Annotated in this window: 64 protein-coding genes; 9 read left to right on the forward strand and 55 right to left on the reverse strand. The window is 71.1% G+C overall.

The window, feature by feature from the left end; all coding sequences use genetic code 11:
• Positions 1-262: 262 nt before the first annotated feature.
• The 4 genes from JW613_RS24240 to JW613_RS24255 all read right to left on the reverse strand — a co-directional run bounded on the left by JW613_RS24240 (position 263) and on the right by JW613_RS24255 (position 4,669).
• Positions 263-1,378 (reverse strand): GuaB3 family IMP dehydrogenase-related protein, encoded by a 1,116-nt coding sequence (locus JW613_RS24240; protein ID WP_209213081.1) that lies wholly within the window; start codon positions 1,376-1,378, stop codon positions 263-265.
• A gap of 104 nt (positions 1,379-1,482) precedes the next feature.
• Positions 1,483-2,988, reverse strand: a complete 1,506-nt coding sequence (gene guaB / locus JW613_RS24245) for an IMP dehydrogenase (RefSeq protein WP_099883518.1) — start codon at positions 2,986-2,988, stop codon at positions 1,483-1,485.
• A gap of 107 nt (positions 2,989-3,095) precedes the next feature.
• Positions 3,096-3,707, reverse strand: a complete 612-nt coding sequence (locus JW613_RS24250; protein WP_245226229.1) for a sigma-70 family RNA polymerase sigma factor — start codon at positions 3,705-3,707, stop codon at positions 3,096-3,098.
• A gap of 350 nt (positions 3,708-4,057) precedes the next feature.
• The gene (locus JW613_RS24255) at positions 4,058-4,669 is read right to left on the reverse strand and encodes a response regulator transcription factor (protein ID WP_003948568.1); all 612 of its coding nucleotides are present in this window, start codon (positions 4,667-4,669) and stop codon (positions 4,058-4,060) included.
• A gap of 365 nt (positions 4,670-5,034) precedes the next feature.
• On the opposite strand from JW613_RS24255, the gene JW613_RS24260 reads away from it, so the two are divergent.
• The gene (locus JW613_RS24260; RefSeq protein WP_209213082.1) at positions 5,035-5,361 is read left to right on the forward strand and encodes a WhiB family transcriptional regulator; all 327 of its coding nucleotides are present in this window, start codon (positions 5,035-5,037) and stop codon (positions 5,359-5,361) included.
• A 130-nt stretch (positions 5,362-5,491) separates the two neighbouring features.
• On the opposite strand, the gene JW613_RS24265 is transcribed toward JW613_RS24260, so the two are convergent.
• The gene (locus JW613_RS24265) at positions 5,492-6,403 is read right to left on the reverse strand and encodes a LysR family transcriptional regulator (RefSeq protein ID WP_209213083.1); all 912 of its coding nucleotides are present in this window, start codon (positions 6,401-6,403) and stop codon (positions 5,492-5,494) included.
• Between the two features lie 92 nt (positions 6,404-6,495).
• Between JW613_RS24265 and JW613_RS24270 the strand changes: the two genes are divergently transcribed.
• Positions 6,496-7,164 (forward strand): MOSC domain-containing protein, encoded by a 669-nt coding sequence (locus tag JW613_RS24270; RefSeq protein ID WP_209213084.1) that lies wholly within the window; start codon positions 6,496-6,498, stop codon positions 7,162-7,164.
• 75 nt (positions 7,165-7,239) lie between these two features.
• On the forward strand, positions 7,240-8,013 hold the full coding sequence (locus tag JW613_RS24275; protein ID WP_209213085.1) for an SDR family NAD(P)-dependent oxidoreductase: 774 nt from the start codon (positions 7,240-7,242) through the stop codon (positions 8,011-8,013).
• A gap of 144 nt (positions 8,014-8,157) precedes the next feature.
• Here the strand turns inward: JW613_RS24275 and groL are convergent, their stop codons facing one another.
• The 3 genes from groL to JW613_RS24290 form a co-directional block, all read right to left on the reverse strand.
• On the reverse strand, positions 8,158-9,789 hold the full coding sequence (groL, locus tag JW613_RS24280) for a chaperonin GroEL (protein WP_209213086.1): 1,632 nt from the start codon (positions 9,787-9,789) through the stop codon (positions 8,158-8,160).
• 199 nt (positions 9,790-9,988) lie between these two features.
• A complete protein-coding gene (gene groES, locus JW613_RS24285; protein ID WP_099883511.1) occupies positions 9,989-10,297 on the reverse strand; it encodes a co-chaperone GroES in 309 nt (102 codons plus the stop codon).
• Between the two features lie 463 nt (positions 10,298-10,760).
• Positions 10,761-11,540 (reverse strand): nucleotidyltransferase domain-containing protein, encoded by a 780-nt coding sequence (locus JW613_RS24290; RefSeq protein ID WP_209213087.1) that lies wholly within the window; start codon positions 11,538-11,540, stop codon positions 10,761-10,763.
• A gap of 232 nt (positions 11,541-11,772) precedes the next feature.
• On the opposite strand from JW613_RS24290, the gene JW613_RS24295 reads away from it, so the two are divergent.
• Complete coding sequence (locus JW613_RS24295) at positions 11,773-12,960, forward strand: class I SAM-dependent methyltransferase (protein ID WP_307866021.1); 1,188 nt, start codon at positions 11,773-11,775, stop codon at positions 12,958-12,960.
• Between the two features lie 6 nt (positions 12,961-12,966).
• Here the strand turns inward: JW613_RS24295 and JW613_RS24300 are convergent, their stop codons facing one another.
• The 7 genes from JW613_RS24300 to JW613_RS24330 all read right to left on the reverse strand — a co-directional run bounded on the left by JW613_RS24300 (position 12,967) and on the right by JW613_RS24330 (position 20,628).
• Complete coding sequence (locus tag JW613_RS24300; RefSeq protein ID WP_307866022.1) at positions 12,967-14,346, reverse strand: hypothetical protein; 1,380 nt, start codon at positions 14,344-14,346, stop codon at positions 12,967-12,969.
• The gene (locus JW613_RS24305; RefSeq protein WP_209213089.1) at positions 14,336-16,447 is read right to left on the reverse strand and encodes a hypothetical protein; all 2,112 of its coding nucleotides are present in this window, start codon (positions 16,445-16,447) and stop codon (positions 14,336-14,338) included. The genes JW613_RS24300 and JW613_RS24305 overlap by 11 nt, the downstream gene beginning before the upstream one ends.
• Before the next feature lie 96 nt (positions 16,448-16,543).
• Entirely contained in the window at positions 16,544-16,804 is a 261-nt protein-coding gene (locus JW613_RS24310; RefSeq protein ID WP_209213090.1) for a hypothetical protein, read from the reverse strand.
• On the reverse strand, positions 16,804-17,949 hold the full coding sequence (gene tsaD, locus JW613_RS24315) for a tRNA (adenosine(37)-N6)-threonylcarbamoyltransferase complex transferase subunit TsaD (RefSeq protein WP_209213091.1): 1,146 nt from the start codon (positions 17,947-17,949) through the stop codon (positions 16,804-16,806). The genes JW613_RS24310 and tsaD overlap by 1 nt, the downstream gene beginning before the upstream one ends.
• On the reverse strand, positions 17,942-18,475 hold the full coding sequence (gene rimI / locus JW613_RS24320) for a ribosomal protein S18-alanine N-acetyltransferase (protein WP_245226240.1): 534 nt from the start codon (positions 18,473-18,475) through the stop codon (positions 17,942-17,944). The genes tsaD and rimI overlap by 8 nt, the downstream gene beginning before the upstream one ends.
• 74 nt (positions 18,476-18,549) lie before the next feature.
• Positions 18,550-19,224, reverse strand: a complete 675-nt coding sequence (gene tsaB, locus JW613_RS24325) for a tRNA (adenosine(37)-N6)-threonylcarbamoyltransferase complex dimerization subunit type 1 TsaB (protein ID WP_307866023.1) — start codon at positions 19,222-19,224, stop codon at positions 18,550-18,552.
• A 78-nt stretch (positions 19,225-19,302) separates the two neighbouring features.
• A complete protein-coding gene (locus JW613_RS24330) occupies positions 19,303-20,628 on the reverse strand; it encodes an LmeA family phospholipid-binding protein (RefSeq protein WP_209213092.1) in 1,326 nt (441 codons plus the stop codon).
• Positions 20,629-20,855: 227 nt separating this feature from the next.
• On the opposite strand from JW613_RS24330, the gene JW613_RS24335 reads away from it, so the two are divergent.
• Positions 20,856-21,431: a L,D-transpeptidase gene (locus JW613_RS24335; protein ID WP_209213093.1), complete on the forward strand. Its 576-nt coding sequence runs from the start codon at positions 20,856-20,858 to the stop codon at positions 21,429-21,431.
• Positions 21,432-21,488: 57 nt separating this feature from the next.
• On the opposite strand, the gene JW613_RS24340 is transcribed toward JW613_RS24335, so the two are convergent.
• From JW613_RS24340 to JW613_RS24375, 8 genes are all read right to left on the reverse strand, one after another.
• Positions 21,489-21,731, reverse strand: a complete 243-nt coding sequence (locus JW613_RS24340) for a hypothetical protein (RefSeq protein WP_099883505.1) — start codon at positions 21,729-21,731, stop codon at positions 21,489-21,491.
• A gap of 161 nt (positions 21,732-21,892) precedes the next feature.
• Complete coding sequence (tsaE, locus tag JW613_RS24345) at positions 21,893-22,534, reverse strand: tRNA (adenosine(37)-N6)-threonylcarbamoyltransferase complex ATPase subunit type 1 TsaE (RefSeq protein WP_209213094.1); 642 nt, start codon at positions 22,532-22,534, stop codon at positions 21,893-21,895.
• Positions 22,464-23,912, reverse strand: coding sequence for an alpha/beta hydrolase (locus tag JW613_RS24350; RefSeq protein ID WP_245226231.1), 1,449 nt, complete (start codon positions 23,910-23,912; stop codon positions 22,464-22,466). The genes tsaE and JW613_RS24350 overlap by 71 nt, the downstream gene beginning before the upstream one ends.
• Positions 23,913-23,997: 85 nt before the next feature.
• Positions 23,998-25,182: an alanine racemase gene (alr, locus tag JW613_RS24355; RefSeq protein ID WP_209213095.1), complete on the reverse strand. Its 1,185-nt coding sequence runs from the start codon at positions 25,180-25,182 to the stop codon at positions 23,998-24,000.
• Between the two features lie 38 nt (positions 25,183-25,220).
• A complete protein-coding gene (locus tag JW613_RS24360) occupies positions 25,221-25,778 on the reverse strand; it encodes a DinB family protein (RefSeq protein WP_209213096.1) in 558 nt (185 codons plus the stop codon).
• Positions 25,779-26,210: 432 nt separating this feature from the next.
• Complete coding sequence (locus JW613_RS24365) at positions 26,211-27,698, reverse strand: NAD(P)H-hydrate dehydratase (protein WP_209213097.1); 1,488 nt, start codon at positions 27,696-27,698, stop codon at positions 26,211-26,213.
• A 110-nt stretch (positions 27,699-27,808) separates the two neighbouring features.
• Complete coding sequence (locus tag JW613_RS24370; RefSeq protein ID WP_209213098.1) at positions 27,809-28,177, reverse strand: holo-ACP synthase; 369 nt, start codon at positions 28,175-28,177, stop codon at positions 27,809-27,811.
• 97 nt (positions 28,178-28,274) lie between these two features.
• Complete coding sequence (locus JW613_RS24375) at positions 28,275-28,520, reverse strand: hypothetical protein (RefSeq protein WP_099883498.1); 246 nt, start codon at positions 28,518-28,520, stop codon at positions 28,275-28,277.
• 159 nt (positions 28,521-28,679) lie between these two features.
• On the opposite strand from JW613_RS24375, the gene coaA reads away from it, so the two are divergent.
• On the forward strand, positions 28,680-29,639 hold the full coding sequence (gene coaA / locus JW613_RS24380) for a type I pantothenate kinase (protein WP_209213099.1): 960 nt from the start codon (positions 28,680-28,682) through the stop codon (positions 29,637-29,639).
• A 17-nt stretch (positions 29,640-29,656) separates the two neighbouring features.
• Here coaA and glmM read toward each other — a convergent pair whose 3' ends face one another.
• The 3 genes from glmM to rplM form a co-directional block, all read right to left on the reverse strand.
• Complete coding sequence (gene glmM / locus JW613_RS24385) at positions 29,657-31,033, reverse strand: phosphoglucosamine mutase (protein WP_209213100.1); 1,377 nt, start codon at positions 31,031-31,033, stop codon at positions 29,657-29,659.
• 240 nt (positions 31,034-31,273) lie between these two features.
• Positions 31,274-31,777: a 30S ribosomal protein S9 gene (gene rpsI, locus JW613_RS24390; protein WP_099883495.1), complete on the reverse strand. Its 504-nt coding sequence runs from the start codon at positions 31,775-31,777 to the stop codon at positions 31,274-31,276.
• A 42-nt stretch (positions 31,778-31,819) separates the two neighbouring features.
• Positions 31,820-32,263, reverse strand: coding sequence for a 50S ribosomal protein L13 (rplM, locus tag JW613_RS24395; protein WP_099883494.1), 444 nt, complete (start codon positions 32,261-32,263; stop codon positions 31,820-31,822).
• 463 nt (positions 32,264-32,726) lie between these two features.
• Here rplM and JW613_RS24400 point away from each other — a divergent pair, with 463 nt between their 5' ends.
• Positions 32,727-33,761, forward strand: a complete 1,035-nt coding sequence (locus JW613_RS24400; protein WP_209213101.1) for a zinc-binding dehydrogenase — start codon at positions 32,727-32,729, stop codon at positions 33,759-33,761.
• A complete protein-coding gene (locus tag JW613_RS24405; RefSeq protein ID WP_209213102.1) occupies positions 33,758-34,522 on the forward strand; it encodes an HAD-IA family hydrolase in 765 nt (254 codons plus the stop codon). Before JW613_RS24400 ends, JW613_RS24405 begins: the two co-directional genes overlap by 4 nt.
• A 49-nt stretch (positions 34,523-34,571) precedes the next feature.
• Here the strand turns inward: JW613_RS24405 and JW613_RS24410 are convergent, their stop codons facing one another.
• The gene (locus tag JW613_RS24410) at positions 34,572-36,191 is read right to left on the reverse strand and encodes an ABC-F family ATP-binding cassette domain-containing protein (RefSeq protein ID WP_209213103.1); all 1,620 of its coding nucleotides are present in this window, start codon (positions 36,189-36,191) and stop codon (positions 34,572-34,574) included.
• Between the two features lie 66 nt (positions 36,192-36,257).
• Between JW613_RS24410 and JW613_RS24415 the strand changes: the two genes are divergently transcribed.
• Positions 36,258-37,181 (forward strand): hypothetical protein, encoded by a 924-nt coding sequence (locus JW613_RS24415; RefSeq protein WP_209213104.1) that lies wholly within the window; start codon positions 36,258-36,260, stop codon positions 37,179-37,181.
• Between the two features lie 15 nt (positions 37,182-37,196).
• Here the strand turns inward: JW613_RS24415 and truA are convergent, their stop codons facing one another.
• The 28 genes from truA to rplB form a co-directional block, all read right to left on the reverse strand.
• Positions 37,197-38,078, reverse strand: coding sequence for a tRNA pseudouridine(38-40) synthase TruA (gene truA, locus JW613_RS24420; protein WP_209213105.1), 882 nt, complete (start codon positions 38,076-38,078; stop codon positions 37,197-37,199).
• A gap of 96 nt (positions 38,079-38,174) precedes the next feature.
• Positions 38,175-38,672, reverse strand: coding sequence for a 50S ribosomal protein L17 (gene rplQ / locus JW613_RS24425; protein WP_099883491.1), 498 nt, complete (start codon positions 38,670-38,672; stop codon positions 38,175-38,177).
• A 217-nt stretch (positions 38,673-38,889) separates the two neighbouring features.
• Positions 38,890-39,912, reverse strand: coding sequence for a DNA-directed RNA polymerase subunit alpha (locus JW613_RS24430; protein ID WP_019354927.1), 1,023 nt, complete (start codon positions 39,910-39,912; stop codon positions 38,890-38,892).
• Between the two features lie 189 nt (positions 39,913-40,101).
• Positions 40,102-40,728, reverse strand: a complete 627-nt coding sequence (gene rpsD, locus JW613_RS24435) for a 30S ribosomal protein S4 (protein WP_209213106.1) — start codon at positions 40,726-40,728, stop codon at positions 40,102-40,104.
• 25 nt (positions 40,729-40,753) lie between these two features.
• Positions 40,754-41,158: a 30S ribosomal protein S11 gene (gene rpsK / locus JW613_RS24440; RefSeq protein WP_016473404.1), complete on the reverse strand. Its 405-nt coding sequence runs from the start codon at positions 41,156-41,158 to the stop codon at positions 40,754-40,756.
• 67 nt (positions 41,159-41,225) lie between these two features.
• Positions 41,226-41,606, reverse strand: coding sequence for a 30S ribosomal protein S13 (gene rpsM, locus JW613_RS24445; RefSeq protein WP_099883489.1), 381 nt, complete (start codon positions 41,604-41,606; stop codon positions 41,226-41,228).
• A 207-nt stretch (positions 41,607-41,813) separates the two neighbouring features.
• Complete coding sequence (gene rpmJ, locus JW613_RS24450) at positions 41,814-41,927, reverse strand: 50S ribosomal protein L36 (protein WP_009740505.1); 114 nt, start codon at positions 41,925-41,927, stop codon at positions 41,814-41,816.
• 64 nt (positions 41,928-41,991) lie between these two features.
• The gene (gene infA / locus JW613_RS24455; protein WP_003948620.1) at positions 41,992-42,213 is read right to left on the reverse strand and encodes a translation initiation factor IF-1; all 222 of its coding nucleotides are present in this window, start codon (positions 42,211-42,213) and stop codon (positions 41,992-41,994) included.
• 167 nt (positions 42,214-42,380) lie between these two features.
• The gene (gene map / locus JW613_RS24460; RefSeq protein ID WP_209213107.1) at positions 42,381-43,217 is read right to left on the reverse strand and encodes a type I methionyl aminopeptidase; all 837 of its coding nucleotides are present in this window, start codon (positions 43,215-43,217) and stop codon (positions 42,381-42,383) included.
• A 374-nt stretch (positions 43,218-43,591) separates the two neighbouring features.
• Positions 43,592-44,242 (reverse strand): adenylate kinase, encoded by a 651-nt coding sequence (locus JW613_RS24465; RefSeq protein ID WP_209213108.1) that lies wholly within the window; start codon positions 44,240-44,242, stop codon positions 43,592-43,594.
• Positions 44,242-45,555, reverse strand: coding sequence for a preprotein translocase subunit SecY (gene secY / locus JW613_RS24470; protein ID WP_209213109.1), 1,314 nt, complete (start codon positions 45,553-45,555; stop codon positions 44,242-44,244). Before secY ends, JW613_RS24465 begins: the two co-directional genes overlap by 1 nt.
• A 183-nt stretch (positions 45,556-45,738) precedes the next feature.
• Positions 45,739-46,194, reverse strand: coding sequence for a 50S ribosomal protein L15 (gene rplO / locus JW613_RS24475; protein WP_099883485.1), 456 nt, complete (start codon positions 46,192-46,194; stop codon positions 45,739-45,741).
• 1 nt (position 46,195) lies between these two features.
• Positions 46,196-46,378, reverse strand: coding sequence for a 50S ribosomal protein L30 (gene rpmD, locus JW613_RS24480; protein ID WP_099883484.1), 183 nt, complete (start codon positions 46,376-46,378; stop codon positions 46,196-46,198).
• The gene (gene rpsE / locus JW613_RS24485) at positions 46,378-46,980 is read right to left on the reverse strand and encodes a 30S ribosomal protein S5 (protein WP_055485893.1); all 603 of its coding nucleotides are present in this window, start codon (positions 46,978-46,980) and stop codon (positions 46,378-46,380) included. The genes rpmD and rpsE overlap by 1 nt, the downstream gene beginning before the upstream one ends.
• Before the next feature lie 44 nt (positions 46,981-47,024).
• A complete protein-coding gene (gene rplR, locus JW613_RS24490) occupies positions 47,025-47,408 on the reverse strand; it encodes a 50S ribosomal protein L18 (RefSeq protein WP_209213110.1) in 384 nt (127 codons plus the stop codon).
• A 3-nt stretch (positions 47,409-47,411) separates the two neighbouring features.
• The gene (gene rplF / locus JW613_RS24495; protein ID WP_099883482.1) at positions 47,412-47,951 is read right to left on the reverse strand and encodes a 50S ribosomal protein L6; all 540 of its coding nucleotides are present in this window, start codon (positions 47,949-47,951) and stop codon (positions 47,412-47,414) included.
• Positions 47,952-47,974: 23 nt separating this feature from the next.
• Positions 47,975-48,373: a 30S ribosomal protein S8 gene (rpsH, locus tag JW613_RS24500; protein WP_099883481.1), complete on the reverse strand. Its 399-nt coding sequence runs from the start codon at positions 48,371-48,373 to the stop codon at positions 47,975-47,977.
• A 237-nt stretch (positions 48,374-48,610) separates the two neighbouring features.
• Complete coding sequence (locus JW613_RS24505) at positions 48,611-48,796, reverse strand: type Z 30S ribosomal protein S14 (RefSeq protein ID WP_027738922.1); 186 nt, start codon at positions 48,794-48,796, stop codon at positions 48,611-48,613.
• 2 nt (positions 48,797-48,798) lie between these two features.
• Positions 48,799-49,362 (reverse strand): 50S ribosomal protein L5, encoded by a 564-nt coding sequence (rplE, locus tag JW613_RS24510; protein ID WP_099883480.1) that lies wholly within the window; start codon positions 49,360-49,362, stop codon positions 48,799-48,801.
• Positions 49,362-49,685: a 50S ribosomal protein L24 gene (rplX, locus tag JW613_RS24515; RefSeq protein WP_099883479.1), complete on the reverse strand. Its 324-nt coding sequence runs from the start codon at positions 49,683-49,685 to the stop codon at positions 49,362-49,364. The genes rplE and rplX overlap by 1 nt, the downstream gene beginning before the upstream one ends.
• 2 nt (positions 49,686-49,687) lie before the next feature.
• Entirely contained in the window at positions 49,688-50,056 is a 369-nt protein-coding gene (gene rplN / locus JW613_RS24520; protein ID WP_019354942.1) for a 50S ribosomal protein L14, read from the reverse strand.
• 99 nt (positions 50,057-50,155) lie between these two features.
• On the reverse strand, positions 50,156-50,440 hold the full coding sequence (gene rpsQ / locus JW613_RS24525) for a 30S ribosomal protein S17 (RefSeq protein WP_099883478.1): 285 nt from the start codon (positions 50,438-50,440) through the stop codon (positions 50,156-50,158).
• Positions 50,440-50,664 (reverse strand): 50S ribosomal protein L29, encoded by a 225-nt coding sequence (gene rpmC / locus JW613_RS24530; RefSeq protein WP_016473420.1) that lies wholly within the window; start codon positions 50,662-50,664, stop codon positions 50,440-50,442. The genes rpsQ and rpmC overlap by 1 nt, the downstream gene beginning before the upstream one ends.
• Complete coding sequence (rplP, locus tag JW613_RS24535) at positions 50,664-51,083, reverse strand: 50S ribosomal protein L16 (protein ID WP_099883477.1); 420 nt, start codon at positions 51,081-51,083, stop codon at positions 50,664-50,666. The genes rpmC and rplP overlap by 1 nt, the downstream gene beginning before the upstream one ends.
• A gap of 3 nt (positions 51,084-51,086) precedes the next feature.
• Complete coding sequence (gene rpsC / locus JW613_RS24540; protein WP_099883476.1) at positions 51,087-51,920, reverse strand: 30S ribosomal protein S3; 834 nt, start codon at positions 51,918-51,920, stop codon at positions 51,087-51,089.
• On the reverse strand, positions 51,920-52,267 hold the full coding sequence (gene rplV, locus JW613_RS24545; RefSeq protein ID WP_099883475.1) for a 50S ribosomal protein L22: 348 nt from the start codon (positions 52,265-52,267) through the stop codon (positions 51,920-51,922). The genes rpsC and rplV overlap by 1 nt, the downstream gene beginning before the upstream one ends.
• Positions 52,268-52,310: 43 nt before the next feature.
• Positions 52,311-52,592 carry a 30S ribosomal protein S19 gene (gene rpsS, locus JW613_RS24550; RefSeq protein ID WP_099883474.1) on the reverse strand — a complete coding sequence of 94 codons (282 nt, stop codon included), beginning with the start codon at positions 52,590-52,592 and terminating at the stop codon, positions 52,311-52,313.
• Positions 52,593-52,605: 13 nt separating this feature from the next.
• Complete coding sequence (gene rplB / locus JW613_RS24555; protein WP_099883473.1) at positions 52,606-53,442, reverse strand: 50S ribosomal protein L2; 837 nt, start codon at positions 53,440-53,442, stop codon at positions 52,606-52,608.
• Between the last annotated feature and the right edge of the window lie 19 nt (positions 53,443-53,461).

Genomic DNA, 53,461 nt, shown 5'->3' on the forward strand with positions numbered 1-53,461 from the left:
CACACGACCCGCAGGGTCGTCACCGGCCGAATCGGGGGCAGCAACAAGCAAGCGGATTCCATGTACGTCACTGGCTTGCCTGGTTGCGGAAGGGGGGTTCTAGGGGGGCGAAGCCCACCTAGCGGGGGGCCGTTGGGGGGCGGAGCCCCCCGACACGACCCCTCGGCGGCAGCCGAAGAACCCAGGGGGCGTGCCCCCACAACAGGGGGGAGGCCGCCCTCACGGGGTGAGCCCGAGAGGCGGCTCAACCCGCGCGGAGCGGTTAGCGGGAGGGGGCGATGGTTACTTCGACGCGCTGGAACTCCTTGAGTTCGGAATACCCCGTGGTGGCCATGGCCCTCCGCAACGCTCCGAAGAAGTTCATCGAGCCGTCCGGGGTGTGGGAGGGGCCCAGCAGGACCTCCTCCATGGTGCCGACCGCTCCGAGGTCGACGACGCGGCCACGCGGCACGTCGAGGTGCACGGCTTCCATGCCCCAGTGGTGGCCCCTGCCGGGGGCGTCGCTGGCCCGGGCCAGCGGCGAGCCCATCATCACGGCGTCGGCGCCGCAGGCGATGGCCTTGGGCAGGTCGCCGGACCAGCCGACGCCGCCGTCGGCGATGACGTGCACGTATCGGCCGCCGGATTCGTCCATGTAGTCGCGGCGGGCGGCGGCGACGTCGGCGACGGCGGTCGCCATCGGCACCTGGATGCCCAGCACGTTGCGCGTCGTGTGCGCGGCGCCGCCGCCGAAGCCGACCAGCACACCGGCGGCGCCCGTGCGCATGAGGTGGAGCGCCGCGGTGTAGGTGGCGCAGCCACCGACGATGACCGGGACGTCGAGCTCGTAGATGAACTGCTTGAGGTTGAGCGGTTCGGCGGCGCTGGAGACGTGCTCGGCGGAGACCGTGGTCCCGCGGATCACGAACAGGTCGACGCCCGCGTCGACCACGGCCTTGGAGAACTGTGCCGTGCGCTGCGGTGACAGCGCGGCGGCCGTCACCACGCCGGAGTCGCGGACCTCCTTGATGCGCCGGCCGATCAGCTCTTCCTTGATCGGCTCGGCGTAGATCTCCTGCATACGGCGGTTGGCGGTGGCCTCGTCGAGCTCGGCGATCTCCTGGAGCAGCGGCTCGGGGTCCTCGTAGCGGGTCCACAGGCCTTCGAGGTTGAGGACACCGAGGCCGCCGAGTTCGCCGATGCGGATGGCGGTGCGCGGCGAGACGACCGAGTCCATGGGGGCGGCGAGGAAGGGCAGCTCGAAGCGGTAGGCGTCGATCTGCCAGGCGATCGAGACCTCCTTCGGGTCGCGGGTGCGCCTGCTGGGCACCACGGCGATGTCGTCGAAGGCGTACGCCTGCCGGCCGCGCTTGCCGCGCCCGATCTCGATCTCAGTCACGTCTACTGCCTCTCACTCTGGTGTGCCGCGCCCCAGTATCGCCGACGGGCCGCGCCCGGCGACGGGCGAGGGCGGCCGCCCTCGTCGCCGTCCCCTTCGGAGGGTCAGCGGCGCGAGTAGTTCGGCGCCTCGGTCGTCATCTGCACATCGTGCGGGTGGCTCTCCTTGAGCCCGGCCGAGGTGATGCGGACGAACCGGCCGCGGGCCTTCATCTCGGGGACGGTACGGCCGCCGACGTAGAACATCGACTGCTTCAGCCCGCCGACGAGCTGGTGCACGACGGCGGAGAGCGGTCCGCGGTAGGCGACCTGGCCCTCGACGCCCTCGGGGATCAGCTTGTCGTCGCCGCTGACGCCCTCTTGGAAGTAGCGGTCCTTGGAGTAGGACTTGGCGTCGCCGCGGGTCTGCATCGCGCCGAGCGAGCCCATGCCGCGGTAGGACTTGAACTGCTTGCCGTTGATGAACAGCAGCTCGCCCGGCGACTCCTCGCAGCCCGCCAGCAGGCTGCCCAGCATGACCGTGTCGGCGCCGGCGACCAGGGCCTTGGCGATGTCGCCGCTGTATTGCAGGCCGCCGTCGCCGATGACCGGGACGCCCGCTTCCTGCGCGGCCAGCGACGCCTCGTAGATGGCGGTGACCTGCGGGACGCCGATTCCGGCGACGACGCGGGTGGTGCAGATGGAGCCGGGGCCCACCCCGACCTTCACGCCGTCGACCCCGGCGTCGATCAGTGCCTTGGCGCCGTCGCGGGTGGCGATGTTGCCTCCGACGACGTCGACACCCGGGTGGTTCGACTTGATCTTGGCGACCATGTCGCCGACGAGTCGCGAGTGGCCGTGCGCGGTGTCGACGACGATGAAGTCGACACCTGCCTCGATCAGCGCCTGCGCCCGGTCGTACGCGTCACCCGCGACGCCGACGGCGGCGCCGACGACCAGCCGTCCCTCGGCGTCCTTGGCCGCGTTCGGGTACTGCTCGGCCTTGACGAAGTCCTTGACGGTGATGAGGCCCTTGAGCGTGCCGGCTCCGTCCACCAGCGGCAGCTTCTCGATCTTGTGGCGGCGCAGCAGCTCCATGGCCGCGTCGCGCGAGATGCCGACCTCGCCGGTGACCAGCGGCATCGGGGTCATCACGTCCCGCACCTGGCGGCTGCGGTCCAGCTCGAAGGCCATGTCGCGGTTGGTGACGATGCCCAGCAGCTTGCCGGCCGCGTCGGTGACCGGGACGCCGCTGATGCGGAACCGGCCGCACAGCGCGTCGGCCTCCTGCAAGGTGGCGTCGGGGCGGATGGTGATGGGGTCGGTGACCATGCCGGACTCCGACCGCTTGACCTGGTCGACCTGGTTGGCCTGGTCCTCGATCGACAGGTTGCGGTGCAGCACGCCCACGCCGCCCTGGCGGGCCATCGCGATGGCCATCCGGCCCTCGGTGACCTTGTCCATGGCGGCGGACAGCAGCGGCACGTTGACCCGTACGTTGCGCGAGACGTACGACGCGGTGTCGATGTCCTGCGGGGCCATGTCCGACTCGCCCGGCAGCAGCAGGACGTCGTCGTATGTCAGACCCATGGTGGCGAATTTGGCGGGCACCCCGTCGACGTTCTCAGTCATGACACCTTTCCCAGTCCTTGCCCCTGCCGGATGTCCATGCTATCGGCCCGGGGAGGGTGAGCGGACCGCCTGTGGACAACCCTCCGTGGCCCGCTCGACCCGGAGAACTACTGCTCGGCCAGCGCCCGCAGCCTGCTGAGCGCCCGGTGCTGGGCAACGCGGACGGCCCCGGGTGACATTCCCAGCATCTGTCCCGTCTCCTCGGCCGTCAGCCCCACGGCGACCCGCAGCAGCACCAGCTCCCGCTGGTGTTCGGGCAGGTTGGCCAGCAGCTTCTTCGCCCATTCCGCATCGCTGGACAGCAGCGCCCGCTCCTCCGGGCCGAGGGAGTCGTCGGGCCGCTCGGGCATCTCGTCCGAGGGCACGGCGGTGGATCCGGGCCCGCGCATCGCGGCCCGCTGCAGATCGGCGACCTTGTGCTGGGCGATGGCGACGACGAACGCCTCGAAGGGCTTTCCGGTGTCCCGGTAGCGCGGCAGTGCGCAGAGCACCGCGATGCAGACCTCTTGGGCGAGGTCGTCGACGAAGTGACGCGCGTCACCGGGCAGTCGCGTCAGCCGGGTACGGCAGTAGCGCAGCGCGAGTGGGTGGACATGGGCGAGCAGATCGTGCGTGGCTTGGCGGTCGCCCTCGACCGCCCGTTGGACGAGCTTGCTGACCTTCGCGACCTCGGCCGCGTCCGCGGCCCCGGGCTGCGGCCCGTTCTCCTCGTCGCGCATCGGTCCATGGTGCACCGATGCCGCGCGGTTCGCCGCACCGCGCTCGTAGATGTGAGCCGAAGCGTTATGAGCAGGCGCACTGGCCCTCATGTCCACGCCCTCCCCTCACGCCTGACCGATCGGTCCCCGAGGAACTCCATACAACAAGCATGCGGCACACGCGAGATTTCCCGGCTGCCGCGGGGGAATCCGCGGGGACCCGGACCCGGCCGGGGCCGCCGTCCCACCCGTCTGCGGCCGGTGCGGGGCGCGGACGAGCGGGCGGGCGGGAGGGAGTCGTTCGAGGCGGTGGACCGCCCTCCCCCGGCCCTGGGCCGGGGGCTGCCCCCAGGCGGGCGCCCGGCACCGGATCAGCGCACGAGGCCCCAGCGGAAGCCGAGCGCCACCGCGTGCGCGCGGTCGGAGGCGCCGAGTTTTTTGAAGAGCCGCCTGGCGTGGGTCTTGACCGTGTCCTCGGAGAGAAACAACTCACGTCCGATCTCCGCGTTGGAGCGGCCGTGGCTCATGCCCTCCAGGACCTGGATCTCGCGCGCGGTGAGCGTCGGCGCCGCGCCCATCTCGGCCGAGCGCAGTCGCCGGGGGGCGAGCCGCCAGGTGGGGTCGGCCAGCGCCTGGGTGACGGTCGCCCGCAGTTCGGCGCGGGACGCGTCCTTGTGCAGATAGCCGCGTGCGCCCGCGGCGACGGCCAGCGCGACGCCGTCGAGGTCCTCGGCCACCGTCAGCATGATGATGCGGGCGCCGGGGTCGGCGGAGAGCAGCCGGCGTACGGTCTCCACTCCACCCAGTCCGGGCATCCTCACGTCCATCAGGATCAGGTCGGACCGGTCGGCGCCCCAGCGGCGGAGGACTTCCTCGCCGTTGGCCGCCGTCGTCACACGCTCGACGCCGGGCACGGTCGCGACCGCGCGGCGCAGGGCCTCTCGGGCGAGCGGGGAGTCGTCGCATACGAGGACGGATGTCATGGCCGCCCTCCGCTGCTGATGCGCATCACCTTGAGCCTCCAGGCTGCTTTGAGAATCGTCACCTGCGCGATTGACGGCCTCGGGCGTGAGCACCCCGGCCGGTTCCGAGCCAATCGCTTTCGCACTCTCAACGACGGTCACCCGAAAGAGTTACGGCTTCCAGCCACCGTCATCAGCACTCTACGTGAGCACCCGTACACAGAGCAGCAACATCCCGGCTTTTCCATGGCCGCCACACCATCTATCCCGAAGTGCCCTATTCAGATGCATTCCTTCCGTTTTGCGAGATCGCTCGCTAGATTCGCGAAAGAGTCATATTTACGCACGAGTGTCAGATCACCCCAGCAGCACTCAGGAGAGACGCGATGGCAGACTTCTCCCGCCTTCCTGGCCCCAACGCGGATCTGTGGGACTGGCAGCTTCTGGCCGCCTGCCGGGGGGTGGACAGTTCGCTGTTCTTCCACCCCGAGGGGGAGCGCGGCGCCGCCCGCAGCGCGCGGGAGGCTTCCGCGAAGGAGGTGTGCATGCGCTGCCCCGTGCGCTCCGAGTGCGCGGCGCACGCTCTTCAGGTGCGCGAGCCCTACGGCGTGTGGGGCGGGCTCACCGAGGACGAGCGCGAGGAACTGCTGGGCCGCGCCCGCAGTCGGCTGGTGACCGCCCACCCCACTGCGGACCCGCCTCCCGAGGGCTAGGTCCTGTGCCCTCCCGCGCACCCGGCGTGGGGCTGCGCTTGCCGGCCCTGCTCCCCCAGCCTCCGGCCGGGAGGTGTCCTCACAGCCACAACCCAGCCGCAGCCCGCGAACGACAGGACGGGGCGACCCTTCATCGGCGGGCGGCCGCCGCCAGGTGGTCCAGCATCTGCGCGACGGCGGGCACCCGGGCGAGGTCGGGCAGCGTGAGCGCGACCACCTCGCGCCGCACGGCCGGGGTGACCCGCACAGCACGCGTCCCCCGGGGGCGTACGGACTCCACGGCCAGCTCCGGCAGGACGGCGACCCCCAGTCCCGCGCCCACCAGCCCCACCACCGCCGGATAGTCGTCGGTCGCGAAGTCGATACGCGGGGTGAACCCCGCGGTCTCGCACACCTGGACGAGATGCCCGCGGCAGCGCGGACAGCCCGCGATCCACGGCTCCTCGGCGAGAGTGCCGATGCCCACCTCCTCGGCGTCCGCGAACGGGTGCCCCTCGGGCACCAGCCCCACCAGCCGGTCGGTCAGCAGGGGCCGGACCACCAGGTCGTCCCTCCCGCCGCCGGCCGGGAGGTCGCCCCAGGGAGCGTCGTCGTAGCGGAACGCCAGTGCGATCTCGCAGTCCCCCGCCCTCAGCATCTCCACCGAGCGCGGCGGTTCGGCCTCCACCAGCGACACCCGGGTGCCCGGGTGGTCGGCCCGCATCGCTGCGACGGCGGTGGGCACCAGGGTCGAACTCCCGCTCGGGAAGGAGACCAGCCGCACCCGCCCCGCACGCAGCCCGGCCAGCGCGGCGACCTCCTCCTCGGCCGCCGCCAGCCCCGCCAGAATGCCCGTGGCGTGGCGTACCAGCGCCTCCCCCGCCTCCGTCAGCCGCGTCTCGCGCCCCGCACGCACCAGCAGCGGGGTCCCCGCCGCGGCCTCCAGCGCCTTCATCTGCTGGCTGACGGCGGGCTGGGTGCAGCCCAGCTCGCGCGCTGCCGCGGAGAACGAACCGGTGGTGGCGACCGCGCGCAGGACACGCAGATGACGGGCCTCGATCATGCTTCGAGCATAACCAGTGCATAAGGCAAGCTTGGAGGCTCGCATGGAAACAGGCTCGCGGCTTGGGGAAGAGCGCGGATAGCCTCTTGCCCATGCAGCTGCTTTCCGTGAATCTCGCCAAGCCCCACCGCTCGGAGCACACCGACGCCGAGGGCCAGTGGACCGGTATCGACAAACAGCCCGTCGAGGGCGCCGTCACCGTCGCCGCACCCGGCCCCCGCGGCACCGGCGGCAGCGGACTGGCCGGCGACACCATCGGCGATCTGCGCCACCACGGAGGCGAGGAGCAGGCGGTCTACGCCTTCGCCCGCGAGGAACTCGATTTCTGGGAGGGCGAGCTGGGCCGGAAGCTGCCCAACGGCGTCTTCGGCGAGAACCTCACCACCCGCGGTGTCGACGTCGACGACGCCCGCATCGGCGAGCGCTGGCAGCTCGGCGCCCTGGGCACCGGGCCGCTGCTGGAGGTCTCCTCCATGCGGATCCCCTGCCGCACGTTCGCGGGCTGGCTCGGCGAGCAGGGCTGGATCAAGCGGTTCATGAACCGGCGGATGCCCGGCGCCTATCTGCGGGTCGTCGAGCCCGGCGAGGTCCGTGCGGGCGACCCCGTCACCGTCGTCCACCGTCCCGACCACGAGGTCTCGGTCAGCTTTCTGTTCCGCGCACTGACCCAGGAGCCCGGACTGCTGCCGCGCATCCTGGCGGCCGGCGAGGCGCTGGACCCGCTGGCACGGGAGAAGGCGCTGCGCCGCACGAAGGGCTGACCCACCGCCACCTGCGCCGCGGGGACCGGCGGTTGCGCGGCGGCCGGCCACGCGCGGGGCCGATAGCGTGGCCGTATGACGACTGCACTCATCACGGGAGCCACCGCCGGCATCGGCGCCGCCTTCGCCCGGCGGCTCGCGAGCCGCGGCTACCACCTCGTGCTCGCGGCACGGAACACCGACCGGCTGTGGCGTGAGGCGACCGAACTGCACGACCGGCACGGCGTGGAGGCCGACGTCGTCACCGCCGATCTGGCGACGGAGGACGGCATCCGCGCCGTCGAGGAGCGGCTGCGGGACCCCGAACACCCCGTCGATCTACTGGTCAACAACGCGGGGTTCGGCAACAAGGGCCGTTATCTGGAAGTCCCCGTCGCCGATGAGCTGAAGATGCTCAAGGTGCACTGCGAAGCGGTGCTGCGGCTGACGTCCGCCGCGGCCGAGTCCATGTGCCTTCGGGGGCGCGGTGGCGTCATCAACGTCGCGTCCGTCGCCGCCTTCTTCCCCCGGGGGACCTATGGGGCCTCCAAGGCCTGGGTCACCCAGTTCACCCAGGGTGCGGCCAAGGATCTGGCCGGTCAGGGCGTACGGCTGCTGGCGCTGTGCCCCGGGTTCGTTCGTACGGAGTTCCACGAGCGCGCCGGGATGGATTCGGGGGACATCCCCAAGTGGATGTGGCTCGACGCCGACCAGGTGGTCGAGACGGCGCTGCGGGATCTTGCGCGAGGGCGCACGTTGTCCGTGCCGGACCCGCGGTACAAGGCTCTGCTGGGGGCTTCGAAGTTTCTTCCCCGCGGGGTGCTGGCGCGGGCTTCGTCGACGACGGGGCGGAAGTACGGGCCCAAGTAGGTACGGGTCGCCGCCGCTTGTCCGGCTGTGCGTTGCCGAGTGCGCGTCGTTCGTAGCTGTGGGGGCACCTCCCGGCCGGAGGCTGGGGGAGGCAGTTCCCCGCGCCCCTTCGGGCGCGGGGAACTGCGCGTTGTCGGACGCCCGTCAGTGCGCGTGGCCGTGGCCGTGGCCGTGGCCCCCGGCGGACTCTTCCTCCTCCGCCGGCTTCTCGACGACCAGCGTCTCGGTCGTCAGCAGCAGCGAGGCGATCGAGGCGGCGTTCTCCAGCGCGGAGCGCGTCACCTTCACCGGGTCGATGACGCCGGCCTTGATCAGGTCGCCGTACTCACCGGTGGCGGCGTTGAAGCCCTGGCCGGCCTCCAGCTCCGCGACCTTGGCGGTGATGACGTAGCCCTCCAGGCCCGCGTTCTCGGCGATCCAGCGCAGCGGCTCGACCGCGGCGCGGCGGACGGTGGCGACACCGGTCGCCTCGTCGCCCTCCTTGCCGAGGTTGCCCTCCAGCACCTTGACCGCGTGCACGAGCGAGGAGCCGCCGCCGGAGACGATGCCCTCCTCGACGGCCGCGCGGGTCGCGGAGATCGCGTCCTCCAGGCGGTGCTTCTTCTCCTTGAGCTCCACCTCGGTGGCGGCACCGACGCGGATGACGCACACGCCGCCGGCCAGCTTGGCGAGGCGCTCCTGGAGCTTCTCGCGGTCCCAGTCGGAGTCGGTGGACTCGATCTCGGCCTTGATCTGGGCGACGCGGCCCTGCACGTCCTCGGACTTGCCGGCGCCGTCGACGATCGTGGTGTCGTCCTTGGTGACGGTGACGCGGCGGGCGCTGCCCAGCACGTCGAGACCGGCCTGGTCGAGCTTGAGGCCGACCTCCTCGGCGATGACGGTGGCGCCGGTCAGCGTCGCCATGTCACCCAGCATGGCCTTGCGGCGGTCACCGAAGCCGGGCGCCTTGACGGCGACGGCGTTGAAGGTGCCGCGGATCTTGTTGACGACGAGGGTGGAGAGCGCCTCGCCCTCGACGTCCTCGGCGATGATCAGCAGCGGCTTGGAGCCGCCCGCCTGCATGATCTTCTCCAGCAGCGGCAGCAGGTCCTGGATGGAGCTGATCTTGCCCTGGTGGATCAGGATGTACGGGTCGTCGAGGACGGCCTCCATACGCTCCTGGTCGGTGACGAAGTACGGCGAGAGGTAGCCCTTGTCGAAGGCCATGCCCTCGGTGAAGTCCAGCTCCAGGCCGAAGGTCTGGGACTCCTCGACGGTGATGACGCCGTCCTTGCCGACCTTGTCCATCGCCTCGGCGATCAGCTCGCCGACCTGCTTGTCCTGCGCGGACAGGGCGGCGACGGAGGCGATGTCCTCCTTGGAGTCGATCGGGCGGGCCGTCTTGACCAGCTCGTCCGAGACCGCGCCGACGGCGGCGTCGATGCCCTTCTTCAGGGCGGCCGGGGAGGCACCGGCGGCGACGTTGCGCAGGCCCTCGCGGACCAGGGCCTGGGCCAGCACCGTGGCGGTGGTGGTGCCGTCACCCGCGATGTCGTTGGTCTTGGTCGCCACCTCCTTGAGGAGCTGGGCGCCCAGGTTCTCGTACGGGTCCTCGACCTCGACCTCGCGGGCGATCGTGACGCCGTCGTTGGTGATGGTGGGGGCGCCGAACTTCTTGTCGATGACGACGTTGCGGCCCTTGGGGCCGATGGTCACCTTCACGGTGTCGGCGAGGTTGTTCACACCGCGCTCAAGGGCGCGACGGGCGTCCTCGTCGAACTTAAGGATCTTCGCCATGGAAGCTGTTGTGTCCTCTCACACGTCTCGCACGTCTCGTACGCGCACGTATCGGCCCGCACGAGCCGCGCCCTGGCCCCTGCTACCTCGCACGAGGAGCGGGCACCAGGGCGCGATTCGACTGCACGCTGCTGTTTCCGGCGGTGCGTTGCGCACCGGGAAGCGACTGCGTCCGTAGTCCGTACTACTTCTCGCCGTATTACTTCTCGACGATCGCGAGAACGTCGCGGGCCGAGAGGACGAGGTATTCCTCGCCGCTGTACTTCACCTCGGTGCCGCCGTACTTGCTGTACAGCACAATGTCGCCGACGGACACGTCGAGCGGCAGACGGTTGCCGTCCTCGAAGCGGCCCGGGCCCACGGCCAGGACGGTGCCCTCCTGGGGCTTCTCCTTGGCGGTGTCCGGGATGACCAGGCCAGAGGCCGTGGTCTCCTCGGCGTCGAGCGGCTGGACCACGATGCGGTCCTCGAGCGGCTTGATGGCAACCTTGGAGCTGGCGGTCGTCACGATCCGACCTCCCCCTTCGGAGATCTCATTACGTCAAACTGAGGGCTTATGTCTGGGGTGGCGACCTGGTAGATCCGTCGTCGCGGGTGCCGGATCTGCCCGTCGCGATCTGCTGGCACTCCCACGGGGAGAGTGCCAAGGTTGAGATTATGCCCGGCTTAGCACTCGGTCAAGCGGAGTGCTAGCCGCACCGGCTCGTGCCGGTATGAGGGGGCGCCCCCTCACCCGCTCTGGCGGAGATTCGCCGTGGGGCTGCGGCTGTCCGCCGGGGGCGTCGGCGTCGTGGTTGTTCGCGCAGTTCCCCGCGCCCCTGCGGGGCGTCCAGCCGAGTGCTAGCCGCACCGGCTCGTGCCGATGTGAGAGGGCGCCCCGTCGCTCGCTTTCCGCGGAGATTCGCCGTGGGGCTGCGGCTGTCCGCCGGGCGCGGCGCCGTCCTGGTCACTCGCGCAGTTCCCCGCGCCCCTCATGGGGCACCGTCCAGAAATTCCTCGGCCTGCTCCAGGGCCTGGAGCAGGGCTTCCGGGGTGGGGCGGAGGCCGGTGAGCAGGGCGTCCAGCGGGCGCAGGCCCGCCCGGGTGAGGAGACGCTTTTCATTGGTGATCCACTCGCCGCGTGCCGCGAGCACCGCGTGCGCCGACTGCGCCGCGGCGGTGGCCAGCGCGCCCGCGACCTCGGTGGCCTGCCCGCGCGGCGCATGGGCGCCCTTGGCGTACCGCAGGGTCAGCGCGGCGCGCTCCCGCCACACCGGCGGCGCCGCGGCCCGCAGCGCCTCCGGGTACTCCGGGCGGGGCAGCGTGCCGCGCAGCACCCGGTTGAGGGCGAGTTCGGCGACGACGAGGTAGCTGGGGATGCCCGCGAGGTGGAACATCAGCGGCTCCCAGTGGAAGCGCCCTTGCCGGGCTTCGGCGAGTTCGTGCTCGACCACGTCCAGGTCGCGGTAGTGGACATCGACGTGCCGACCGTCGATGGTCAGCCAGGCGCCGCCGTTGAAAACGCCGCCGCCCCATCCGCCGAGCTGCGACACCTCACCCGGCCAGCCGAGGCCGCGCAGCGCGGCCGGGTCGAAGGGACCCCGGTAGTAGACGGCGAGGTCCCAGTCGGCTCCTGGTTCGTGGGTGCCCTGGGCGCGGGAGCCGCCGAGGGTGACGGCGTGCACGGTGGGCAGCGGGGCCAGCCGCTCGGCGACATGGTCGAGGAAGTCCGCGTCCGTCATGGCGGGCGCGGGAACGGGCGTCTCGGGCATGAGGCAGGCGTCCTCGTGGTGAGAAGTGACGACGGGCAGCGCCCTCTCAGGGGCGCGGGGAACCGCAACGGGTGCGCGGGCACCGCGGGCTCCGGGCAGGGGCGACCCGCACCGGAACAGGACCGGCCGGCAGACCGCCTCGGCGCGTGGCGTACGTCGTCACTTCATGGGCCCGACCCTACCGTCCCGGCCCGGCCGCCCGCAGGGCCCGGCGGCACGGGACAATGGCCGGGTGGATCGTGAGGTGTTCGCCCAGCTGCTCTCCGACGAGGGACAGGAGCTGCTGGGTCAGGTACGGGGGATCGAGCCCGCGCGGGAGCTGGCCGTGGCGACGCGGCTGCGGCAGCGGTACGAGCCCGCGCTGGTCTCGGCGGCCCTGGCGCAGAGCCGGCTGCGCAGCCGTGCCGAGGCGAAGTTCGGCCCGGCCGAGGCGCATGCCCTGTACTTCACCGCCGACGGTCTCGAACAGGCCACCCGCACCCCGGTGGCGGCGCACCGCGCCCGGCGGATGAGCGAGCTCGGTGTGCGCAGCGCCGTGGATCTGTGCTGCGGCATCGGCGCCGACGCGCTCGCCCTGGCCCGGGAGGGCATCCGCGTGCTGGCCGTCGACCGCTCGCCGCTGACGTGCGCGGTGGCCCGCGCCAACGCCGAGGCGCTGGGGCTCGGCGCCCTGGTCGAGGTGCGCTGCGCCGATGTCATCGAGGTGGCCACCGACGGCTTCGACGCGCTGTTCGCCGATCCGGCGCGCCGCACCGGGCGGGGCCGCGTCTTCGATCCCGAGGCGTACTCCCCGCCGCTCAGCTGGGCCGTGGAGGCGGCCCGGGCCGCGCCGCTGGCCGCCTTGAAGGTGGCGCCCGGCATCCCGCACGAGGCGGTGCCCGCCCGGGCGGAGGCCGAGTGGGTCTCCTACGGCGGGGACGTCAAGGAGGCGGTCCTGTGGTTCGGCGCGGGCCGGGCGGCTCCCGGTGGCGTCCGGGCGACGCTGCTGCCCTCCGGTGACGCGCTGGCCGGGCGGGGGCTGCCCGATCCCGAGGTGGGCGAGGTGGGCCGGTACCTCTACGAGCCGGACGGTGCGGTCATCCGCGCCCATCTGGTCGCCGAGCTGGCGGAGCAGCTGGCAGGGCGGCTGATCGACGCGACGATCGCCTATGTGACGGCGGACGCGGCGCACTCGACGCCGTATGCCACCGGGTACGAGATCACGGATGTGCTGCCCTTCAACGTCAAGAAGCTGCGGGCGCTGCTGCGGGAGCGCGGCATCGGTGTCGTCACCGTCAAGAAGCGCGGCTCGGCGGTGGAGCCCGAGGAGCTGCGCCGCAAGTTGAAGCTGGACCCGAAGTCGGCGGGCGGCTCCTGCACCGTCTTCCTCACCCGGGTCGCGGGCGCGCCCAGTATGCTGCTGGGCCGTCCGCTGGGCTGAGCGGGGTCAGCGCCTGCGGGAGGCGCGGGTGAAGTCGCCGCGCAGCACCCGTTCGGTCAGGGTGTCCTCGGTCAGGGAGCCGTAGCCGGTGGCGGCCCACAGACTGTCCTCGGGCGGCACCTCGAAGTACGGGACACGGCGGTCCTGGAGGGTCTGGGTGAGGACTTCGGGTGCGCGGCGGGCGGCCACCGCGGCGGCGCAGTCACCGCAGGCCGCGACGGACAGCGACTCGCGGCGGCCCAGCGGGCGCCAGCGGATCCGGTCGGCGGCACGGCCGTGCAGCGGGTGGAAGAAGCACAGCGGCAGCGCAGCGGCACGGGCGGACGCGGACGGCTCGGACCGGCGCAGCGCGTCACGTCCCTCCTCAAGGAGGGCGAGCACGCCGGCCAGGTCGGGTATGTCACGGGCGTCGTCCAGCACCTTGCCGGCGGCGGCGTAGGCGTCGAGGGAGAGCTGGAGCAGATCGCTGTCGGCGCCGTCCTCGCTCGGCTCGTGGGCCAGCAGTTCCTCGTTGTAGGCGAGGAGTTCGCGCTGTACGCGCTTGCGCAGGTCGCGTACGCCCGCCTTGCGCGCGGTCGCGAACACCGAGCGCGGGGAGGTGAACGGCACCCGGATCGAGCTGCTGGAGCGGCGGGCCCGCACGGTGCGGTGGACGAGTCCGGCGGCGACCAGCACGGCGAGTCCCGCGACGATCAGCGCTCCGAGCACGAGCGGGGACAGACCGCCCCCGCCATCGCCGTCCTCGGCACCGGCTTCTGCCTCGGCACCGTCGCCGTTCCCGGACGGGCGGTCGCTGCCAAGATCCTCGGTGGCCTTCTCGTACACCTTGTCGCCGTTGCCGGACTTCACGATCTCCAGCGCGCGGGAGAACTTGGCGTAGAGGCTCTTGTCCCTCATGCCCTCCTCGTGGCCGACGGCCGCGACGCCCCAGAACGCCTGGTACTTGCCTCTGCGCGGGAACTCGTAGCCGTTGAGGAAGCCGTCGTTCTCGCTGAGGGTCATATAGACGGCTTCCTTGGACTGCCCCTCCGCCAACCGGTAGCGAACGACGTCGACCATCTTCTTCGGGTCGCCGCCCCAGGCGTCCCCGGCGATCAACGGGACGACGACGACCCGGACCGGGAGGCCCGACGCCTTGATCTTCTCGGCCAGCTTGCGCTGCTTGTCCGCCGGGAACGCCTGCGCGTACGACGGGTCGACGTAGACCGGTGACTTGCGGAGCCCTTCGGCGATCCGGTCACCTGGCCTGTCGTCGGCGGCACCGGCCCGCCCCGCCCCGCCGAGCGCCAGCGCAAGCGCGGTGGCGACGCACGCGAGGACGAGCGCCGGGAGCCGGGCCGGACGGGCGAAGTGGGCGCCGGGCGCGGCGCGTAGCTCAGTGGACACCTAGCTGCTCCCGTACTCGACGGACGATCTGGTCGGCGGTCGGGCCCGCGTCCCGGCCGGTGCCCTGCGGGGCGGCGAGGGGGCCGGGGACCCGGTGGTAGGGCTCGTGCGGGGCGGAGCGGGCGGCGCCGGGGTCGCGCAGGCACAGCAGCCGCGCGCCGACGACACCCGCGATGTGGGCGGCCCGCGAGCCGGACGTGGACGTGCCGCGTTCCTCCAGCGCGGCCCGGCAGCCGGCGCAGACCGGGCGCGAGCGCGCGCCGCCGCTCTCGCCGGGCAGTTTCAGCTTCCGTGTGGCGGTTGCGGGCCCGTGCAGCGGGTTGAGCACGCACAGCCGGGTCCCGGCGGAGGTGATGTGGCGCCCGCCCCCGGCGGCCAGTACGGCACGGCCGGTGCGGATCAGGGCGAGCCCGGCCGCGAGGGTGGGTGCGTCGGCGTCGGCGTCCACCCGGTTGTCGCCCTCCTGGTCGAGGAGGAGGGTCGCCGCGTCCAGGTGGTCCCACACCCGGGTGCGCGCGGCGTCCGGCAGGTTCCCGGACAGCTGCTCGTACTCCTCGTTCAGCTCGTCCAGTTCGCGCCGTGCCGTTCTGCGCAGCCAGCCGGTCGACGGGCGCGCGGGGGCCTGCGGGTCGGTACTGCCCGACGCGCCGCCGGTGCCGGTGGCGGACGCGCGGGTGGCGGCCGATCGCACACCGGGGCCGATGTGCCGGGCGATGCCCAGCCCGGCCGCCGTCACCCCGAGAGCTGCCAGCGCGCCCACCACTCCCATCAGCGTCCCCGGCACGAAGTCCTCGGCGTACAGGGAGGGCAACTCGTCCTCGGTGACCGGGTTCTCGGCGGCCATCGGCTCCAGATAGGGGCCCTCGGCCGGGGCGGAGGGCAGCCGGTCGACGATCCGCAGGGCCTCGTCCAGCCGCTGGTACACCCCGGCGTCGCTCTCGCCGCCCTCGCCGAAGCGCAGGTCCTCCGTGGCGTCGTGCAGCGCCGCGCTGTCCAGCTCGGCGCCGTGGTTGACGACTTCCAGTTCGCCGTTCTCGGAGTCGTCCGCGATCACATAGACGCCGTCGCCGTCGTCGCCCAGCCGGTCGTGCAGCCGCTTCGCGAGGAGTTCGCCGTCACCGGCCGACTCGTCCGCCGTGTCGAGCGGGACGACGACGAGGCGTACGGGCACCTCCAGCCGCTTCGCACGCTCCCGCAACCGGCCGAGCTGGGCGGGACTCAACGTCCCTGCCGCGAGCGGGTCGAGGTAGACGGGGTCGGCGCGCAGCCCGCGGGCGACCCGGTCGGTCCTGGCCGCCATGTCGGCGGCCGTCGGCACCGGGTCGCCGGTGGTGCGGGTGTCGTCGAAGACGAGCGGCGCGCCGACGCCGATGACGAGGGCGCCGGCGGCGGCGACGGGCACCAGCAGCCGCAGGCCCGGCCCCTTGCCGCCGCGCCAGCGGCGCACGTACCAGCCGACGGCCACGATCAGCACCGGCACCCCGGTCAGCAGGATGCCGGTGAGGAAGCCCTGGTTCTTCCGGTCGGTGCGGCTGGTGTACAGCTTGTCCGGCTCCTCGCCGGCCCGGCCGGCCGCCGCGGCCTTGTCAGCCCGCTCGGTCGCCTCCCCGGAGCGCAGGACGTCGACGAAGTGCCGGAAGGTGTCCAGCGTGCCCGCGTCGTAGGGCAGTTCGAAGGTGGTGGCCATGGCGGCGTCCCGCGCCGGGACGTCCACGCCGAAGGTCTCCGTGTCCGGGCTACCGCCGTCCCCACCGAAGAGCAGGTACAGCCCGTCCTTCCCGAGCCGGTCGTGCACCGCCGCCAGCAGCCCGTCCCGCCCGGCTCCGTACCCGGGCAGCACCAGCACATAGGTCGGCACTCCGGTCCGCTTCGCCTCCTTGAGGAAGGCGGGGCGGGCGGAGAGGGGATTGGTGCGCGGAAGCTGGTCGGAGAGGTGGACGGGGCTCTTGCGCAGCTGGTCGGCGAGGTAGGCGGCAGTCGACCTCGGCTTCTCGTCCGCCACGGAGGCCCCGGCGCTCCCGCCCAGTCCGACCACGGCGACCAGCATCACCGCCGCGACCCGCGCTCCCCAGCGCGCGGCCTTGGCAACCCCCCTGCGCATTCCGGCCCCCCGCACCCGACAACGTTCCCGACCCGCACCATCCTGCCGCGTAACTCACCGTGAACACACCCACCTCACAGGTGCAGGTGCGCGGGGTCACACCCGCTCGAACCGCCACCTGTGCACCGGGCGGGCCGACAGCTGGGCCGGCGGGTCGGGCAGTTCGGGTACCTCCGCGTCGTAGCCGCCCTCCCACCAGGTGATGACCAGCACCCGCTCGCCCGGCGCCGTGAAGTGCTCGCGGCGTTCGCAGGGGACGGCGGCCGGGGCCAGGTCCTGGCCGCGGGCCCAGGCCAGCAGTTCGGGCGCGCGTCCGGGTGCGGCCTTGGCCTCCCACATCAGAGCGACGGTCGGCATCAGGAGTAGAGGTTCTTCCTGCTCAGTTCGTGCACGTGGTCATGGTCGTGGGTGTGGGCGTGGTCGTGGGTGTGGGAGTGTCCCGACGTTGCCGCCGCCGACGGGTCCGGTACGTGCGGTTCGGTCACCGGCAGCGAGGAGTCGGCGGGCAGGTCCCAGGCGGAAGCGGCCCGGTTGCGGGCCACCATCTCGGCGCCGAGGGCCGCGACCATGGCGCCGTTGTCGGTGCACAGCTTCGGCCGGGGCACCCGCAGCGTGATGCCCGCGGCAGCGCAGCGCTCCTCGGCCATGGCGCGCAACCGCGAGTTGGCCGCGACGCCGCCGCCGATCATCAGATGGTCGACGCCCTCGTCGCGGCAGGCGCGGATGGCCTTGCGGGTCAGTACGTCGGTGACGGCCTCCTGGAAGGAGGCGGCGACATGGGCGACGGGCACCTCCTCGCCCGCGTTCCGCTTCGCCTCGATCCAGCGCGCCACGGCCGTCTTCAGCCCCGAGAAGGAGAAGTCGTACGGGGCGTCGCGCGGACCGGTCAGACCGCGGGGGAAGGCGATGGCGTCCGGGTCGCCCTGCTTGGCGTACCTGTCGATGACGGGACCGCCGGGGAAGCCGAGATTCAGCACGCGGGCGACCTTGTCGAACGCCTCGCCCGCCGCGTCGTCGATGGTCGAACCCAGCGGCCGCACATCGGCGGTGATGTCGGGCGCCAGCAGCAGCGAGGAGTGACCGCCGGAGACCAGGAGCGCCATGGTCGGCTCGGGCAGGGCGCCGTGTTCGAGCTGGTCGACGCAGATGTGCGAGGCGAGGTGGTTGACGCCGTAGAGCGGCTTGCCCAGCGCGTAGGCGTACGCCTTGGCGGCGGAGACACCGACCAGCAGCGCTCCGGCGAGCCCCGGGCCCGCGGTGACGGCGATGCCGTCGAGGTCCGAGGCGGCGACCCCGGCCTCCTTCAGCGCACGCTCGATCGTGGGGACCATCGCCTCCAGATGGGCCCGGCTGGCGATCTCCGGTACGACCCCGCCGAACCGCGCGTGGGTGTCGACGCTGGAGGCGACGGCGTCGGCCAGCAGCGTGTGACCGCGCACGATTCCGACGCCGGTCTCGTCGCAGGAGGTCTCGATGCCGAGAACGAGCGGTTCGTCAGCCATGGCTCTTCGATCCTTGGTGCGTGTTCGGAAGGGGGTTCGTGGGGGCCTCGTCCCCCGGGGTGTCGGCGCAGCCCGCGTACGACGCCGGGTCGGCCAGCCGCATCACCAGCGCGTCCACGCCGGCGGGCTGGTAGTAGCCGCGCCTGACACCGATGGGCACGAAGCCGAAGCGCTCGTACAGGCGCTGCGCCGGTGCGTTGTCCACCCGCACCTCCAGCAGCACCTCGGCGCACTCGAAGTCGGTGGCCGCCCGCAGCAGCGCGCGCAGCAGCCGGGAGCCGAGCCCGGTGCCCCGGTGGCCGGGCAGCACTCCGATGGTCTGGATGTCGCCGGTGCCGCCGACGGCCGCCAGACCGCCGTAGCCGACGAGGGAGCCGTCCGCCTGCTGGGCGACGAGATAGCGGCGGGTGGCGTCCGGCCCGCGCGCGTGCGCCAGCTCCGACCAGAACATCCCCGCCGACCAGGCGTCCTCGGGGAAGAGTTCCTGCTCCAGTCCGAGCACCGGCTCGATGTCCCACCAGCGCATCTCGCGCAGCGTGACGCGGTGGTGCGGGACGCCGTCGCGCGGGGGGCCGCCGTGCGCGAGACCGTCCGTGGCTTTCACCGCGGCGTGACCACCTTGTAGTTGGCGGGCACCTGCGCGTCCGGCCGCCTCAGATACAGCGGTCGGGGCGGCAGCAGTTCCTCGCCGTGCGCCAGCCGCTCGGCAGCGAGCCGGGCGAGGGCGGTGGCCGACTGGTCGGTGGGCAGATCGGGCCGTACGCCGCGGAAGACCGACTCGTACAGCACCGCGCCGGCGCCGACGGCCGGCAGCGCGCCGATCTCCTCCTCGCGGGCCTCGATCGCGGCGGGCCGCTCCACCGCCGGGTCGGTCACCCGGGTACGGGCGTCGGCGTACCGGGCCCAGTACACCTCCTTGCGGCGCGCGTCCGTCGCCACCACGAACGGCTCCGTCAGGCCGGAGGCGTACGCGATGCCGTCCAGCGTGCACACCCCGTGCACCCGCTGGCCGAGTGCCGCCGCGAACGCCTCGGCCGTCGCCAGTCCGACCCGCAGCCCGGTGTAGGGGCCGGGGCCGACGCCGACCACCACGTCGGTGACCTCGGTGAGTTTCCGCCCCGCCTCGCTCAGCACCGCGTCGATGCAGGGCAGCAGCAGTTCACCGTGGCGGCGGGCGTCGACCTTGTGGGCGGCAGCGAGCGTGCGGTCGCCGTCCGCGTCGTGGAGGGCGACGGTGACGGCAGGCGTAGCGGTATCCAGCGCGAGCATCAACACCCGACCAGCCTACGGCGCCCACGCGGCCCGCCCTCACCCGTGCGGCCCGCCGCCCTGCTCGGGGCGCTTCCGGCCCGGCTACTTCCCCTCCTTCGGGGCTGCCTCGCCGAACGGCACGTTGACGCCGGTCAGCTCGGCGCGGATGCCCTCCTTCGCCACGAAGACCCCGCGCAGCCGCACATCACCGGGCAGCTCGGGCAGCTGGAGGTGGAGGGCGAGCTTGTCCGCGAGCTCGGGTTCCTCGATCTTCTTGAGGGCCTCGACCAGCGCCGGGTCGATCCCCATCTTCTTCAGCAGCTGCGGATGCCGGACGACGACGTCCAGCAGATTGACGCGCATCACCTTCTCGGCGAAGCGCGGTGTCCCGGTCACCCGGCGCAGCTCCCGGTCGCTGCGCCGGACCTGCTGGGCGTGCTCGGGCGTCATGCCGAACCGCTCGGCGATCGAGCGCACCCCGAACAGCGCCCGTGCCTTGTCCTTGTCGTGCTGGATGCGCTCGGCCAGCGGGCGGGACAGTCGCAGTCCCGCGTCCTTGCCGGTGCCGGGGGTGAAGCTGAACATCTCGGGGACGACCAGCCGCATGTCGTCCACGGTGGTGCCCACGCCGCGGTCGCCGGTGCGCTGCAGCTGGGCGCGGGCGCGCACCTTGACCTCGCTGCCCGCCACGGGCAGCCGTCCGGCGGCCAGCACGGTGTGGCGGCCACCCGGGGTGAACTTCACCTGGGAGGTGCCCAGCTCGCGGTCCAGGTCGTCGAAGTCGAGCAGTACGTCGCCCTTCATCCTGCCGAGCACCGCCCCTCGGACGGCGGACGGGGCGTCTCCGACGATCCGTACGTCGTCGACGGTGCCGCTGACCTGTGCGACCGACACCCGGCCCGCGGGCACATCCGGAATGGCAACTTCCACATTGTCCAGGCGGCCCCGCGCCACCTGGGTGAGGAAGGGGAAGCCGTTGATGTGCACCTCGGGACGGGCGTGCAGGCCCAGCGAGTCCTGCACCTTCTCGGCCGCCTCGTCCTCGGCGTAGAGCGCGGCCCACCGATCCCCGACCCCGAGGAAGGCCAGCAGCGCGCAGCAGGCGATGGCGAGCTTGACGGTGCGCGAGAAGCGGGAGCGACGGCGCCTGCGTACGGCACGCAGATACGGCATCCGGTCCTCGTAGGCGGGCTCGTCGTGGTCCGAGCGAAGCCCGAGGCCGCGCAGTCCGCCCTCGTAGGGGTCACCGCCCCCGTACGGGTCTCCGCCCTCGTACGGGTCACCGGGCGCGGCAACGTCCGGCGGGGCCAGCGCGGCCAGTTCGTCGTACGGGTTGGCCGGGCGGTGGGGGGTGCCCGAGTGGCCTTGCGGTTCTGGGACTTCCGGTATGGGGGTTGTGGAGTTTGTCGATGAACCGTGGGGGGTCATCGCCACATGCGAACACAAGCGCGGCTGTTACTCCAAGTTCCCCTTCCCGTCGCCCACCGGCCACTCTTCCCGCCTTTCCGCGCTGCCCGACCCGCCGTTGGCCGAGCGATGCCCGGACAGGCCGCCCGGACAGGCGCCCGGGGCGACCGTACGCGAGCCGTCCGCGCCGCGCCTGCTGCTACCGTCAATCAGAGGTCAGGCACAGGCACGAGAGGTGGCAGCGCACGGTGGCACGCAGCAGCGGCAGCAGCGCCGGAGTGATCGTGGCCGGGCTGACGGCGGCGGCCCTCGCCGTGATCGGTTTCTTCGCGTACCAGGCGTCGGCCGCGCAGGACCGCGCCGGCAAACCCTCCACCGGGAAGACGGCCGCGCCCTCCCCCGGCACCTCGGACGGGAAGAACCGCACCCCGGCCGAGAAGGACACCGCGCTGCCCACCTCCTCCGGCCAGGGCCACCGGATCGTCTACGCCCTGAAGCGGCAGCGGGTGTGGCTGGTCGGCAAGGACGGCAAGGTCACCAGGACCTATGAGGTCTTCCCCAGCACCGTCGCCCCCGAGCCGGGCACCTACAAGGTCACCTCGCGCGCCTCCCATGTGACGGGCTCGGACGGCGTCCCGATCGAGAACGTCGTACGGTTCGCCAGCGTCGACGGCGTCACGATCGGCTTCAGCGCGGCGCTGGACGGCTCGACGCCGACTCCGGACGCCTCGCGCAAGACGGGCGGCATCCGCGAGAAGCGCGAGGACGGCGAGGCGCTGTGGCTGCACGCCCCCATCGGCACCCGCGTCGTGGTGATGCGCTAGCGCGTCGTCGCCCCCCCCCGGTCGGCGCCCCCGGGCGTCGGCGGGGCCGCGCGAGCGTCAGCGGCGGCCGGAAGAGGCGTGCCGACGCCGTCGGCGGGCCGCCGCCGACTCCTCCGACTGTTCGGACTGCTCGGTCTGCGACGGCGGCCTGGAGACGACGGCCGCGGCGGCGCAGGACGCGAGCAGTTCACTCATGGGCGGGGTGCCGTGCGGGGCGCTTCCGTCGGCGGCCGCCGCCTCGTCCCGCGCAGGCACGTGCGGCGCTCGCGCCGCACGCTGCTCCGGCTTCGGTGCGGTCATGGCTCCTCCAGGGGCGTCGGCGCGGCGGCACTTAGGTATACCTAACCGCGCTCTCACCTCCCATGGGACCATGGGCCGCACCGACCGCGCAACATCTTGCCGACACCATGTCGGAACAGCGCCCGGCCGCACGCTCCACGGCCCCGGCGCACCGAGCGCGCCTAGCCGAGGGCTGCGAGGTCCTCCCGGGCCCAGCGCTCCCCCACGCCGTGGAACGTGACGGTGCGCACGTCGTCGGCGGCGGCCTGCTCGGCGTCCCCGGCGGCCTGGGCGCTCTCGCCCGTCGAGCGGGCGATGACGATGTGCAGCCGCTCCTCCGTCAGCTCCTCGACCCTGCCCTCGCCCCACTCGACGACGACGACCGACTCGGGCAGCGAGACGTCCAGATCGAGGTCCTCCATCTCCTCCAGGCCGCCGCCGAGCCGATAGGCGTCCACGTGCACCAGCGGCGGGCCGTCCGTCAGCGAGGGGTGGACGCGGGCGATGACGAAGGTGGGCGAGGTCACCGCGCCGCGCACGCCCAGGCCCTCGCCCAGCCCGCGCGTCAAGGTCGTCTTCCCGGCGCCGAGTTCACCCGTCAGCAGGACGAGGTCCCCGGCGCGCAACCGCCCGGCGAGCCGTACGCCGAGTTCGCGCATGGCCTCGGCGGTGGGCACGGTGACGGTTCTCTCGTTCCGGACACCGCCCGGGGAATCGCCCATGGGACGGTCGGGGAGGCCGCCGGGAGCGCCGTCACCCCCGGGAGGGGCGCCGGACGGAGCCGGTGGAGGCGGGACAGGATGCTGGTGGTGCGGTGCTTCCATGCGTCCGGATGGTACGCGTCAGCAGCCGGGCCAGGTGCTCGTTGACCGGCTCGGGACGCTCCAGCATGACCAGGTGACCGGTCGCCTCCAGGATGACGAACGCGGCGTTCGGCAGTGCCGCCGCGATCCGCTCGCTGTGCTCGCTGGGCGTCAGCAGATCGCGGTCCCCGGCCAGCACCAGCGCAGGCCGCCCGTCGAATCCCGACACCGCCGCGGTCTTCTCGTGCTCGGCGAAGGCCGGGTAGAACTCCGCGACCACATCCACCGGCACCGACTCGATCAGGCGCTCGGCGAAGCGCGCCACCCCCGGGTCCACCTCGCGCGGGCTGCCGAAGGAGTAGCGCTTGACCACCCCCGCGAACAGGTCGGCGGTCATCCGGCGCCCGCGCTCGACCAGGTCCGACTGCGCGGCCAGCGCCCGCAGCACCCCGGGCACCACGCGCCGCACGGCTCGCGCTCCGGCAGCCGGCAGCCCGTACGTCACCTCGGCGAGCCCGCCCGCGCTGGTGCCCAGCAGGGCGACGCCCGCGACCCGCTCGGCGACGTACTCCGGGTACTGCTCGGCCAGCGCCATCAGCGTCATACCGCCCATCGAGTGCCCCACCAGCACCACCGGCCCCTCGGGCGCGGCGGCGTCGAGCACGGCTTTCAGATCGCGGCCCAGCAGGTCGATGGAGACCGGCTCCCCGGCGGGGGCCCGACCGGAGCGGCCGTGGCTGCGCTGGTCCCAGTAGACGCAGCGCACGGCCCCGCGCAGCGCGGCCCGCTGGAAGTGCCACACGTCCTGGTTGAGGCAGTAGCCGTGCGAGAACACCACCGTCAGCGGCGGGGCCGACCTGCCGCCCCGGCCCCGCAACAGCTCGACCAGCCGCGACCAGCACCCGGCCGCCTCGCCGTCGGCGGAGTCGAGCGGGAAGTCGGCCGGTTCGTCGACCTCGTAGTACAGCTCCGTACCGTCCTCCGCCGAGGCCCGGCCCGCAGTGCCGCGCAGCGTGCCGTAGGGGCCCGCGGCATCCAGCGCCACCCGGGCCTTACGGCGTACGGCACGGTGCACCGTGAGGCGTTCGAGGGCGACACCGGCCGCGACGACCCCGAGGGCGGCGCCGGCGACACCCGCACGGCGCGTCCAGCCCGCGCCGCCCGCCGGAGCCGGTGGCCGCGCGGACTGCCCGGCCGCGCCCTCGGCGGCAGCCGCTGCCGTACGCCATGCGCTCTGGGCCGTCTGAACGGCGGTGGCGGCCTCCAGCGCCTGCTGCCCGTGCCGGAGGTACGGCGGGGACTGCGCCTGGTGCCGCGGCGGCTGCGGGAGCCGCGCGTCCCGCGCGCCGAGCGCCGCGACCGCGTTCACCGCCGCCTGTGCCCTGCTGATCTGGTCCATGACCGCCCCCGTCCGTCCGTCTGCCCGGCCCCGGTCCCGTCCGTCACCGGCTCCCGCGACCGAACACCGTGCTCGTGCGCTCGGTTCAGTCGTCGGCCTGCTCATTGGCGTATACCCGGGGGACGCGGCTGCTGATCCGGGTGACGATCTCGTAGGAGATGGTGCCCGCGGCGCGGGCCCAGTCCTCCGCGGTGGGCTCACCGTGGTCGCCGGGACCGAAGAGGACGACGCGGTCGCCCGCCGCGGCGCGGTCGCCGCCGAGATCGACGACGAACTGGTCCATGGCCACCCGGCCGGCGACCGTCCGCCACTTGCCCGCCACCAGCACCGGACCGGTACCGGAGGCGTGCCGGGGCAACCCGTCGCCGTAACCGAGCGGCACCAGCCCGAGGGTCGTCTCACCGGGAGTGATGTAGGTGTGCCCGTAGCTGACGCCGTGGTCGCCGGGGACCCGCTTGACCAGGGCGAGCGAGGCACTGAGCGTCATCACCGGCCGCAGACCGAGGCTGTCGGCCGAGCCCACCTCGGGGGACGGGGAGAGGCCGTAGACGGAGACACCGGTACGGACGAGGTCGAAGTGGGATCGGGGCAGGGTCAGCGTCGCCGGTGAGTTCGCGTGGTGCCGCACCTCGGGGTCGAGCCCGGCGCGCTCGGCGACGGCGACGGCCTCCCGGAAGGCGTCGAGCTGGGCGGCGTTGGCGGGATGGCCCGGCTCGTCGGCGCAGGCGAAGTGCGACCAGATGCCGGTGACCCGCACCGCGCCCTCCGCCTCGGCGGCCCGCGCGGCCGCCACCAGCTGGGGCCAGTCGGCGGGCTGGCAGCCGTTGCGGCCGAGCCCGGTGTCGGCCTTCAGCTGCACCCGCGCGGTGCGCCCGGTGGCGTGGGCCGCGGCGACGATCTCGTCCAGCGCCCAGGTGCCGCTCGCCGAGACGTCGATGTCCCGCTCGATCGCCTCCCGCCACGGGCCGCCCGGCGTCCACAGCCAGCACAGGATGCGGCCCCGGTCCCCGGCGTCCCGCAGCGCGATGGCCTCCTGGGGAGTGGCGGTGCCCAGCCAGCCGGCTCCCGCCTGCCGCGCGGCCCGGGCGCACGGCACCGCGCCGTGCCCGTACCCGTCCGACTTGACGACGGCCATGAGCTCGGCACGCGGCGCGTACCCGCGCAGCGCCCGTACGTTGTCCCGCAGCGCGCCGAGGTCGATCTCGGCACGTGCCCTGCCGAGATCTTCGGCCCGGAAGTCGCCATCGGAGTGCTGGTACTCGTCGTTCACCGGTTCAGTGTCGCAGGTGCCGGCCCGCGGGCGGCCCCTCAGTGGCCGGTCGCCCCGTCGATGCGCTCGCGCAGCAGGTCGGCGTGGCCGCAGTGCTGCGCGTACTCCGCGAGCAGGTGGATGAGCACCCGGCGCAGCGAGACGGGGCGGCCCGTGCGGGCGTGGGTCCCGGTGCCGTCCAGCTCCATGGCGGCGGCGATCTCGCGGGAGCGCGCGCACTCGGCGCGCCAGACGGCCAGCGCCTCGGCCGGGTCCCCGTCCAGGGAGTCGAAGTCCTGGTCGGGGTCGTCGTCCGAGTAGTACAGCAACGGCACCGCTTCGCCCGCGAGCTGGATGCGGAACCACCAGCGCTCCACCCCCGCGAGGTGCCGCAACAGCCCGTGCAGGGTCAGCCCGGAGGGCGGGACGGTGCGCTCCGACAGCGACTCGGGCGGCACACCCGTGCACTTGAGCAGCAGCGTCTCGCGGTAGTGGTCGAGGTAGCGGGTCAGCAGCTCCCGCTCGTCCCCCACCAGGGGCAGGGGCTCTCTGGGGTCGTTGGCCCACTCCTCGGCGAAAGCGGAGGGCACGCTGCCGGCGGCGCTCGGTTGGCTCATGTCAGGAGTGTGGCACCGGCCACTGACAGCGCGTCCGCCGTGCGCGGTGCGCGCGGAAAACCGGTTGCCCGCCTGCGGACAATGGCCGGCGTGACATGGACCGTTCGCCCCGAACCCGTCGAGAGCCCGGACGCCGTTGCGACCCGGGATCCGCCGCGTCCGGGTCGCCCCGCACGCCCGCAAGGGCGGCCTCGGCGGGCTGCTGGTCGCCACCGCCGAGTGCTCCGCGCTGGAGATGGGGGCGACGACCGTGCGCCTGGACACCCGCGGCGACCTGGTGGAGGCCAGGCGGATGTCGTCCCCGGGGCGCCTGATGTCCTGCCCCTGCGCCGTGTCCGGCGGCTGCGGGTTGGTTGTGGCTTGTCGCGCAGTTCCCCGCGCCCCTGAAGGGGCAGCCCCCACGCCGGGTACGCAAGCTCCGCGGGGCAAGCCCTACCCACCGCGCATCACGTCCTGCCATGCCGTGGCCAGTGCCGCGGAGACATCCGTCGCGGAGGGCGGGTCGGCCGCGAGCCGGCCGGCGAGGCCGTGCAGATAGGCGGCGGCCGAAGCGGCGTCGCGGGCGGACAGACCGGCCGCCAGCAGACCGCCCGCCAGCCCGGTCAGTACATCGCCGCTGCCCGCCGTGGCCAGCCAGCCGGTCCCGGTGGCGTTCACCCGTACCGGGGAAGGAGCGGCACCGGGCCGGGACGGCTCGGCGACCAGCGTCGTGGAGCCCTTGAGCAGCACGGTGGCCCCCGTCCGCTCCGCCAGCCCCCGTACCGCCGCCAGACGTTCGGCCTCGACCTCCTCGCGGGCCACCCCGAGCAGCGCCGCGGCCTCCCCGGCGTGCGGCGTCAGCAGGGTGGGAGCCGTACGGGCGCGAACTGCGTCCATGTCCATCAGCCGCAGCCCGTCCGCGTCGACGAGCACCGGCACCTCGGAGGCCAGCACCTCGTCGATCGCCTGCTGCGCCGCCGGTTCGTCGCCCAGTCCCGGGCCGACGGCCCAGGCCTGCACCCGCCCGGCATGCCCGGGCGGCCCCTCGCTCACGAGCGTCTCCGGGTAGCGGGAGACGACCGCTTCCGTGCCGGGCCCCACGTACCGCACGGCCCCCGCGCCGCTGCGCAGCGCGCCGGAGACGGCCAGTACGGCGGCCCCGGGATAGCGCCCGGAGCCGGCCACGACACCGACGACGCCGCGCCGGTACTTGTCGCTCTCCGCCACGGGCCTCGGCAGCAGGCGGGCCGCGTCGGCGTGCTGGAGAGCCTCCACGTCGCAGGTTTCGGGCAGGTGAGGTGCCAGACCGATGTCGATCAGCCGGACGGCGCCCGCGTACTCCCGGGCCGGGTCGATCAGCAGCCCCGGCTTGTACGCGCCGAAGGTGATGGTCGCGTCGGCGGCCAGCGCCGGGCCGGGCACCTCGCCGGTGTCGGCGTCCACCCCGCTGGGCAGGTCGACGGCGACGACCGGCACCCCGGCGTCCCGCACCAGGTCGGCCAACTCCACGGCCGCGGGCCGCAGTCCGCCCTTGCCGCCGATGCCGACGATGCCGTCCACCACCAGGTCGGCCCGCGCGATGACGTCACCGACGGGCTCGGCGACGCCCTCCACCACGGCGCCCGGCGCCACCCGCACCCTGCCCCCGGCGGCCCGCAGCGCGGCCAGCCCGCCCTCATGGGCCCGTTCGGGCGCCAGCAGCACCGCCGTCACCCCGGCCCCGCGCCGGGCCAGTCGCGCGCCCGCGTACAGCGCGTCCCCGCCGTTGTCACCGCTGCCGACGAGCAGCACCACCCGCGTCCCGTACGTCCGCCCCAGCAGCCGGCCGCAGGCCGCGGCCAGCCCGGCAGCGGCGCGCCGCATCAACGCGCCCTCGGGCAGCCGTGCCATCAGCGCCCGCTCGGCGGCACGCACGGTCTCCACGCCGTAACCAGTCCTCATGCCCCCAGTGTGGCGCCCCGCCCCGTCAGGGGCGCGGGGAGCTGCGCTCACAGCCACCGACCACCCGCAGCCCGCGACGGCGAGACAGGGGCGCCCTCGACTCAGCCGACTCAGCCCTCCGCGACGACGACGGCCGAGGCGACCCCCGCGTCGTGCGAGAGGGAGACGTGCCAGCCGCGTACCCCCAGTTCGGCGGCGCGCTCCGCCACCGTGCCGCGCACCCGCAGATAGGGCTGCCCCGAGTCGGCCGTGCACACCTCCGCGTCGGTCCACCGCAGCCCGCCCGGCGCGCCCAGCGCCTTGGCCAGTGCCTCTTTCGCGGCGAACCGGGCCGCCAGTGAGGCCACCCCGCGCCGCTCGCCGCTGGGCAGCCACAGTTCGCGGTCGACGAAGAGCCGCTCCGCCATGCTGGGCGTGCGTGCCAGGGAGGTGGCGAAGCGGTCGATCTCCGCGACGTCGATTCCCACCCCGATGATCACCGCTGTCCCACTTCCGCACACCTCACCCGCCGTCCGGTCGCCGGCACGTCGCCGACGGAGTGAGGGTACGCGCAACGTCAGGGCGTTCCCCGCGTGCTCACTCGCCCCGCGCCATCCGCTCTATGGCGTCCTCCATCAGCTCCAGGTACTCCGACTCCTCGCAGCGCGGCTTGCTGCCCATCACGTACAGCTCCAGCGAGTCCGTCAGATCCTCGGTCAGGTCCTCGTCCGGGAGCCCGTCGGTCAGATCGCTGTAGACGTGGCCTGCGTGGCCCGCCATCGGGTCGGTACCGAAGGTGCGCCGGGTACGAGGGCGGCGTATGCGACTCAAGGGGGAGGACATGGACGGAACATAGCCCCCATCGGCACATCTCGTACACCTTCTGTTCGCAGATTGTCCGACGCGACGGCATGGAAACCGCACCCGGGCCGGCGCTCGCGTTACCGGCGGTCAGCCTCCCCCCAAGATGAGCGCTGCGTGGGGCCCGCGCAGAATGGCCCCGTGTCCACGAAGCCTTACGTCGACCTCGGCCGCTCGGAGTGGAGCGCCCTGCGCGAGCGCACCCCCCTTCCCCTGACGGCCGCCGAGGTCGAGGCCCTGCGTGGGCTCGGCGACGTCATCGACCTGGAGGAAGTGCGGGACATCTATCTGCCGCTGTCCCGGCTGCTGAACCTCTATGTGGGCGCCACGCACGGACTGCGCAGGGCGCTCAACACCTTCCTCGACGATCCGCACCGCCCCGGCAGGCCCACCCCGCAGCGCGGCACCCCGTTCGTGATCGGTGTCGCGGGCAGCGTCGCCGTCGGCAAGTCCACCGTCTCCCGGCTGCTGGAGGCGCTTCTCGCCCGGTGGCCGGAGCACCCCCGCGTCGAGCGCGTGACGACGGACGGCTTCCTGCTGCCCAAGGCCGAGCTGGAGCGGCGGGGCCTGATGTCCCGCAAGGGCTTCCCCGAGTCGTACGACCGGCGGGCGCTCACCCGCTTCGTCGCCGACGTGAAGGCGGGCAAGCCGGAGGTGACCGCACCGGTCTACTCGCATCTGATCTACGACATCGTCCCGGGCGAGCGGCTGACCGTGCACCAGCCGGACATCCTCATCGTGGAGGGCCTGAACGTCCTGCAGCCCGCGCTGCCCGGCAAGGACGGCCGCACCCGGCTGGCCGTCTCCGACTACTTCGACTTCTCGGTGTACGTCGATGCCCGTACCGCCGACATCGAGCGCTGGTACCTGGAGCGGTTCCGGAAACTGCGGGAGACCGCGTTCCAGGACCCGCGCTCGTACTTCCACCGGTTCACGGACGTCTCCGAGGAGGAGGCCCTCGCCTACGCGCGCACCACCTGGCAGACCATCAACGAGCCCAACCTGCGGCAGAACATAGCCCCCACCCGTGGCCGGGCCACCCTGCAACTCCACAAGGGCCCCGACCACAAGGTGCAGCGGCTGTCACTCAGAAAGCTGTAGGCCCGAGCGCGCGGGCGTCAGCCGCCCAGCGCGCGCTTGACCACATCGGCCAGCCGCCCCGCGACGGCCCGCGCGTGCTCGATGTCCGCGGCCTCCACCATCACCCGCACCAGCGGCTCGGTCCCGGAGGGCCGCAGCAGCACGCGCCCGGTCTCCCCCAGCTCCCGCTCCGCCTCGGCGACGGCCGAAACCAGCTCGGGGGCGGTTCCCACCCGAGCCTTGTCCACGTCCGGCACGTTCACCAGCACCTGCGGCAGCCGCTCCATCACCCCGGCCAGCTCCGCCAGCGGCTTGCCGGTGGCGGCGACCCGTGCGGCCAGCATCAGCCCGGTCAAGGTCCCGTCGCCCGTCGTGGCGTGGTCGAGCACGATCACATGCCCGGACTGCTCCCCGCCGAGCGAGAACCCGCCGCGCTTCATCTCCTCCAGCACATAGCGGTCCCCGACCGCCGTCTGCACCAGTTCGAGCCCCGCGCCCTCCAGGGCCAGCTTGAAGCCGAGGTTGGACATCACCGTCGCGACGACGGTGTCCTTGCGCAGCTGCCCGGCCTCCTTCATCGCGAACGCGAGGACGGCGAGGATCTGGTCGCCGTCGACCTCGTGCCCGGCCGCGTCGACGGCCAGGCACCGGTCGGCGTCGCCGTCGTGCGCGACGCCGAAGTCCGCGCCGTGCCGTACGACGGCGTCCCGCAGCCCGGCGAGGTGGGTGGAGCCGCAGTCGTCGTTGATGTTGAGGCCGTCGGGGTCGGTCCCGATGGTGATCACGTCGGCACCGGCGCGTGCGAACGCCTCGGGCGAGACGCGGGCCGCGGCGCCGTGCGCCCCGTCGATGACGACCTTCAGCCCGTCGAGCCGGTTGGGCAGCACGCCGACCAGGTGGGCGACGTAGTTGTCGAAGCCCTCGTCGTAGTCCTTGACCCGGCCGACCCCGGCCCCGGTGGGCCGCGCCCACGGCTCACCGGCGGCGTGCTCGCGGTGGAGGGCCTCGATACGGTCCTCCAGCTCGTCGGCGAGCTTGTGGCCGCCGCGGGCGAAGAACTTGATGCCGTTGTCCGGCATGGGGTTGTGGCTGGCCGACAGCATCACGCCCAGGTCGGCACCGAGCGAGCCGGTCAGATAGGCGACGGCGGGTGTCGGGAGCACGCCCACCCGCAGCACATCGACCCCGGCGCTGGCCAGCCCGGCCACGACGGCGGCCTCCAGGAACTCGCCGGAGGCCCGCGGGTCCCGCCCGACGACCGCGACCGGCCGGGAGCCTTCCCGGGCCGCCTCGGCGCCCGTCCGCGCTTCGGTGAGCACATGTGCCGCCGCGACGGACAGCCCGAGCGCCAGCTCGGCCGTCAGCCCCTCATTGGCGACGCCACGTACGCCGTCGGTACCGAAGAGTCGTGCCACAGTCGTTCCTCCGAGTTCTGGGGGCGTTCTCCGGGGATTCACCGGGCGGGCCCGGGTGGGCCCGGCACACCAGGTATACGCCCCGATGTCAGCGTGACGGCGCGTGCGCCACCGTCACAAGACCGGGTGTCGGGCCGCACACCGCACGGTGGGCCCGAACGACCGATGCCCCGCCGGCACCGAGGTGAGGTGCCGACGGGGCATCCGGACTGCAGTCTTTCCGCTCCAGCGAGCGCCGGGTCAGCGCTTGCTGTACTGCGTGCCCTTGCGGGCCTTCTTGAGACCGGCCTTCTTGCGCTCGACCGCACGGGCGTCACGCGTGAGGAAACCGGCCTTCTTGAGCGGGCCGCGGTTGTTGTCCACGTCCGCCTCGTTCAGCGCACGGGCCACACCGAGGCGCAGGGCGCCCGCCTGGCCCGAGATGCCGCCACCGGAGATACGGGCGACCACGTCGTAGCGGTCGTCCAGCTCCAGGACCTTGAACGGCTCGTTGACTTCCTGCTGGTGCACCTTGTTCGGGAAGTAGCCCTCAAGGGTGCGACCGTTGATCTTCCACTGACCGGAGCCCGGGATGATCCGGACGCGGGCGATGGCGTTCTTGCGGCGACCGGTGCCGGCGGCCGGCTGCGGGTCGCCGAAACGGGAGGCGAGGGACTCGGAGGTGTACTCCTCCGGGGCCTCGGGGGTCTCGGTCGTGTACTCCTCGACGCCCTCGACGGGGGTCTCAGCGGTGGTCTCGGCCACGATTCTCCTCAGCTTCTCTTCAGTCGTAGGGGGTGGCCGGACTTACTGCGCGACCTGGCTGATCTCGAACGGCACGGGCTGCTGCGCACCGTGAGGGTGCTGGTCGCCCGCGTAGACCTTCAGCTTCGAGAGCATCTGACGGCCCAGGGAGTTCTTCGGGAGCATGCCCTTGACGGCCTTCTCGACGGCCTTCTCCGGGTTCTTGTCCAGCAGCTCGTCGTAGCGGACGGAACGCAGACCACCCGGGTAACCGGAGTGGCGGTACGCCATCTTCTGGGTCCGCTTGTTGCCCGAGAGGTGCACCTTGTCGGCGTTGATGATGATGACGAAGTCACCGGTGTCGACGTGAGGCGCGTACACGGGCTTGTGCTTACCCCGCAGAAGGGTGGCGGCCTGGGAGGCCAGACGGCCGAGGACGACGTCCTGGGCGTCGATGACGTGCCACTGGCGCTGAATGTCGCCAGGCTTGGGGCTGTACGTACGCACGGTCGTAGCCTTCGCTTCTTCAGTGATTGGGTCCTGACAGGGCCAACCAGGCAGATCACGACAGGCAAGATCGCATGCGGTGACGCATCCGCATGCGATCGCTGGTCATCGACCGGTAGGCCGGTGTATAGCCCCCCACGTGAGAACAGGCAAGCCAATACACACAACGAACCAGCACGATACCGGCGCGCACCACCCACGGTCAAAACGGGAGACGACCCCTCCACCCCTGCTCCCGGGGCGGACCAGCGGCGGGAGCGGAAGCCGGGACGGCCCTGCCCCCGTTCGCCGGACCGGCTGAACACGCCTGCCTTTCACCCGCTGCCTGGCTTCACCCGCCGCCCACCTTTCACCTGCGGGCGGTGGACCGAGGGCGTGAGGCGACTATACGGACCGGTGGGTTGACTCCCGGGCGGTCGACTGGTCTCCTGGGTAGACCGATCGGTCTACCTGAGGAGCGGCGATGAAGGCTGTACTGCTGACGCGCTACGGCGGACCGGAGGCGTTGGAGTTCCGGGCGGACGTCCCGGATCCGGTGCCGGGGCCCGGGGAAGTACGGGTGCGGGTGCGGGCGGCGTCGCTGAACAACACGGACATCTGGACCCGCGAGGGCGCCTACGGATCCTCGGACGACCCGGACGCGCAGACCGGATGGCGTCGGTCGTCGTTCAGCTTCCCGCGCATCCAGGGCGCCGACGTGGCCGGGGAGATCGACCAGGTGGGCCCCGGAGTGCCCGAGGCACGGGTGGGCGAGCGGGTGCTGGTCGATCCGATGATCTACGACGGCGGAGAGATGGCCCTGGTCACCACCGACTATCTCGGCAGCGAGCGGGACGGAGGCTTCGCCGAGCTGGTGACCGTGCCGGCGCACAACGTGCACTCCGTCGGTGACGCCCTGTCGTTCGCGGAGCTGGCGACACTGCCGACTGCCGCCACCACGGCCATGCGCATGCTCGGGCGCGCGGGACTGCGGGCCGGTGAGACGGTGCTGGTGACCGGCGCCTCCGGCGGGGTGGGGACCTCGCTCGTGCAGATCGCCAAGGCCCGCGGGGCCAGGGTGGTGGCGGTCGCCGGGGCCGCCAAGCACGCGGCACTCCGGGAGCTCGGTGCGGACGAGGTCGTCGCCCGGGACGCCGAACTCCCCAGCGCGCTGGCCGCCGTCGGGGTCGGGGAGGTCGATGTCGTCGCCGACGTGGTGGCGGGCCCGTCCTTCGGCGACCTGCTGGGGGTCCTCGCTCCGCTGGGCCGCTACGTCGTCGCGGGCGCCATCGCCGGACCGCTGGTCGAGACCGACCTGCGGACGGTCTACCTGCGCCAGCTCACCCTGCTCGGGTCGTCGTTCGGCACGCACGAGGACTTCGCCTCGGTGGTCGACCTGGTCGGGCGCGGGATGTTCCGTCCGCTGGTGGCAGGCCGCTACCCGTTGGCCCAGCTCGCGACCGCGCAGGAGCACTTCGTGTCCAAGGACTTCGTCGGCAAACTGGTGGTGGAGCCGTGAGCCCGCGCGGGAGCGGGCATGAAGGTCTGCTCGGCTTCCGGGCGCTGACCTTCGATGTCGTCGGGACACTGATCGACTTCGAGGCCGGCATCGTGGAGTGTGTCCGCCGGGTGGCAGGGCCGGACGGCTCGCAGCGGAGCGACGAGGAGATTCTCCGGGCGTTCGGCGCCGCGGAGGACGAGCAGCAGCAGCGCACGCCCGCGATGCCGTTCACACAGATGCTGGACCCGATCTCGGCGCGGCTGGCGGCCCACCTCGGCCTGCCCGCCCTGGACGGCCGGGGAGCGCCGAGCCCGCTGCGCCTGTCCATCGCGGCGTGGCCGGCCTTTCCCGACGCCCGGGAGGCACTGGCCGCACTCCACCGCCGGTTCCGGCTGGTCGCTGTGACCAACGCGGACAACGCCGCCGCGCGGGCGATGAGCAGCACGCTCGGGGGCCCCTTCGACGATGTGGTCACCGCCGAGGACGTCGGGGTCAACAAGCCGGATCCGCAGGTGTTCGCCTACTGCCAGGGCCGGCTGGGGACGCTCGACATCGCGCGCTCCGAGGTGCTGCACGTGGCGCAGAGCCAGTACCACGACATCGGAGTGGCGCGGCAGCTCGGGTATGCGACGTGCTGGATCGAGCGGCGCCGGGGCCGCGCCGGGTCCGGCGCCACTCCACCGCCGCGCTCCGTCACCGCACCCGACCACCACTTCGGCACGCTCGCCGAGCTCGCCGCAGCGGTGGAAGAAGCCCCGGCCCCGGCCCCGGAGCGGTGACCGGCGAGGCGAGACCCCGCCCCCGCAGACAGCCCTCGCCAGGCCCCCCTCACCGCGCCCGCGCCACCCGGCCCTCGTCCCACACCGGCTCTGCCACCTCACGGACCCGCCCGTCGGCGCCGAACACCACGAAGCGATCGAAGGCACGGGCGAACCAGCGGTCGTGCGTCACCGCCATCACCGTCCCCTCGAACCGCTCCAGCCCCTCCTGCAAGGCCTCGGCCGACTCGAGGTCCAGGTTGTCCGTCGGCTCGTCCAGCAGCAGTGCGGTCGCGCCCGCCAGCTCCAGCAGCAGGATCTGGAAGCGGGCCTGCTGGCCGCCGGAGAGGCGGCCGAAGGGGAGCTGGGCCTGCCGGGTCAGCTCGTAGCGCCGCAGTGCCGACATCGCGGCGCCGCGGTCGTGGGCGTGCTCCTTCCAGAGGATGTCCAGGAGGGTGCGGCCCTCCAGCTCGGGGTGGGAGTGGGTCTGCGCGAAATGGCCGGGCACCACACGGGCCCCCAGCTTCCAGTGCCCCGTGTGGGCGACCTCGCCGCCCGCCAGCAGCCGCAGGAAGTGGGACTTGCCGGAGCCGTTGGAGCCCAGCACCGCGACCCGCTCGCCGTAGAAGACCTCCAGGTCGAAGGGGCGCATCAGCCCCGTCAGCTCCAGCCCCTCGCAGGTGACGGCGCGTACCCCCGTACGGCCGCCGCGCAGCCGCATCCGGATGTCCTGCTCGCGCGGCGGCTCCAGCGGCGGGCCGGCCTCCTCGAACTTCTGCAGCCGGGTGCGGGCCGCCTGCAGCCGGGAGGCCATGTCGGAGTTGAACGCGGCCTTCTGCTTGTACATGACGACCAGCCGCTTGAGCTTCGCGTGCTCCTCGTCCCAGCGCCGCCGCAGCTCCTCGAACCGCGCGAACCGCTCCTTGCGCGCCTCGTGGTACGTCGCGAAGCCGCCCCCGTGCACCCATACGTCGCTGCCCGCGGCCCCCGGCTCCACACTGATGATGCGGTCCGCCGCGCGGGCCAGCAGTTCACGGTCGTGGGAGATGAACAGCACCGTCTTGGCCGTCTCGCGCAGCCGCCCCTCCAGCCACCGCTTGCCGGGGACGTCCAGATAGTTGTCGGGTTCGTCCAGCAGCAGCACCTCGTCACTGCCGCGCAGCAGCGACTCCAGTACGAGCCGCTTCTGCTCACCCCCGGACAGGGTGCGCACCTGCCGCCACTGGGCCTTTTCGTAGGGGACGCCCAGCGCGGCGGTCGTGCACATGTCCCACAGCGTCTCCGCCTCGTACCCGCGCGCCTCGGCCCAGTCGGCGAGCGCCTGCGCGTACCGCAGCTGCGCGGCCTCGTCGTCGACGGTCATCACCGCGTACTCGGCCTCGTCCACGGCCTGCGCGGCAGCCCGGATGCGGGGGTGTGCCACCGAGACCAGCAGGTCACGCACCGTGCTCTCGTCCCGTACGCTCCCCACGAACTGCGGCATCACCCCCAGCCCGCCGCTGACCGTGACCGTCCCGCCGTCCGGTTTCAGCTCCCCCGCGATCAGTCGCAACAGCGTCGTCTTACCCGCCCCGTTGGCTCCCACCAGCGCCACCGAGGCGCCCTCGCCCACCCGCAGCGACGCGTCGTCGAAGAGCGCTCGTCCGTCCGGCAGGTAGTAGGCAAGATGCGCCACCTCGACATGTCCCATGGCCGCAATCATCACGTTCTGACCACGCCCGAACCAAGCGAATATCGCGCGCAATAAGATGCGTCCATGAGCTTTGGGCAGGGGGGACCCGGGTGGGGTTCCCAAGGCGGACCCGACTGGAACTCCGGTGGCGACCCCGGGGACTGGAACTCCGGGAGTCCCGGCGGCTCGGCACCCGACTGGGCGGCGCTCGCGGAACAGGCCGAACGCAGCCGCGCCCGGCGCCGCCGTTGGCTGATGGCGGGCGGCGGAGCACTGGCGACCGCCGCCGTCGCGGGCATCGTCGCCGTGGCCGTCGTCAACGAGGACGGCTCGCAGGGCGCCTCCGACAAGCCCTCCGAGTCCCTGCCCGCCGAGGAGGACGTGCCCTCCCCCGATCCGAAGCCGACCTTCAAGGACCAGCCGCCGCCCCCGCCGCCGCCCAGGGACTTCATCTCCGACGTCAAGCGGGACAAGGCGCCGCTCAGCGCCAAGACGCTGTATCCGACCCAGCGTGTCACCATCAACGGCCGGTCCTACAAGCTCACCAAGACGGCCACCAGCAAGAACTGCGCCGAGGCCGCCCATGCGGGCCTGGGCCCGGTGCTGACCCGCAACAACTGCACCGCCCTCTACCGCGCCACCTACACCAACGAGGGCCTCGCCGTTACCGTCGGCATCGCCGCCTTCAAGGACGCCAAGACCGCCGAGAAGGTCAAGAAGGAGTACCAGCCCAACCTGGTCGCGCTCCCCGGCGGCGGCGTCCCCGACTTCTGCCGCACGGTCACCTGCCGCACCACGGCCAACTCACTCGGCCGCTACGCCTACTTCACCATCGCCGGCCGCACCAACGGCCAACCCTCCGACGCGAGCGACAAGAAGGCGCAGCAGGCCGCCCTCGACGGCTCCAACTACGCCTATGCCCGGGTCCTCCAGCGCGGCAAGGACCAGTCGGAGGCGGCCGCGAAGTCCCCGGAGGGCGGTTCCCCGAAGGCCCGTCAGGACGGCTGACCGGGGACCGCTCGCTCAGCAGCAGCCGGCGCCCGCGCCGCCGCCCGACGGCAGGGTCGCCACGCCCGGCAGCGTCCGCTTGTTGCGGGAGGCCAGATTGCGGGCCTCCAGTTCGGAGTCCGCGGGGTAGGCGACCTCCTCCAGGGTGAGACCGTGCGGGCGTACGACGTGCACGGCCGAGTCCCGTACGCCCACCGCGAGCACCTTGGCGGGCCACTCGGCGGGCCGGTGGCCGTCGCCGACGAAGAGCATGGCTCCCACCAGGGAGCGGACCATGTTGTGGCAGAACGCGTCCGCCTGCACCGTCGCCTCCAGTACGCCGTCCGGGCGGCGCACCCACTCCAGCCGCTGCAGCGTACGGATGGTCGTGGCGCCCTCGCGCTTCTTGCAGTACGCGGCGAAGTCGTGCTCCCCCAGCAGCCCCCGGGCCGCCTCGTTCATGGCGTCGAGGTCCAGCGGCCAGTTGTGCCACAGCACATGGCCGCGCAGCAGCGGATCGACGCCGCCCGGGTGGTCGGTCACGCGGTACGCGTAGCGGCGCCAGACCGCCGAGAAGCGCGCGTCGAAGTGCGGGGGCGCCTCGCTCAGCCGCCACACCCGCACGTCCATCGGCAACCGGCCCGCGAGGCGGCGCAGCAGATGCTCACCGTGCTCGGCCCACACCCCGGCCGGCAGATCGACGTGCGCCACCTGCCCGCGCGCGTGCACCCCCGCGTCGGTACGCCCGGCGACGGTCAGCTCCGGCGTCACCTCCTGCCGCAGGACGACGCGCAGCGCCTCCTCGATCTCCCCCTGGACCGTCCGCTGCCCGCGCTGCCGCGCCCACCCGGAGAACTGCCGCCCGTCGTAGGCCAGGTCCAACCGAATCCGCACCAGGTCACTCACGGTGTCACTCACCGTCCGATCCTCTCATTCCGCTCCCGCCCGCGAACGACGAGTGGGCCCGCCCCCACCAGGGGAACGGGCCCACCCGTACGTCAGCCGTCCGGGGTGTCAGGCGTCCTTGGACTCGCCCTCGGCCTCGGCGTCCGCCGACTCCTTCTTCAGGTCCGCGACGGCCTCGTCACCGGCGGCGTCCTTCGCGGAACGCTTGGTGGCGGCCTCGGCCTCGCCGACCGCCTCCTGCTGCACCGTCAGCGGCTCCACCAGCTCGATGACCGCCATCGGGGCGTTGTCCCCACGACGCGGGCCGATCTTGGTGATGCGGGTGTAGCCACCGGGACGGTTCTCGTAGCGGGGGCCGATCTCGGTGAAGAGCGTGTGGACGACGCTCTTGTCCAGGATCGTGCGCATGACCTGGCGGCGGTTGTGAAGGTCGCCCTTCTTCGCCTTGGTGATCAGGCGCTCGGCGACCGGACGCAGGCGGCGGGCCTTCGCCTCGGTCGTCGTGATGCGGCCGTGCTCGAACAGCGCGGTCGCCAGGTTGCCCAGCATCGCCTTCTGGTGCGCGGCGCTGCCGCCCAGACGGGGACCCTTGGTGGGCTTCGGCATGGTGTCTCTCCTTCGTTGTCACTGCACCGGCCGTGTCAGGAACCGGCGGCAGTCCCGGCCGTATCAGGTACCGGGGATACGGACCCGCGCCCCGTCAGGGGCGCAGGGGGGTGCCCCGAAGGGGCGCGGGGAACTGCTCCCCCAGCCTTCGGCCGGGAGGTGCCCCCACCAGCCACAGCCGACCCGCAGCTCCCCGACAGCAGTACGGGGCAGACGCTCAGTACTGCTCGGTCTCCACAAAACCCGCGTCCGCGTCGTCGTCGGCGCCGAAGGCGTCCGCGGCGGCGGTCGGGTCGAATCCGGGCGGGCTGTCCTTGAGGGCCAGGCCCATACCGGCCAGCTTGGCCTTGACCTCGTCGATGGACTTCGCACCGAAGTTGCGGATGTCCAGCAGGTCCGCCTCGGAGCGGGCCACGAGCTCGCCCACCGAGTGGATGCCCTCGCGCTTGAGGCAGTTGTAGGAGCGGACGGTCAGCTCCAGCTCCTCGATCGGCAGCGCCAGGTCGGCCGCGAGCGCGGCGTCCGTCGGCGACGGGCCCATGTCGATGCCCTCGGCGTCGACGTTGAGCTCGCGCGCCAGGCCGAACAGCTCGACCAGCGTCTTGCCCGCGGAGGCCATGGCGTCACGGGGGCGCATGGCCTGCTTGGTCTCGACGTCGACGATCAGCTTGTCGAAGTCGGTGCGCTGCTCGACACGGGTCGCCTCGACCTTGTAGGTGACCTTGAGGACCGGCGAGTAGATGGAGTCGACCGGAATCCGGCCGATCTCCTGGCCCACCTGCTTGTTCTGCACGGCGGAGACGTAGCCGCGACCGCGCTCGACGGTCAGCTCCATCTCCAGCTTGCCCTTGCCGTTCAGGGTGGCCAGGACCAGGTCCGGGTTGTGCACCTCGACACCGGCCGGCGGCGCGATGTCCGCGGCGGTGACCAGGCCCGGGCCCTGCTTGCGCAGGTACATCACGACCGGCTCGTCGTGCTCGGAGGAGACGACGAGGGACTTGATGTTGAGGATCAGGTCGGTGACGTCCTCCTTGACGCCCGGCACGGTCGAGAACTCGTGCAGGACACCGTCGATCCGGATGCTGGTCACAGCAGCGCCGGGGATCGAGGAGAGGAGCGTACGACGCAGGGAGTTACCGAGGGTGTAGCCGAACCCCGGCTCCAGCGGTTCGATCACGAACCGGGAGCGGAACTCGTCGACGACCTCTTCGGTCAGGGAAGGACGCTGAGCGATCAGCATGAGATGTTTTCCTCCAGTTTTCGGCAACCGCTATTTGATGCCGGTACTGCAAGGGTACGGGCGGCCCGGCCGAAACACAGCCGAGACCGCCCCGTACCCCTCTTGAGCACGCACTCGATCACTTCGAGTACAGCCCGAAGATCAGCTACCTCGTTACTTCGAGTACAGCTCGACGATCAGCTGCCCCGATTACTTCGAGTACAGCTCGACGATCAGCTGCTCCTGCACCTGGGTGTCGATCACCTGGCGCTCGGGCATCGAGTGGACGAGAATCCGCATCTTCGACGGGATGGCCTCCAGCCAGGCCGGGACCGTCCTGTCGCCGGCCTCCGCAGCTGCCACCTGGAAGGGGGTCAGGTTACGGGAGCCCTCGCGGACCTCGACGATGTCGTTGACGGACACCCGCGCCGAGGGGATGTCGGTCTTGCGACCGTTCAGCGCGATGTGGCCGTGCTTGACCAGCTGACGTGCGTGGTCACGGGACTTGGCGAAGCCGGCCCGGTACACGACGTTGTCCAGACGGGTCTCCAGAATGCGCAGCAGGTTTTCACCCGTCTTGCCCTGCTGGCGGTTGGCCTCGTTGAAGTACCCGCGGAACTGCTTCTCCAGCACGCCGTAGATACGGGCGGCCTTCTGCTTCTCGCGCTTCTGCAGCAGGTACTCGGAGTCCTTGGTGCGCCCGCGCCCGTGCTCACCCGGGGGGTAAGGACGGATCTCGATCGGGCACTTCGCGCTCTCGCACTTAGCTCCCTTGAGGAAGAGCTTCTGCTTCTCCCGACGGCAACGCTTGCAGTCGGCCCCGGTGTAACGCGCCATGTGTGGTGATCTCCTACTTCAGTTCTCAGACCCGGCGACGCTTCGGCGGGCGGCAGCCGTTGTGCGGGGTGGGGGTGACGTCCTGGATGGACCCGACCTCGAGGCCGGTGGCCTGGAGGGAGCGGATCGCGGTCTCACGGCCGGAGCCGGGACCCTTGACGAAGACGTCCACCTTCCGCATGCCGTGCTCCTGCGCGCGGCGCGCCGCGTTCTCGGCGGCCATCTGCGCGGCGAACGGCGTCGACTTCCGCGAGCCCTTGAAGCCGACGTGGCCGGCGGAGGCCCAGGAGATCACATTGCCGGTGGGGTCGGTGATCGAAACGATGGTGTTGTTGAACGTGCTCTTGATGTGAGCGTGCCCGTGGGCGACGTTCTTCTTCTCCTTGCGGCGCACCTTCTTGGCGCCGGCCGTACGGCCCTTCGGAGGCATATAGAGATAACTCCCGTGAGGTGGTCGGTCCTACAACGCGGACCGCTTGCAGCGTGTCCGGTGCGGACTACTTCTTGCCCGGCTTCTTCTTGCCGGCGATGGCGCGACGCGGGCCCTTACGGGTGCGGGCGTTGGTCTTGGTGCGCTGGCCGTGGACCGGGAGACCGCGCCGGTGGCGCAGACCCTCGTAGCAGCCGATCTCCACCTTGCGGCGGATGTCGGCCTGGATCTCACGGCGGAGGTCACCCTCGACCCGAAGGTTGTTGTCCACGTACTCGCGGAGCTTGACCATCTCCTCCTCGCCCAGGTCCCGGACGCGGGTGTCCGGGTTGACCCCGGTCTCGCGCAGGGTCTGCTGGGCAAGGGTGCGGCCGATGCCGAAGACGTAGGTGAGGGCGACCTCGACGCGCTTCTCGCGCGGGAGGTCGACGCCAGCGAGGCGTGCCATGGATGTGGCTCCTGATGATTCCGTCGGAGGTCTGCAGCAGTGCCGATCCCTCCATGCCTTCCGACCGGGGTGTCCCCTGTTCGAAGAGCTTGAGGGAGGGTCCCCGGCCTCCGACCGGGGGTGTCGACACCGTCACCGGTGTCGGGCCCTGCTTATGTGACTGTTGCTCGCGTCGCGCGAAGGAACTGCGAAAGGCAGGTCGTTAAGTCAGCCCTGGCGCTGCTTGTGGCGCAGGTTCTCGCAAATGACCATGACCCGACCGTGGCGGCGGATCACCTTGCACTTGTCGCAGATCTTCTTGACGCTCGGCTTGACCTTCATGGTGTGAGGTTCTCCGGGTCTGGCCATCTCCCCACGGGAGCGGGAAGCGGCACGATCTGTCGATCTACTTGTAGCGGTAGACGATCCGTCCGCGCGTCAGGTCGTAAGGAGACAGCTCCACCACGACCCGGTCGTCGGGAAGGATACGGATGTAGTGCATCCGCATCTTGCCGCTGATGTGCGCGAGGACCTGGTGCCCGTTCTGGAGCTCAACCTTGAACATCGCGTTCGGGAGAGACTCGACGACGGTGCCCTCGATCTCGATGGCCCCTTGTTTTTTGGCCATGCTTGAGCGCTTCACCTTCCGGGATCGGCTACCTGGGAGGCCCGAGGCATAGGGGTACACCTGGGCCGACGAGCCAGTCTACGACACCGCTCCCCGAATAGACGAATCGGGGAGTCTCCCCGTTGCGCGACGGGGTTAATCCGCAGGGCTCGGATCGAAGGACCGATTCAGCCCAGCGGGTCGGGGGCGGCCTCGATGCCGAGCTCGGCCAGCTTGGCGCGACCGCCGTCCCGTGCGGTCAGCACCAGCGGCCCCTGCTCGGTCAGTGCGACGGAGTGCTCCCAGTGGGAGGACCAGGTGCCGTCGTTCGTCTTGACCGTCCACTCGTCCGACAGAACGTGCGTACGAGGCGTCCCCAGGCTCACCATCGGCTCGATGGCCAGGCACATCCCCGGCACCAGCTTCGGGCCCTTGCCCCGCCGGCGCTCGACGTAGTTCAGCAGGTGGGGGTCCATGTGCATCTGGGAGCCGATGCCGTGGCCGCCGTAGTCCTCGATGATCCCGTACTTGCCGCCCGCCGGGCGCGGCTGCCGCCGGATGTAGCTCTCGATGGCCTTGGAGATGTCGACCAGCCGGTTGCCCTTGCGCATGGCGGCGATCCCGGCCCACATGGACTCCTGGGTCACCCGGCTGAGCTCCCGCAGCTCCGCCGAGTGGCCCTCGCCCACGAAGACGGTCAGCGCCGCGTCCCCGTGCCAGCCGTCGATGATGGCGCCGGCGTCGATGGAGAGCAGGTCACCGGCCTTGAGGACGGTGTCCTTGCTGGGGATGCCGTGCACCACGACGTCGTTGACCGACGTGCAGATGTTGCCGGGGAAGCCGCCGTACCCCAGAAAGTTCGGCTTCGCCCCGTGGTCGGCCAGCACCTTCGCCGCGACCTCGTCCAGGTCCTTGGTCGTCGCGCCCGGCACGGCGACCTTGGCGCACGCCTCGTGCATGGCGGCGACGACAAGCCCCGCCTCGCGCATCTTCGCGATCTGCTCCGGGGTCTTGATCTCGACCATGCTTGCCCTCTCGCCGGCCGCTGGGGCCTCGCCGCTGAATGATTACCCCCACCAGTTTGCCAGCCCTTGGGGGCGGCCGGGCCATGAGGCCCAGCCCTCCCCGGGCCGCCTCTGCTCAGGGGGTGCCCCGGCTGCCGTTCGCAGGCTGCGGGCCGGTTGTCGGCTGGTCGCGCAGTTCCCCGCGCCCCTGCGGGCACCCTGCCGCTGAGGCCCGGCCCCCTCGGGGCGCCCGCTGATGACTGGGCCCCTGACGATGCGAGGAGGGGCCGGGCTTCAGCCCGGCCCCTCCTGGAACCTTGTACGGCCGCGACGGCGCTCAGCCACCGGGCCACAGGGTCCGGCCGCATCAACGAGGGCCGCATCACCGCGTTCGGTCAGTCGCGCTCCAGGGCGCGCATCGCTCGCTCGGTGACCTCGCTGACCGCACCCAGCGCGGAGATGGTGGTCACGAGCCCCTGCGCCTTGTAGTGGTCGATGATCGGCTCGGTCTCGCTGTGGTAGACCTCCAGCCGCTTGCGCACGGTCTCCTCGCGGTCGTCCTCGCGCTGGTAGAGCTCGCCGCCGCACACGTCGCAGACGCCCTCGGTCTTGGCGGGGCTGTACTCGACGTGGAAGACGTGGCTGCTGTCGTTGCGGCAGATGCGCCGTCCGGCGATCCGCTTGACGACCTCGTCCTCGGGGACCTCCAGGTCGAGCACCGCGTCCAGCTTCTGGCCGGTCTCGTCCAGATAGCCGTCCAGCGCCTGGGCCTGGGCGATGTTCCGCGGGAAGCCGTCGAGCAGGAAGCCTGCCGCGGCGTCCGGCTCCTCCAGCCGGCTCTTGGCCATCCCGATGGTGACCTCGTCGGGTACCAGCTGGCCGGCCCGCATGTACTCCTGCGCCTTCTGCCCGAGCGGGGTGCCCTGGCTGATGTTGGCGCGGAACAGGTCGCCGGTGGCTACATGGGGGATCGCGAGGTTCTTGGCGAGGAACGCCGCCTGTGTTCCCTTGCCCGCACCAGGGGGCCCGACGAGGACGATACGCATCAGCGGAGGAACCCTTCGTAATGGCGCTGCTGAAGCTGGCTCTCGATCTGCTTCACGGTTTCGAGACCGACGCCCACGATGATCAGGATGCTCGTTCCGCCGAACGGGAAGTTCTGGTTGGCGTTGAACATGATCAGCGCGACGGTCGGCACCAGTGCGATCAGACCCAGGTACAGAGAGCCGGGCCACGTGATGCGGTTCAGCACGTAGCTCAGGTACTCCGCGGTGGGACGACCAGCCCGGATGCCCGGGATGAAGCCACCATACTTCTTCATGTTGTCAGCAACTTCTTCGGGGTTGAAGGAGATGGCGACGTAGAAGAACGCGAAGAAGACGATCAGCAGGAAATAGGTCGCAATGTAGAGAGGGTGATCACCCTTCACGAAGTGCGCCTGAATCCACTGCGCCCAGCCTGCTTGGGAGCCACTGAACTGGACGATCAGGGCGGGAATGTAGAGCAGCGACGAGGCGAAGATGACGGGAATCACACCCGCCTGATTGACCTTGAGCGGAATGTAGGTCGAGGTTCCGCCGTAACTCCGTCGGCCGATCATCCGCTTCGCGTACTGCACCGGAATACGGCGCTGCGCCTGCTCGACGAAGACCACGAGGGCGACCATCGCCAGTCCGCAGAGGATGACGGCGCCGAACTCGATCCAGCCGTCCGCCAGCTTGCCCTGCTTCTTGATCGCCCACAGCGCGCCGGGGAAGCCGGCCGCGATGGAGACGAACATCAGGATCGACATGCCGTTGCCGATACCGCGGTCGGTGATCAGCTCACCCAGCCACATGATCAGACCGGTGCCCGCCGTCATGGTGATGACCATCACGATGGTGGCGAAGATCGACTGGTCCGGGATGATCTGGCTGGCGACGCTGCAGTTCTGGAAAAGGCTGCCGCTGCGCGCGGTGGCCACCAGGCCGGTCGCCTGGAGGATGGCGAGGGCGATGGTCAGATAGCGCGTGTACTGCGTGATCTTCGCCTGTCCTGCCTGCCCCTCCTTCTTCAGGGCTTCGAGGCGCGGAATGACCACGACCAGCAGCTGCAGGATGATGCTCGCCGTGATGTACGGCATGATCCCGAGCGCGAAGATGGTGATCTGCAGCAGCGCCCCGCCGCTGAACATGTTGACCAGGCCGAACAGGCCCTGCGCGCCCTTGGCCTCGTCCATACAGGCTTGGACGTTCTCGTAGCTGACGCCCGGCACGGGAACGTGCGCTCCGATACGGAAGAGCACCATGATGCCGAGCGTGAAGAGCAGCTTCTTGCGCAGGTCGGGCGTCTGGAACGCCCGGGCGAACGCGGTGAGCACGGTGCCTCCTGCGCCCCCCGCGATCTACTGCGCGAGAGGTGACGGTCTTGAGGATCGACAGTTATCAAGTGGTGGCCACCTTACCGGCGACCGCACCACCGAGAAACGACCAGCTGTGCAAACGACCAACCGGGGATGTCCCGTTGGGACATCCCCGGCCTGTCGTTCACCTGATCAACGAACTCAGAGAAGTTCGGTGACGGTGCCGCCGGCAGCGGTGATCTTCTCCTTGGCGGAGCCGGAGACCTTGTCGACGGTCACCGTCAGCGCCACCGAGATGTCGCCGTCACCGAGCACCTTGACCAGCTCGTTCTTGCGCACAGCGCCCTTGGCGACCAGATCGGCCACCGTGACCTCGCCACCCTGCGGGTAGAGCGCGGCCAGCTTCTCCAGGTTGACCACCTGGAACTGCTTGTGGGCGGGGTTGTTGAAGCCCTTGAGCTTGGGCAGCCGCATGTGCAGCGGCATCTGCCCACCCTCGAAGCGCTCCGGAACCTGGTACCGGGCCTTGGTGCCCTTGGTGCCACGACCCGCGGTCTTGCCCTTGGACGCCTCACCACGACCCACGCGGGTCTTGGCGGTCTTGGCGCCCGGGGCAGGACGGAGGTTGTGGACCTTCAGCGGGTTGTCGTCCGCCATCTCAGTCGACCTCCTCGACCGTCACGAGGTGGCGCACGGCGTGCACCTGACCGCGAACGACGTCGCTGGCCTCGCGGACGGCCACATCGTTGACGCGCTTGAGACCGAGGGTCCGCAGCGTGTCACGGTGGTTCTGCTTGGTCCCGATAACGGAACGGGTCTGCGTGATCTTCAGGCGAGCCATTACGCGCTCACCCCTGCACGCGCCCGCAGCAGAGCGGCGGGGGCCACGTCCTCGAGCGGCAGACCACGGCGGGCGGCGATCTCCTCGGGACGCTGAAGCCCCTGCAGAGCCGCACGCGTGGCGTGCACGATGTTGATCGGGTTCGACGAGCCGAGCGACTTGCTGAGCACGTCGTGGATGCCCGCGCACTCCAGCACGGCACGCACCGGGCCACCGGCGATCACACCGGTACCGGGCGAAGCCGGCTTGAGCAGCACGACACCCGCTGCCTCCTCACCCTGGATCGGGTGCGGAATGGTGCCCTGGATACGCGGGACCTTGAAGAAGTGCTTCTTGGCCTCCTCAACACCCTTGGCGATGGCGGCCGGCACCTCCTTGGCCTTGCCGTATCCGACACCCACGGTGCCGTCACCGTCGCCCACCACGACCAGCGCGGTGAAGCTGAAGCGACGACCACCCTTCACAACCTTGGCGACGCGGTTGATGGCGACAACACGCTCGACATACGCGGTCTTCTCGGCGGCAGCGCCGCCGTCCCGGCCCTTACGGTCCCGCCGCTCGCCGCCACCGGCGCCGCCACCGCGGCGCTGGGGTCCAGCCATTGGAATTACCTCTCTCTTTGTCCGCTAGCTCACGGAACCGGGGCTCAGAACTTGAGCCCGGCCTCGCGGGCGGCGTCAGCCAGAGCGGCAATCCGCCCTGCGTACTTGTTGCCACCGCGGTCGAACACGACGGCCTCGACACCCGCGGCCTTGGCGCGCTCGGCGACCAGTGCGCCGACCTGCTTGGCCTGGGTGCTCTTGTCACCCTCACCGCCGCGGACCGAACCGTCCAGGTGCGACGCCGAGGCCAGCGTGTGGCCCGCGATGTCGTCGATCACCTGTGCGGTGATCCCGCGGTTGGTGCGCGTCACCACAAGACGGGGGCGCTCGGGGGTGCCCGAGACCTTCTTGCGGATCCGGATGTGACGGCGCTTGGCGGCGGCACGCTTGTAGGCGTCGCCCTTGGCGATCTTCACGCCGTATGCCATGGCTTACTTACCAGCCTTTCCGACCTTGCGGCGGATGACCTCGCCCGCGTACTTCACGCCCTTGGCCTTGTAGGGGTCGGGCTTGCGCAGCTTGCGGATCTTCGCGGCGACCTCGCCGACCCGCTGCTTGTCGATGCCCTCGACCGTGAACTTGGTCGGGGAGTCGACCTTGAAGGAGATCCCCTCGGGGGCCTCCACCAGGATCGGGTGGCTGTAGCCCAGCGAGAACTCCAGGTCGGAGCCCTTGGCCTGGACCCGGTAGCCGACACCGCTGATCTCAAGGTTCTTGCTGAACCCGGTGGTCACGCCAGTGATCATGTTCGCCACCAGCGTGCGGGACAGACCGTGCAGGGCCCTGTTCCGGCTCTCGTCGTTCGGACGGGTGACGACGAGCGCGCCGTCCTCGCCCTTGGCGATCTCGATGGGCGCGGCAACGGTGTGCGAGAGCGAGCCCTTGGGGCCCTTCACCGCGACCGTCTGGCCATCGATGGTGACGTCCACACCGGCGGGAACCTGGATGGGGAGCTTGCCGATACGCGACATTGCTTTACCTCCGTTCCCTTCCGTTACCAGACGTAGGCGAGGACTTCCCCGCCCACACCCTTCTTGCTGGCCTGCTTGTCGGTGAGGAGACCGTGCGACGTGGAGATGATCGCCACGCCCAGGCCGCCGAGCACCTTCGGCAGATTGGTGGACTTTGCGTAGACCCGCAGACCCGGCTTCGAGATCCGCTTGATGCCGGCGATCGAGCGCTCGCGGTTCGGGCCGAACTTCAGCTCGAGAACGAGGTTCTTGCCGACCTTGGCGTCCTCGGTCTTCCAGCCGGTGATGTAGCCCTCCTGCTGGAGGATCTCCGCGATGTGCGACTTGATCTTGCTGTGCGGCATCTCCACGGTGTCGTGGTACGCCGAGTTCGCGTTACGCAGACGCGTCAGCATGTCTGCGATGGGATCGGTCATGGTCATGTGATGGCCTTCGGCCTCTCTCGCCGGGGTTTCCCTGTATGCGTCGTCCCTCTCCCCGTCCGCCGGCCTTGCGGCCGACGACAGGACGGGTGCGTCGCGGGGGACCTACGGCGTAGTAAGCGACTTTTCAGCTTACCGAGAGTCCTGGTTGGTCCCAAATTCCCGCCGTCCGACGTATGCCCCTGCGGAGCGTCGGTCGGATGGGGGCACCTCCCGGCGGTCGCCGGGAGGGTGGGATTACCAGGAGCTCTTGGTCACGCCCGGCAGCTCGCCACGGTGCGCCATCTGGCGAAGGCACACGCGGCACAGGCCGAACTTGCGGTAGACGGAGTGCGGACGGCCGCAGCGCTGGCAGCGTGTGTAAGCACGCACCGAGAACTTCGGCTTCCGGCTGGCCTTCGAGATCAGAGCCTTCTTCGCCATGATCAGTTCTCCTTGAACGGGAAGCCGAGGTGACGAAGCAGGGCCCGGCCCTCGTCGTCGTTGGTCGCCGTGGTGACCACGGTGATGTCCATGCCCCGGACCCGGTCGATCTTGTCCTGGTCGATCTCGTGGAACATGACCTGCTCCGTGAGACCGAAGGTGTAGTTGCCCCGACCGTCGAACTGCTTGGGCGACAGACCGCGGAAGTCGCGGATACGCGGCAGTGCGAGGGACAGCAGGCGGTCCAGGAACTCCCACATCCGGTCGCCGCGCAGCGTCACGTGGGCGCCGATCGGCTGACCCTCACGCAGCTTGAACTGCGCGATGGACTTGCGGGCCTTGGTCACAGCGGGCTTCTGACCGGTGATCGTGGCGAGGTCCTTGATGGCACCCTCGATCAGCTTGGAGTCGCGGGCGGCGTCGCCCACACCCATGTTGACCACGATCTTGGTCAGACCGGGGATCCGCATGACGTTGTCGTAGGAGAACTCGTCCTGCAGCTTGCCCTGGATCTCGGCGCGGTAGCGCTGCTTGAGGCGGGGGGCCTCGGTGGTGGTGGCAGTCATCAGATGTCCTCACCGGTCCGCTTGGCAACGCGGATCTTGTTGCCGTCATCGTCGAAGCGGTACCCGACGCGGGTCACGACCTTCTTGCCGTCCTTCTCCACGACCAGCTGAACGTTGCTGACGTGGATCGGGGCCTCGGTCGTCACGATGCCGCCGGTCTTCGAACCGCGGGCCGTCTGACCGGCCTTCGTGTGCTTCTTGACCCGGTTGACACCCTCGACCAGGACCCGGTCCTCGCGGGGGTAGGCCACGATGACCTTGCCCTGCTTGCCCTTGTCCTTACCGGTGATGACCTGAACCAGGTCGCCCTTCTTGATCTTCATGGTCACAGCACCTCCGGCGCGAGCGAGATGATCTTCATGAACTTCTTCTCGCGCAGCTCGCGGCCCACCGGGCCGAAGATGCGGGTGCCGCGAGGGTCGCCGTCGTTCTTGAGAATGACGGCGGCGTTTTCGTCGAACCGGATGTACGAGCCGTCCGGGCGGCGGCGCTCCTTGACGGTGCGCACGATGACGGCCTTGACGATGTCGCCCTTCTTCACGTTCCCGCCGGGGATCGCGTCCTTGACGGTAGCGACGACGACGTCACCGATGCCCGCGTAGCGCCGGCCCGAACCGCCGAGCACACGGATGGTGAGAATCTCCTTCGCACCCGTGTTGTCGGCGACGCGAAGCCGGGACTCCTGCTGGATCACGTCTATCTCCTGTATGTCTGCCGGTTCCCGGCAGGGATCTGACGATCCCTGCCGAGCCTGGCGGAACGAACCTTTGAGCCCGGGACGGGCTCGAAGGAGTTACTTGGCCTTCTCGAGGATCTCGACGATGCGCCAGCGCTTGGTGGCGGACAGCGGCCGGGTCTCCATCAGGAGGACGCGGTCGCCGACACCGGCAGCGTTCTGCTCGTCGTGCGCCTTGAGCTTGTTGGTACGGCGGATGACCTTGCCGTACAGCGCGTGCGTGACGCGGTCCTCGACGGCGACGACAACGGTCTTGTCCATCTTGTCGCTGACGACAAGGCCCTGCCGGGTCTTGCGGAAGCCGCGCTCAGTGTTCTTCTGGGTCACATTCGTCTCGCTCATCAGGCGCTCTCCACCGTCTCGATGCCCAGCTCGCGCTCACGCATCAGGGTGTAGATCCGGGCGATGTCCTTGCGGACGGCCTTGAGCCGGCCGTGGTTCTCGAGCTGCCCGGTCGCCGCCTGGAAGCGGAGGTTGAACAGCTCTTCCTTGGCTTCGCGGAGCTTGGAGACAAGCTCCTCGTCGCCCAGCTCGCGCAGCTCGGACGCCTTGGTTCCGGCCGCCATCACGCGTCACCTGCCTCGCGCCGCACGATGCGGCACTTCATCGGAAGCTTGTGAGCAGCGCGGGTGAGCGCCTCACGAGCAATCTTCTCGTTCGGGTAGGACAGCTCGAACATCACGCGCCCCGGCTTGACGTTCGCGACCCACCACTCCGGCGAACCCTTACCGGAACCCATGCGGGTCTCGGCGGGCTTCTTGGTCAGCGGACGGTCCGGGTAGATGTTGATCCACACCTTGCCGCCACGCTTGATGTGACGGGTCATGGAGATACGAGCGGCCTCGATCTGCCGGTTCGTCACGTAGGCACCGGTCACAGCCTGGATGCCGTACTCACCGAACGCGACCTCGGTACCGCCCTTGGCCATACCCGTGCGCTTCGGGTGGTGCTGCTTGCGGTGCTTGACCCTGCGCGGGATCAGCATGGGTCAGCTCTCCTTTCCTGAAGCGCTCGGCTCGGCCGCGGCGGCGGCGGGCGTCACGGACTCCGGCTTGGGAGTCTCGGCACCCTGGCCCTGCCCCTGCGGCTTACGGCCGCGGCGCTCGCCGCCCCGACCGCGGGGACGGTCGTTGCCGCCACCGCGCGACGGGCGGTTGCCCGCACGGGCCGCGGCGTTCTCGGCGCGCACCTCGGCGATGTTCTTGACGTCGCCCTTGTAGATCCACACCTTCACACCGATGCGGCCGAAGGTCGTACGGGCCTCGAAGAAGCCGTAGTCGACGTTGGCGCGCAGCGTGTGCAGCGGGACCCGGCCCTCGCGGTAGAACTCCGAGCGCGACATCTCGGCACCGCCGAGACGGCCGCCGCACTGGATCTTGATGCCCTTGGCACCGGCCTTCATCGCCGTCTGCATGCTCTTGCGCATGGCGCGGCGGAAGGAGACCCGGGAGGACAGCTGCTCGGCGACCGCCTGGGCCACGAGCTGCGCGTCCGTCTCGGGGTTCTTCACCTCGAGGATGTTGAACTGGATCTGCTTGCCGGTGAGCTTCTCCAGGTTGCCGCGCAGCCGGTCCGCCTCGGCGCCGCGGCGGCCGATGACGATGCCCGGACGGGCGGTGTGGACGTCGACACGGACGCGGTCACGCGTGCGCTCGATCTCCACCTTGGAGATGCCCGCCCGCTCCATGCCCTGAGTGAGCATGCGGCGGATCGAGACGTCTTCCTTGACGTAGTCCTTGTAGAGCTTGTCGGCATACCACCGCGACTTGAAGTCGGTGGTGACGCCGAGCCGGAACCCGTGCGGGTTTACCTTCTGGCCCATTACCGGGTTCCTTCCTTGCTGCTCACGACCACGGTGATGTGGCTCGTCCGCTTACGGATCCGGTAGGCACGGCCCTGGGCACGCGGCCGGAACCGCTTCAGGGTCGGACCCTCGTCGACGTAGGCCTCGGAGATGTAGAGGCTGTCGACGTCCGTGTGGTCGTAGTTGTGCGCGGCGTTGGCGATGGCGCTGTCCAGCACCTTGCCCACCGGCACGCTCGCGGCCTGCGGGGCGAAACGCAGGACCGCCTGAGCCTCCGTGGCGTTCATGCCACGAACAAGGTCCACCACCCGGCGGGCCTTCATGGGCGTGACGCGCACATAGCGCGCTGAGGCCCTGGCTTCCATGGTTGTCCCTTCGGTGTCAGTCATGATCTACACACCCCGCCCGTCAGCGACGACGCGACTTGCGGTCGTCCTTGACGTGGCCGCGGAAGGTGCGGGTCGGCGCGAACTCGCCGAGCTTGTGGCCGACCATCGACTCGGTGACGAACACCGGGACGTGCTTGCGGCCGTCGTGCACCGCGATCGTGTGGCCCAGCATGGCCGGGACGATCATCGAGCGGCGAGACCAGGTCTTGATGACGTTCTTGGTGCCCGCGTCGTTCTGGGCGTCCACCTTCTTTGCGAGGTGGTCGTCGACGAAGGGCCCCTTCTTGAGACTGCGCGGCATCTAAACCCGCCTCCTAGCGCTTCTTGTTCGTCTTGCGGCGGCGGACGATGTACTTGTTGCTGGCCTTCTTCGGCGAGCGCGTACGCCCCTCCTTCTGACCCCACGGCGAAACCGGGTGGCGGCCACCGGAGGTACGACCCTCACCACCACCGTGCGGGTGGTCGATCGGGTTCATGACCACACCGCGGACGGTCGGGCGAACGCCCTTCCAGCGCATGCGGCCGGCCTTGCCCCAGTTGATGTTCGACTGCTCGGCGTTGCCGACCTCGCCGACAGTGGCGCGGCAGCGGACGTCGACCAGCCGGATCTCACCGGACGGCATACGCAGGTGGGCCATCCGGCCCTCCTTGGCCAGCAGCTGCACCGAGGCACCGGCGGAGCGGGCGAACTTGGCGCCGCCGCCCGGCTTCAGCTCGATCGCGTGGATCGTCGTACCGACCGGGATGTAGCGCAGCGGCAGGTTGTTGCCCGGCTTGATGTCGGCGCCCTGGCCGTTCTCGACGCGGTCGCCCTGCTGAATGCCGCGCGGGGCGAGGATGTAGCGCTTCTCGCCGTCCACGTAGTGCAGCAGCGCGATACGCGCGGTGCGGTTCGGGTCGTACTCGATGTGCGCGACCTTCGCCGGCACGCCGTCCTTGTCGTGCCGACGGAAGTCGATCACGCGGTAGGCGCGCTTGTGGCCACCACCCTGGTGGCGTGCAGTCACACGACCGGCGTTGTTACGGCCGCCCTTGCTGTGCAGCGGGCGGACCAGCGACTTCTCCGGCGTGTCCCGCGTGATCTCGACGAAGTCGGCGACGGATGAGCCGCGACGGCCCGGAGTCGTCGGCTTGTACTTGCGGATACCCATTTCTCAGTCCTCGGAAGAT

It is taken from the genome of Streptomyces smyrnaeus (assembly GCF_017676345.1).
Classification (GTDB): Bacteria; Actinomycetota; Actinomycetes; order Streptomycetales; family Streptomycetaceae; genus Streptomyces; species Streptomyces smyrnaeus.

Coding starts and splice junctions, on each gene's coding strand:
- guaB (WP_099883518.1), bottom strand. CDS start 2,988: ATGACTGAGAACGTCGACGGGGTGCCCGCCAAATTCGCCACCATGGGT.
- JW613_RS24250 (WP_245226229.1), bottom strand. CDS start 3,707: ATGCGCGACGAGGAGAACGGGCCGCAGCCCGGGGCCGCGGACGCGGCC.
- JW613_RS24255 (WP_003948568.1), bottom strand. CDS start 4,669: ATGACATCCGTCCTCGTATGCGACGACTCCCCGCTCGCCCGAGAGGCC.
- JW613_RS24260 (WP_209213082.1), top strand. CDS start 5,035: ATGGCAGACTTCTCCCGCCTTCCTGGCCCCAACGCGGATCTGTGGGAC.
- JW613_RS24265 (WP_209213083.1), bottom strand. CDS start 6,403: ATGATCGAGGCCCGTCATCTGCGTGTCCTGCGCGCGGTCGCCACCACC.
- JW613_RS24270 (WP_209213084.1), top strand. CDS start 6,496: ATGCAGCTGCTTTCCGTGAATCTCGCCAAGCCCCACCGCTCGGAGCAC.
- JW613_RS24275 (WP_209213085.1), top strand. CDS start 7,240: ATGACGACTGCACTCATCACGGGAGCCACCGCCGGCATCGGCGCCGCC.
- groL (WP_209213086.1), bottom strand. CDS start 9,789: ATGGCGAAGATCCTTAAGTTCGACGAGGACGCCCGTCGCGCCCTTGAG.
- JW613_RS24290 (WP_209213087.1), bottom strand. CDS start 11,540: ATGCCCGAGACGCCCGTTCCCGCGCCCGCCATGACGGACGCGGACTTC.
- JW613_RS24305 (WP_209213089.1), bottom strand. CDS start 16,447: ATGCGCAGGGGGGTTGCCAAGGCCGCGCGCTGGGGAGCGCGGGTCGCG.
- JW613_RS24310 (WP_209213090.1), bottom strand. CDS start 16,804: ATGCCGACCGTCGCTCTGATGTGGGAGGCCAAGGCCGCACCCGGACGC.
- tsaD (WP_209213091.1), bottom strand. CDS start 17,949: ATGGCTGACGAACCGCTCGTTCTCGGCATCGAGACCTCCTGCGACGAG.
- rimI (WP_245226240.1), bottom strand. CDS start 18,475: ATGCGCTGGTGGGACATCGAGCCGGTGCTCGGACTGGAGCAGGAACTC.
- JW613_RS24330 (WP_209213092.1), bottom strand. CDS start 20,628: ATGACCCCCCACGGTTCATCGACAAACTCCACAACCCCCATACCGGAA.
- JW613_RS24340 (WP_099883505.1), bottom strand. CDS start 21,731: ATGACCGCACCGAAGCCGGAGCAGCGTGCGGCGCGAGCGCCGCACGTG.
- tsaE (WP_209213094.1), bottom strand. CDS start 22,534: ATGGAAGCACCGCACCACCAGCATCCTGTCCCGCCTCCACCGGCTCCG.
- JW613_RS24350 (WP_245226231.1), bottom strand. CDS start 23,912: ATGGACCAGATCAGCAGGGCACAGGCGGCGGTGAACGCGGTCGCGGCG.
- JW613_RS24360 (WP_209213096.1), bottom strand. CDS start 25,778: ATGAGCCAACCGAGCGCCGCCGGCAGCGTGCCCTCCGCTTTCGCCGAG.
- JW613_RS24365 (WP_209213097.1), bottom strand. CDS start 27,698: ATGAGGACTGGTTACGGCGTGGAGACCGTGCGTGCCGCCGAGCGGGCG.
- JW613_RS24375 (WP_099883498.1), bottom strand. CDS start 28,520: ATGTCCTCCCCCTTGAGTCGCATACGCCGCCCTCGTACCCGGCGCACC.
- JW613_RS24400 (WP_209213101.1), top strand. CDS start 32,727: ATGAAGGCTGTACTGCTGACGCGCTACGGCGGACCGGAGGCGTTGGAG.
- JW613_RS24410 (WP_209213103.1), bottom strand. CDS start 36,191: ATGGGACATGTCGAGGTGGCGCATCTTGCCTACTACCTGCCGGACGGA.
- JW613_RS24415 (WP_209213104.1), top strand. CDS start 36,258: ATGAGCTTTGGGCAGGGGGGACCCGGGTGGGGTTCCCAAGGCGGACCC.
- rplQ (WP_099883491.1), bottom strand. CDS start 38,672: ATGCCGAAGCCCACCAAGGGTCCCCGTCTGGGCGGCAGCGCCGCGCAC.
- JW613_RS24430 (WP_019354927.1), bottom strand. CDS start 39,912: ATGCTGATCGCTCAGCGTCCTTCCCTGACCGAAGAGGTCGTCGACGAG.
- rpsD (WP_209213106.1), bottom strand. CDS start 40,728: ATGGCGCGTTACACCGGGGCCGACTGCAAGCGTTGCCGTCGGGAGAAG.
- rpsK (WP_016473404.1), bottom strand. CDS start 41,158: ATGCCTCCGAAGGGCCGTACGGCCGGCGCCAAGAAGGTGCGCCGCAAG.
- rpsM (WP_099883489.1), bottom strand. CDS start 41,606: ATGGCACGCCTCGCTGGCGTCGACCTCCCGCGCGAGAAGCGCGTCGAG.
- rpmJ (WP_009740505.1), bottom strand. CDS start 41,927: ATGAAGGTCAAGCCGAGCGTCAAGAAGATCTGCGACAAGTGCAAGGTG.
- infA (WP_003948620.1), bottom strand. CDS start 42,213: ATGGCCAAAAAACAAGGGGCCATCGAGATCGAGGGCACCGTCGTCGAG.
- map (WP_209213107.1), bottom strand. CDS start 43,217: ATGGTCGAGATCAAGACCCCGGAGCAGATCGCGAAGATGCGCGAGGCG.
- JW613_RS24465 (WP_209213108.1), bottom strand. CDS start 44,242: ATGCGTATCGTCCTCGTCGGGCCCCCTGGTGCGGGCAAGGGAACACAG.
- rplO (WP_099883485.1), bottom strand. CDS start 46,194: ATGGCGGACGACAACCCGCTGAAGGTCCACAACCTCCGTCCTGCCCCG.
- rpmD (WP_099883484.1), bottom strand. CDS start 46,378: ATGGCTCGCCTGAAGATCACGCAGACCCGTTCCGTTATCGGGACCAAG.
- rpsE (WP_055485893.1), bottom strand. CDS start 46,980: ATGGCTGGACCCCAGCGCCGCGGTGGCGGCGCCGGTGGCGGCGAGCGG.
- rplR (WP_209213110.1), bottom strand. CDS start 47,408: ATGGCATACGGCGTGAAGATCGCCAAGGGCGACGCCTACAAGCGTGCC.
- rplF (WP_099883482.1), bottom strand. CDS start 47,951: ATGTCGCGTATCGGCAAGCTCCCCATCCAGGTTCCCGCCGGTGTGGAC.
- rpsH (WP_099883481.1), bottom strand. CDS start 48,373: ATGACCATGACCGATCCCATCGCAGACATGCTGACGCGTCTGCGTAAC.
- JW613_RS24505 (WP_027738922.1), bottom strand. CDS start 48,796: ATGGCGAAGAAGGCTCTGATCTCGAAGGCCAGCCGGAAGCCGAAGTTC.
- rplE (WP_099883480.1), bottom strand. CDS start 49,362: ATGACTGCCACCACCACCGAGGCCCCCCGCCTCAAGCAGCGCTACCGC.
- rplX (WP_099883479.1), bottom strand. CDS start 49,685: ATGAAGATCAAGAAGGGCGACCTGGTTCAGGTCATCACCGGTAAGGAC.
- rpsQ (WP_099883478.1), bottom strand. CDS start 50,440: ATGAGCGAGACGAATGTGACCCAGAAGAACACTGAGCGCGGCTTCCGC.
- rpmC (WP_016473420.1), bottom strand. CDS start 50,664: ATGGCGGCCGGAACCAAGGCGTCCGAGCTGCGCGAGCTGGGCGACGAG.
- rplP (WP_099883477.1), bottom strand. CDS start 51,083: ATGCTGATCCCGCGCAGGGTCAAGCACCGCAAGCAGCACCACCCGAAG.
- rpsC (WP_099883476.1), bottom strand. CDS start 51,920: ATGGGCCAGAAGGTAAACCCGCACGGGTTCCGGCTCGGCGTCACCACC.
- rplV (WP_099883475.1), bottom strand. CDS start 52,267: ATGGAAGCCAGGGCCTCAGCGCGCTATGTGCGCGTCACGCCCATGAAG.
- rpsS (WP_099883474.1), bottom strand. CDS start 52,592: ATGCCGCGCAGTCTCAAGAAGGGGCCCTTCGTCGACGACCACCTCGCA.
- rplB (WP_099883473.1), bottom strand. CDS start 53,442: ATGGGTATCCGCAAGTACAAGCCGACGACTCCGGGCCGTCGCGGCTCA.